The sequence below is a fragment of the Bradyrhizobium sp. STM 3843 genome (assembly GCF_000239815.1).
Taxonomy (GTDB): domain Bacteria; phylum Pseudomonadota; class Alphaproteobacteria; order Rhizobiales; family Xanthobacteraceae; genus Bradyrhizobium.
Genome location: NZ_CAFK01000040.1, coordinates 1 through 49,014 on the forward strand (window position 1 = coordinate 1; position 49,014 = coordinate 49,014).

Sequence of the window (49,014 nt, forward strand, 5' to 3'; positions counted from 1 at the left end):
CCGGCGCCGCCACCGATGGCGCGTCCCAATCCGCCGGCGACCGCGATGGTGCGGCCATCAGCGCCGCCACCGCCGCCGCGCCCTGCACCCCCGCCACAGATGGCGCGACCCGCGCCGCCGCCGCAGATGGCACGGCCTGCGCCGCCGCCCAGGCCTGCGCCGGCTGCGCAACCGAAGAAATGTCCGCCAAACGTTCCGCATTGCTGATCGCGCGGGGATCATGAGGCCGGCGGCGGAACGCGATTGGCGTCCGCTCGCGATGATTTCGGCCGCGGTTGCAACCGCGCGGTGTTTTCGTTATTGCCGGGCCGCCGGGTCATACGCCGTCGGTCTCTGATGTGAAACGCCTCGGGCGACGGCGTCTTGCGGGGGCTTGTTTGGAACTGTCGATTGCCAGCGTTTTGCGCGCGCTTCGCGGCTGGGGCGCCGTCGCAGCCGTCCTCTGCAGCATCACCCAGGCTGCAGCCGAGGCTCCGTCCGGCGCTGAGGGCGTCTATGCGTCGGCGCCGCCGCGCCTGCTGCAGATCCGCACCCTGGTCGCAGACGCCGGGCGGCAGACATCGACCGGCTCCGGATTTCTGGTCTCACCGGACGGGCTTGCGATCACCAATTATCACGTCGTCTCCGACGTGGCGCTCGAGCCCAAGACCTACCGGCTCGAATACACCGCGGCGGACGGAACTCATGGCGATGTCAGCCTCCTCGCGGTCGATCTGCCGAACGACCTCGCGCTCATTCGCGTCGACAAGCATGACGCGCCATATTTCAGCTTCGACAAGGCGGCGCTCGACGGCACCTTGCAGAAGGGCGAGCGGCTCTATTCGCTCGGCAATCCGCTCGACCTAGGTTTCACGATCATCGAGGGCACCTATAACGGCCTGGTCGAGCACAGCTATAACGAGCACATCCATTTCACCGGCGCGCTCAATCCCGGCATGAGCGGCGGTCCTGCGGTCAATGCGCAGGGGCAGGTGGTCGGCGTCAACGTGGCCACCCGCCGCGGCGGTCAGCTGATCAGCTTCCTGGTGCCGGCACGGTTTGCGGCTGCCTTGCTGGAACGGTCGCGCGCGCGGAATCCGGCGCCTGCCGATCTGCGCAAGGATGTCACCGCGCAGCTGGCGGCATGGCGCGCGGAGCTGTACCACGCGTTCGCGGAGCAGGGATTCCGCGCGGCCTCGCTCGGGACCTATCAGGCGCCGGAAACCCGTGCATCGTGGTTCGAGTGCTGGAGCCAGACCAACGCCAGCGCCTCGCCGAAGCCGCGCGCCAGCATCAATTCGACCACCTGCACTGCAGATGCCAGCGTGTTCGTCGCATCCGACCTGAACACCGGCGCGGTCCAGATCAGCAACTCCTACGCCAAGTCGACCGATCTCAACGAATTCCAATTCGCGACCGCGCTGTCGCAGCTGGCGCAGCCGCGCCTGACCACGGGTGGTTCGTTCCGGAAATGGTACACGCCGCAGCGATGCGTGGAGGATTTCGTCGGCCTGGCCCCCAGCGCCGCGACGAACGACGGGAGTTCAGCGAACGCCGGGAATGACAGCAAAATGCTTGTCGCCGCAAAGCCCTCGTCCGCTCAATTGCCGTTGCGCGTCATCTGGTGTGCACAGGGCTATCGCGAGTTCGAGGGCCTGTATGACGTGGTGCTGGTCGCAGTGACGCAGGACCATGGTGACGAAGCGTTGGTCTCGCGCTTGAGCCTCCAGGCGATCGCCTATGACGATGCGATGCGGCTCGGCCGGAGTTTCCTCAAAGGGCTGCAGGTCGTCCGATGATCTGGGTCGAGATTCTCTCCCGGCATCGCGACGTCGTCGGACGCTTTCGCGTCGATCGCGCCGAGATCACGATCGGCCGCGGCTATGACAACGACGTCATCGTCGATGATCCCTATGTCGCCGCGCAGCACGTCCGCATCGTCAGGGATGACGCCGGACGGCTGGTGGCGGAGGATCTCGGCAGCGCGAACGGTCTTTATCTCGAGAAGAGCAGGAGCCGTTGTGCACGCGTCGTGCTGGACGGGGTGCAGCCGATCCGGATCGGGCAGAGCCTGGTGCGCATCCGCGAGAGCGGCCATGCGGTCGAGCCCGAGCGGCTCGCGGGGTCAGAGCGCCGATCCCTGCTGGTCTGGGCCGCGGTCGGCCTAGGGCTCGTCCTGCTCGGCATCGATGCGCTACTCATCTGGTTCGGCCAGACCTCCGAGGCGCATCTGTCGGACTATCTGCTGCCCTCGCTGACCTTGGTCGGCACGGCGGCCGCCTGGGTCGGCATATGGTCCCTGCTGTCACGTCTGTTCGCCGGCCGCTCCATGTTTCTGCACCACGTCCTGATCGCGGAAGCGGGAATGCTGGCGTTCTGGCTCTACACCGCGTTTGCGCAGTTCTCCTCGTTTGCCCTGACCTTGCCGGGCGTGTTCTCCTACCAATACATCGCGTCCTGGCTGGTGCTCGCCGCGATCTGTTTCCTGCATCTGCGCGAGGTCGGCCGCACCCATCTGGTGGCAAAGGGCGTCGTGGTCGGGCTGCTGCTGGGCACCGCGATCGCCGTTCAGACGCTGCAGCGGTCCGAGGCCTTTGCCAATTCGGGCCGGCAGACCATTTCCCACGTCCTCATGCCGCCATCCTTGCGCCTGGTCCCGCTGCGGGACGAGGGGGCCTTCATGGGCGACATCGAACAGCTGAAGTCCAAGCTGGACGCTGATCGCGCCGAGGTGCGCAAGACCAGCCCTGATCGTTGAGCTCATCAAAGCTGATGGAACTTTAAAGCCACACCTTCCGGCGCAATCCGGACGTCGGCGTTGCCTTAGGTTGCAAAAGTCCTGGTTCCCGTCATACCGTGACCCCGGGGAACTACGGGGGGTGGCAATGGAATGGCGTGGGGTTGCGGGGCTGGGCTTGGCGTTGCTGGTATCTGGGTGCCTGACCGGAAAGGAAGGCACCGAATATGCTGTCATGGCGCAGAAGATCGGCGCGCCACGCTCCGGGCAGTCGCGGATCGTGATCATGAGCCAGAAAGACGCTTGGCTGGATCGGACGTCGTGTGACGCCAAGGTCGACGGGGTCGCGCTCAACCGGCTGCTGCCGGGGACTTATGTCTACATCGATCGGCCGGCCGGGCCGCATCATCTGGTTGCGACCCAGATCCTGTTTCCGGGCGATTCCAGCCTCGATTTCAACACCGAGCCGGGTCGGACCTATTTCTATTCGATCAGGCCGAGTGAACGCTCCAGAGCGATGCAGGGCGGTGCGATTGTCTTTGGTCTGGTCGGGGCTGGCGTGATGGCGGCGGCTTCGTCAGGAGCCGACAACAAGGGTCCGGTCGATTTCGTTCCGCTCCAGGAGGACCAGGCGAGACCCGCCCTCGCCGAGCTTTTGCAGGCCGAATAGGCCCAATTTCCTTGCGTTGCGCGAAAATCCGGCTATATAGCGCGCCATCTCACACGGAAACTTGGCTCTCTTGAGAGGGCGTCCGGTGGCAAACCGGGCCGCGAGGCTCGCATTTGCTCACGCGTTTCCGGAGGAACCAACCGGAGAATAGATCCATGGCGCTGCCCGATTTCACTATGCGTCAGCTGCTCGAAGCTGGCGTTCACTTTGGCCACCAGTCTCACCGCTGGAATCCGAAAATGGCCGATTTCATTTTCGGGACCCGTAACAACATCCACATTATCGATCTCGCCCAGACCGTGCCGCTGCTGCACACGGCGCTGCAGGCCGTCAGCGACACCGTCGCCAAGGGCGGCCGCATCCTGTTCGTCGGCACCAAGCGCCAGGCGCAGGACACTGTTGCCGACGCGGCGAAGCGCTGCGCGCAGTATTTCGTCAACTCGCGCTGGCTCGGCGGCACGCTGACCAACTGGAAGACGATCTCGGCCTCGATCAAGCGGCTGCGTCATCTCGACGAGGTTTTATCCTCGGGCGAAGCCAACTCCTACACCAAGAAGGAGCGGCTGACTCTGCAGCGCGAGCGCGACAAGCTCGACCGCTCGCTCGGCGGCATCAAGGACATGGGCGGCCTGCCCGACATGATCTTCGTGATCGACACCAACAAGGAAGACATCGCGATCCAGGAGGCCCAGCGCCTCAATATCCCGGTCGCCGCGATCGTCGACACCAATTGCGATCCGAAGGGCATCACCTATGTGGTGCCGGGCAATGACGACGCCGGCCGCGCCATCTCGCTGTATTGCGAGCTGATCGCGCGCGCTGCGATCGACGGCATTTCGCGGGCACAAGGCGAGCTCGGCATCGACATCGGCGCCTCCGCGACGCCGATCGAGGAGGAGCTGCCGACGGCGCCGACCGCCTCGACGTTCCAGGGCCTGCCTGGTCCGCGCGGCACCGCCGACGACCTCAAGAAGCTCACCGGCGTGTCCGGCACGATCGAGAAGAAGCTGAACGATCTCGGCATCTTCCACTACTGGCAGCTCGCCGAGCTCAACCACGACACCGCGCACCAGGTCGCCGAGGAAGTCGGTCTTCCGAACCGGGCCGATGCCTGGGTCGCCCAGGCGAAGTCGCTGGCCGACGCTTAATTAAAGCCCACATGCTGTGGCCGGCGTCACACGCCGGCCATCACGACCGATCTACGGATTTCCTGGAGACGGACGGCGCGCGCGATTCGGCGCGGCCCGCGCTCCGCCAGGCAAAAGGACGCTCACAATGGCTACTATCACCGCAGCGATGGTCAAGGACCTGCGCGAGTCGACCGGCGCAGGCATGATGGATTGCAAGGCCGCGCTCACCGAGACCGACGGCGATATCCAGGCCGCGCAGGATTGGCTGCGCAAGAAGGGCCTCTCCAAGGCGGCGAAGAAGGCCGGCCGCGTCGCGGCTGAGGGTCTGATCGGCGCGCTGACCTCGGGCAAGAAGGGCGTGCTGGTCGAGGTCAACTCCGAGACCGACTTCGTCGCGCGCAATGAGCACTTCCAGGGCCTCGTGAAGCTGATCGCGCAGGTCGCGCTCGACGTCGGCGCCGATGTCGAGAAGATCAAGGCGGCCAAGGTCGGCAGCATCACCGTGGAGGCTGCGATCGCGGACTCGATCGCGACCATCGGCGAGAACCAGACGCTGCGCCGTGCCGCCAGCCTCGAGGTCGGCCAGGGCGTGGTGTCGAGCTACGTTCATGGCGCCGTGATCGAAGGCGCCGGCAAGATGGGCGTCATCGTCACGCTGGAATCGCCCGGCAAGACCGATGAGCTGGCGCATCTCGGCCGTCAGCTCGCGATGCATGTCGCGGCCGCCAATCCGCAGGCGATCGAGCCTGCGGGCCTGGACGCTGATCTCGTGAAGCGCGAGAAGGACGTGCTCGCCGACAAGTACCGTCAGCAGGGCAAGCCGGAAAACGTGATCGAGAAGATCGTCGAATCCGGCCTGAAGACCTTCTACAAGGAGGTCTGTCTGCTCGAGCAGGCCTTCATCCATGACAGCGGCAAGTCGGTCGCGCAGGCGCTGAAGGAAGCCGAGGGCAAGGTCGGTGGTCCGATCAAGGTCGCCGGCTTCGTGCGTTACGCGCTGGGCGAGGGCATCGAGAAGGAAGAGACCGACTTCGCCGCCGAAGTCGCCGCCGCCAGCGGCAAGAAGTAAGCAAAGGCGGACATGGGAAGGCCCGGCGCCATGCGGCGCCGGCTTGCGCGGGATAGGGAAGCATAGCACATGGCTGAGCCGGTCTATCGTCGCGTCGTGGTCAAGCTGTCCGGCGAATATCTCGCAGGGCCCCATGCCTTCGGCATCGACCAGCCGACGGTCGACCGCATCGCCGGCGACCTGATCGCAGCGCAACAGCTCGGCGTCGAGATTGCCGTCGTCGTCGGGGGCGGTAACATGGTTCGTGGCGTATCGGCCCAGGGGGTCTCGCGGACCACCGGCGACACCATGGGCATGCTCGCCACGATCATGAACTGCCTGGCTCTGGAAGCCGCGATCGAGCGCAAGGGCACGCCGGCCAAGGCGCTGTCGGCCTTCGTGATGCCGGAGATCTGCGAGCTGTTTACCCGCGCTGCAGCGCACAAGCATCTGGCCGAGGGCCGGATCCTGCTGCTCGGTGGCGGCACTGGTAACCCGTTCTTTACGACCGACACCACGGCCGTGCTGCGGGCTGCGGAGATCAATGCCCAGGCGGTGCTCAAGGCGACCAATGTCGACGGCGTCTATAGCGCCGATCCGAAGCAGGATCCCGCGGCGCAGCGATTTGACCGACTGACCCATTCCCAGGCGATCGAGGGCGGCTACAAGGTGATGGATGCGACCGCATTCGCGCTTGCTCGCGAGACGTCGCTGCCTATCATTGTGTTCTCGATTGCCGAACCCGGCTCGATCGGTGCCATGTTGCAGGGCGCGGGTCGCGGCACCATCGTCGCCGGCTGACCCGCGCGGGCGGCCGCCGACCGGTTCGTCCGCTCGCAGCGAGCGGTCGAACCGAAAGCGAAACAAGGATTTGCTGATAGTCCTTCCGAATCCGAAGCAAGCGCGATGCGAAACTTAAAGACGCGCAAGTCGGATGCGAAGCGACGGGTTGCAGAAAGGAAAGCGTGATGTCCACCGGACCGTTCGACCTCAACGAATTGAAGCGCCGCATGCATGGCGCCACCCAGTCGCTCAAGCATGAACTCAACGGTCTGCGCACCGGCCGTGCCTCGGCCTCGATGCTCGAGCCGGTCCAGGTCGAGGCCTATGGCTCGCACATGCCGCTCAATCAGCTTGCGACCGTATCGGTGCCGGAGCCGCGGCTGTTGTCGGTCCAGGTCTGGGACCGCTCGATGGTGAAGGCGGTGGAAAAGGCGATCGTCGATTCCAATCTCGGGCTGACGCCGGCGACCGAAGGGCAGGTGCTGCGCCTGCGCGTTCCCGAACTGAACCAGGAGCGCCGCAAGGAGCTCGTCAAGGTCGCGCATAAATATGCGGAAGCCGCGCGCGTTGCCGTGCGCCACGTCCGTCGCGACGGTCTCGATACCGTCAAGAAGCTGGAAAAGAATCACGAGATTTCCGAGGACGATCAGGAGCGCTTCGCTGCCGACGTGCAGAAGGCGACGGATGCCGTGATCGCCGAGATCGACCAGATGCTGGCGGCGAAGGAAAAGGAAATCCTGACCGTCTGAAGGGTGCATCTCATGTCCAATGCCGCGGCCCCGGTGACGGAGGCGTCGGGCCGGCCCGATGGGCCGGCTCATGTCGCCATCATCATGGATGGCAATGGCCGCTGGGCCGCGGCCCGCGGGCTGCCGCGCGCCGAGGGACATCGCCGCGGCGTCGATGCGCTGAGGCGCGTGGTCAGCGCATGCCCTGAGCTCGGCATCCGCCATCTCACGATCTATTCCTTCAGCTCGGAAAACTGGTCGCGCCCGGCCAGCGAGATCGGCGATCTGTTCGGCCTGCTGCGGCGCTTCATCCGCAATGATCTTGCGACACTGCATCGCGACGGCGTGCGGGTGCGGGTGATCGGCGAGCGAACCGGGCTGGAGGCCGACATCTGTGCGCTCCTGAGCGAGGCCGAGGAGCTGACCCGTCACAACACCAAACTCACGCTGGTGGTCGCGTTCAACTACGGCTCGCGCCAGGAGATCGCGCGCGCCGCGCGAGAGCTAGCGCGCGAGGTGGCCGAAGGCAAGCGCGACGTCGCGTCCATCGATGCCGAGGCGATCAGCAGCCATCTCGATACGCCCGACATTCCCGACCCCGATCTCATCATCCGCACCAGCGGCGAGCAGCGGCTGTCGAATTTCCTGATGTGGCAGGCTGCCTATAGTGAGCTGGTTTTTGTGCCCATTCACTGGCCCGACTTCGACAAGGCCGCGCTCGAAGGCGCGATCGCCGAGTTCGGCCGGCGGGAACGTCGCTTCGGCGGCCTCGTGGCGAAAACCGCATCGTGAGCAAAACCGACACCGCAAGCGCTGCCGACGCCGCCAAGGGGGCGCAGCCAAACAAGGGTGCGCAGCATAATTTGCTCATGCGCGTGGCGGCAGCCGTGGTGCTGATCCCGCTCGCCCTTGGCGCGGCCTATGCCGGCGGCGTGTTCTGGACCGCGCTCGTGACGGTGGCGGCTGTCGGGCTCTATGTCGAATGGCTGATGGTGGTCGGGGAGGTGCGCGCGGTCGGCGTCACCGTGACCGGCGCGTTGCTGCTCGCCATCTCCGGTGTGTGCCTTGCGCTTGGCCTCGTCGATTTTGCAGTCGTCGTTCTCGGGCTTGGACTTGTCGTGGTCGTCATGCTGGCTGCCGGCCATCGCAGCTGGGCCGCGGCTGGGTTCGTCTACACGGCGGCCGCACAGCTCGCTTCGGTGCTGGTGCGGCTTGATTACGACCATGGCTGGTTCGCGCTGGTGCTGGTGCTTCTAGTGGTGTGGGCGAGCGATATCGGCGGCTATGTTGCGGGACGCGGCCTCGGCGGGCCGAAGCTTGCCCCGCGGATCAGCCCGAACAAGACCTGGGCCGGTGCGATCGGTGGCTTTGTCGGCAGTCTGGTTGTCGCTGCCGGATGGGCGGCGTCGGGCGCCGGCAATTTGGGACCGCTGCTCGCCGTTGCTGCCGTTCTGTCCGTTGTGTCGCAGCTCGGCGATCTCTTCGAGTCCGCGGTCAAGCGGCACTTCGGGGTCAAGGATTCCAGTCACATTATCCCGGGCCATGGCGGCCTGTTGGATCGACTCGACGGTTACGTCGCCGCGATTGTGTTCGCGGCCATTTTAGGCTTGGTGCGGGGCGGCCTCGATGGCGTCGGCCGCGGTCTCTTGATGTGGTGAAACCATGAGCGCAGTTCCATTGCGGAATAACAAGGCCATGGCAGCGGCGGTGCGCAGCATCACCGTGCTGGGGGCGACCGGATCGATCGGCGACAGCACGATGGATCTGCTGCGCGCCTCGCCCGAGCGCTATCGGGTCGAGGCCTTGACCGGCAACAGCAACGTGCAGGGGCTGGCGAAGCTCGCCCGCGAATTCAGCGCTCGTTTCGTCGCGGTGGCCGATTCATCGCGCCTGTCCGAACTGCGCGAGGCCTTGGCTGGGACCGGGATCGAATGCGGGGCAGGGGAGAGCGCCATCACCGAGGCCGGCGCGCGTCCCGCCGACTGGGTGATGGCTGCGGTGTCGGGTGCGGCCGGGTTGAAGCCGGCGCTCGCCGCCGTCGATCGCGGTGCGACGGTGGCGCTGGCCAACAAGGAATGCCTGGTCTGTGCCGGCGATATGTTCATGCAGCGCGCCGCCAAGGCCGGGGCCTGCATTCTGCCCGCCGATTCCGAACACAATGCGCTGTTCCAGGCGCTGTCGTCGGGCAATCGCGAGGAACTCGTGCGGGTCATCATCACGGCGTCCGGCGGACCGTTCCGCACCTGGGCCGCGGCCGATATCGAGCAGGCGACCCTGGCGCAGGCTCTGAAACATCCTAACTGGAGCATGGGCCAGAAGATCACGATCGATTCGGCCTCGATGATGAACAAGGGCCTCGAGGTGATCGAAGCCTCCTATCTGTTCGCTCTTTCGCCTGACGAGATCGACGTGCTGGTGCATCCGCAGTCGATCATCCACGGCATGGTCGAGTTTTCGGATTGTTCGGTGGTGGCCCAGCTCGGAACGCCCGACATGCGAACCCCGATCGCCCACTGCCTGGGCTGGCCGGACCGGATCAAGGGGCCGGCGGCGAAGCTCGACCTCGCCAAGATCGGGACCCTGACCTTCGAAGCGCCGGATTTCGCGCGCTTTCCCGCCCTGCGGCTGGCCTACGACTCGCTGCGCACCGGCCACGGCGCGACCACCGTGTACAACGCCGCCAACGAGGTGGCGGTGGCCGCGTTCATCGCCGGCCAGATCAGGTTCGGCGCCATCGCGCGCCTGGTCGAGGCGACCTTGGAGGATTGGACTCGGTCAGGTAATTTGGCACCGCTGACGTCGGCCGACGATGCCATCGCCATTGACCATAACGCGCGAAAATTGGCCGCATCCCTCTTGCCTCAAATTGCCTTAAAAGCATCTTAGAGGGTTGGGGGGCGCCGGCCCACGGGAAGGGAATCGGATGTCCGAATTTTTCCAGCATGTTTTCAATACGTTGAGCCATGGCCTGTTAGGCTATATCGTCCCCTTCCTGTTCGTGCTGACGATCGTCGTCTTCTTTCACGAACTCGGCCACTTCCTGGTGGCGCGCTGGGCGGGCGTGAAGGTCTTAACGTTTTCACTCGGATTTGGTCCGGAACTGATCGGTTTCAACGACCGCCACAACACCCGTTGGAAGATCTCCGCCATTCCGCTTGGCGGCTACGTCAAGTTCTTCGGCGATGAGAGCGAGGCCTCGACGCCGTCGGCCGAGGCGCTGGCGAAGATGACGGCCGAGGAACGGGCCGGCAGCTTCCACCACAAGAGGGTGGGGCCGCGCGCGGCCATCGTCGCCGCCGGCCCGATCGCCAATTTCATTCTCGCGATCATCATCTTCGCCGGCATGGCGCTCTATTTCGGCAAGCCGAGCTCGACCCCGCGGGTCGACGCGGTGCAGGCCGACAGCGTCGCGGCGGCAGCCGGCTTCAAGGTTGGCGACATCGTCACCTCGATCGACGGCGAAAAGATCGACAGTTTTGCCGACATGCAGCGTATCGTGTCGGTCAACGCTGGCTCGGAGCTGACCTTCAACGTCAAGCGGGACGGCGCCGATCTGACGCTGAAGGCCGCGCCGGCGCTGAAGGAGGTCAAGGACCTGTTCGGGAACACCCACCGAATCGGTCAGCTGGGCATCCAGTACAACGCGCGCCCTGACGAATCACGCTCGGTTCCGGTCGGCGTTGTCGAGGCGGTGAAGATCGGCTTCGAGCAGGTCTGGTTCATCATTTCGACCACCTTCAAATTCGTCACCTCCATCTTCGTCGGGGCCGGCAGCGCCGGCGACGTTCGCGGGGTGATCGGGATTGCCCAACTGTCCGGCCAGGCGGCGAGCCTTGGTTTCCAGTTTATCGTGCAGCTGTGCGCGACCCTGTCGGTCTCGATCGGGCTCCTGAACCTGTTCCCGGTCCCGCTGCTCGATGGCGGCCATCTCCTGTTCTATGCGGTCGAGGCCGCCAGGGGCCGGCCTTTATCGGAGCGGGCCCAGGAAATGGGGTTCCGAATCGGTTTGGGCCTTGTTCTAATGCTGATGGTGTTTGCAACCTATAACGACATCCTGCACCTCGCGGGGTCCTGACCGCGGCTTTTGTATGACGTGGCCGATGGGCAACGTTTTGAAACGAAAATGAAAATACGGAGACATCCAGCGTTTGCCGCCTAGGTGAAATTGGCTACAAGCGAAACGACCAAAATGGGAATCTGTCTGTTCCGTAGGGGTACGGAGCCGACAACGGAATGATAAGGGCGCGTTGCGCATGAAGTTTGGATTGCGAGTGCGGGGGGGCGTGCTGGCCGCTCTGATCATGTTCGCTGTGCCGGTGGCGATGCCGCTGGCGGGCGTGGTCATTTCGCCAGCTGCCGCACAGACGGTGAATTCGATCGAGGTCGTCGGCAATCGCCGCGTCGAGGTCGAGACGATCCGCTCCTATTTCAAGCCAGGTCCAGGCGGCGCGCTGGGGCCGGGCCAAATCGATGATGGCCTGAAGGCCTTGATCGAGACCGGCCTGTTCCAGGACGTGCAGATCAACCGACAGGGCGGGCGCATCGTCGTCACCGTGGTCGAGAATCCCGTGATCGGTCGCGTTGCCTTCGAGGGCAACAAGAAGATCAAGGACGAGCAGCTGACGGCCGAAGTGCAGTCCAAGCCGCGCGGCACCTTCTCGCGGCCGATGGTGCAGTCGGATGCCCAGCGAATCGCGGAGATTTACCGCCATTCGGGCCGCTACGACGTCCACGTCACGCCTGAGATCATCGAGCAGCCGAACAACCGCGTCGACCTGGTCTTCACGATCGAGGAAGGCGCCAAGACCGGCGTCAAGTCGATCGAATTCGTCGGCAACAATGCGTTCTCGGCCTATCGCCTGAAGGACGTGATCAAGACGCATGAATCGAACCTCTTGAGCTTCCTGGGCGGCAACGACGTCTACGATCCGGACCGCGTCGAGGCCGACCGCGATCTGATTCGGCGCTTCTACCTGAAGAACGGCTACGCCGACGTTCAGGTCGTGGCGGCGCTGACCGAATACGATCCGGAAAAGAAGGGCTTCCTAGTCACCTTCAAGATCGAGGAAGGCCAGCAATATCGGGTCGCGTCGGTCGACTTCCAATCGACCATCGCCTCGCTCGACCCCAACTCGCTGCGCTCCTTCTCGCGCGTCAATGTCGGCTCGCTCTACAACGTCGAGAACGTCGAGAAATCGGTCGAGGAAATGCAGATTGAGGCCTCGCGGCGGGGGTATGCCTTTGCCGTGGTGCGTCCGCGTGGCGATCGCAATTTCGAGGCGCATACCGTGTCGGTCGTGTTCGCGATCGACGAAGGCCCGCGCACCTACATCGAGCGCATCAACGTCCGCGGTAACACCCGCACCCGCGATTACGTGATCCGCCGCGAGTTCGACATCTCGGAAGGTGACGCCTACAACCGCGCCCTGGTCGACCGTGCCGAACGGCGCTTGAAGAACCTCGACTTCTTCAAGAGCGTGAAGATCACGACCGAGCCGGGCTCCTCCAGCGACCGCGTGATCCTGATCGTCGATCTCGAGGAGAAATCGACCGGCGACTTCTCGGTCTCGGGCGGCTATTCGACCACGGATGGCGCGCTGGCCGAAGTCTCGATCTCTGAGCGCAACTTCCTAGGGCGGGGCCTGTTTGCCAAGGCGTCCGTGACCTATGGCCAGTTCGCGCGCGGCTACTCGCTCTCCTTCGTCGAGCCGTATCTGCTGGACTATCGCGTCGCGCTGGGCCTCGACCTGTACCAGCGCCAGCAGCTCGCCAACAACTTCATCTCCTACGGTACCAAGACGCTGGGCTTCAGCCCGCGGCTAGGGTTCCAGCTCCGCGAGGACCTCTCGCTGCAGCTGCGCTACTCGATCTACCAGCAGGAGATCACGCTGCCGGCGACGCTGGCGAACTGTAACAACATCGCCCCGAACAACGGCCAGATTCCCTTCAATCCGACGCCGGCCTTCATCAATGCCAATCTGGGTGGCGTCGATCCGACCGGGAATAATGGATTGGGCTGTTTTGCCGACGGCGAGGCATCGCTGCCGGTTCGCAAGGAACTGGCGAATGGCCGCTCGCTGACCTCGGCGCTGGGCTATACGCTGACCTACAACACGCTCGACAACAACAAGAACCCGACCGATGGCCTCTTGATCGACTTCAAGCAGGACTTCGCGGGCGTCGGCGGCGACGTGTCCTACCTGAAGACCGCGCTGGACGCGAAATACTTCACGCCGCTGGTCTCGGATATCGTCGGCATCGTCCACCTCCAGGGCGGTATCCTGAACAAGGTCGGCAATACCGAACTGCGCATGCTCGACCACTTCCAGATGGGTCCGAACCTGGTTCGCGGCTTCGCCCCGAACGGCATCGGTCCGCGTGACATCAATCCGTTCGGAACGATGGACGCGATCGGCGGCACCAAGTACTGGGGCGCTTCGTTCGAATTGCAGATGCCGTTCTGGTTCCTGCCCAAGGAAGTGGGTCTGAAGGGCGCGGTCTATGCCGACGCCGGCGGCCTGTGGGGCTATCAGGGCCCGACGTCCTGGGCGCAGACCGGCGAAGTCAACACGCCCGGCTGTATCCGGCCGACGCCAGCAACTGCGACGGTGCCTGCCAATCCGGGAACCTGCCTTGGCCTCGTGTTCGACGACCAGAACAAGGTCCGGAGCTCGGTGGGTGTCGGTCTGGTGTGGCAGTCTCCGTTCGGTCCGCTGCGGTTCGATTATGCGGTCCCGCTCACCAAGGGTCAGTTTGACCGCACCCAGGAGTTCCGGTTCGGCGGCGGTACCAGCTTCTGATACTGAACGGGTTGACCCGCTACGTATTCGCGTGAATAACGCGCTGATGGTGTAGGATTGAGCTCGGCTCCGGGGCACCGGAGCCGAGCTTTTGATTCTTGATCACCTGCCGCATGATCACCTGCCGCACTGTGACGGATGGAATGGCTGAGCCGAGCTTCTTTCAACAACCCGCTCCGATGACGCTGGCTGCGATCGCGGCCGCCACCAAGGCCACCCTGGTCGATAGCTCCAGGGCCGAGCAGGTGGTCAGGGGGTTGGCTTCGCTCGACGAAGCCGGGCCTAAGCATCTGGCCTTCTTCGATAACCTCAAATATGTCGATCAGCTCGCCGCGACCAAGGCCGGGGCCTGTCTGGTCAGCCCGCGCTTCGAGGCGCGCGTGCCCGCCCACGTCGCGGTCTTGCGCATCGCGCAGCCGTTTCGGGCTTTCGTCCAGCTCGCGCGCGAGTTGCACCAGGATGCGCTGAGGCCGCAATCCTGGTTCGGCTGCGACGGCATCGCGCCGCAGGCGATCATCGATCCGACCGCACGGCTGGAAGACGGCGTGATCGTCGAGCCGCTCGCGGTGATTGGCGCCCATGTCGAGATCGGGACGGGCACCGTCGTGGGCGCCGGCGCCGTCATCGGGCCTCACGTCAAGATCGGTCGCGACTGCAATGTCGGAGCGCGGACGGTGATCCAATGCGCGCTGATCGGCAATGACGTGCTGATCCATCCCGGCTGCAGCATCGGGCAGGACGGTTACGGCTTCCTGTTCTTCGGACCGGATGGCCACCTCAAGGTGCCGCAGACCGGACGGGTGCTGATCCAGAACAATGTCGAGGTCGGCGCAGGCACCACCATCGACCGCGGCAGCCTGCGCGACACCGTGATCGGCGAGGGCACCAAGGTCGATAACCAGGTCCAAATTGGCCACAATGTCACAATCGGCCGGCATTGCCTGCTGGCGGCCCAGATCGGGCTGGCGGGAAGCCTCACGATCGGCGACAACGTTGCGCTTGGGGCCAAGGTCGGCATCAATAATCACCTCAAGATCGGTGATGGCGCGCAGGTGACCGCGATGAGCGCGGTCAAGGACGACATCCCGCCGAACGGGCGGTGGGGCGGTCATTTCGCCAAGCCGACCAAGCAGTGGTTTCGCGAGATCGTTGCGGTGGAGCGGCTGGTGCGCGACATGACCGCGGCGAATCCGAAGGACGAAGGACAGGAGTGATGGAGGAGTCACCGATCAGGTTTGCGGACATCGACATCAACGAGATCCTGAAAACGCTTCCGCACCGTTATCCGTTTCTCCTGATCGACCGCGTCAAGAACATCCGCGCCGACTACAGCGGCATCGGCGTCAAGAACGTCTCGATCGGCGAGCCTTGCTTCCAGGGTCATTTTCCCGAGCGGCCGGTCTATCCGGGCGTGCTGATGATCGAGGGCATGGCGCAGACCGCAGGCGTGATCGGCATCAAATCGGTCGAGGGCACCGATAAGCCGCGCGCGGTCTATTTCCTCACCATCGACAAGTGCAAGTTCCGCAAGCCGGTGCTGCCCGGCCAGACCATCGAATATCACATGCGCTCGATCGGCCGCCGCAAGACCATGTGGTGGTTTCACGGCGATGCCAAGGTCGACGGCGTCACGGTGGCGGAAGCCGATGTCGGCGCCATGCTGACGGACTGATGTGCCGATACGAGTTGATTGCGTGAGACATGACCAAGATTGATCCTACCGCCCGCGTCGAGGACGGCGCCATCATCGGCGACGGCACCGTGATCGGTCCCTACTGCATGATCGGGCCGAACGTCGTGATCGGCGCGAACTGCAGGCTGATCTCCCACGTCCAGATCATGGGGCACACGACGATCGGCGACGACAACGTGATCTCGCCATTTGCCGTGCTCGGCGGCGCGCCGCAGGATCTAAGCTATCGTGGCGAGCCGCACCGGCTCGTGATCGGCTCCGGCTGTACTATCCGCGAGGGCGTGACGATGAATATCGGCACCACCAAGGGCGGCGGTTTGACGACAATCGGCGACCGAGGCTTCTTCATGAACAACGCCCACGTCGCCCACGATTGCGCTGTCGGCAACGACGTGATCTTCGCGACCTCGGCCACGCTCGGCGGCCATGTCGAAGTCGGCGATGCCGTCTATATCGGCGGATTGTCGGCGGTGCATCAGTTCACCCGGATCGGCCACGGCGTCATGGTCGGCGGCGTCTGCGGCGTCCGCGGCGACATCATTCCCTACGGCCTCGTCAACGGCCAGTATGCGGCGCTGGAAGGGTTGAACATCATCGGCATGAAGCGCCGTAAATTCACCCGCGACCGGCTCGCCACCGTGCGCGCCTTCTATCAGAAGCTCTTCCATGGTCCCGGCGTGTTCGCCGAGCGCCTTGCCGCCGTGCGTCCGCTGGCCGGCGAGGATCCGGCGATCGCGGAGATCCTCGCCTTCATCGACGGCAGCAGGCATCGTGCCCTCTGCCTTCCCGAGACCGACCGGCCCACGGCCGAGAATTAGCGCGTCATGAGCGAAGCGACTGTCGTGATTGCGTCGCCGGTCGGTTTGATTGCCGCCGGCGGTGTCATGCCGTTCGCGGTCGCCGATGCGATGGTCGCGCGCGGATTGACGCCAGTTCTGTTCGCGTTGAAGGGCATCTGCGATCCGAAGCCACTTACCCGCTTTCGCCATCACTGGATCGCGCTCGGCCAGCTTGGCCACGCCGTGAAGCTCTTGAAGGCCGAAGGCTGCCGCGACCTGTTGTTCATCGGCAATCTGGTCCGCCCCGCATTGTCGGAAATCCGGATCGATCTGGGCACGCTGCGCGAGCTGCCGCGCATCTGGGCCTCGTTCCGAGGCGGCGACGATCATTTGCTGTCGGGGGTCGCACGCATCTTCGAGCGTCACGGCTTTCGCATGGTCGGAGTCAAGGACGTCGCGCCCAGCCTGTTCGTTCCTGAGGGACGGCTGACACGCCGTCGGCCGGACGACCTTCTGGTGGAGGACATCGCCAAGGGGATCGCCGTGCTGCGTGCGCTGGCGCCGTTCGATGTCGGCCAGGCCGTGGTGGTGGTCGACGGGCATGTCGTTGCGGTCGAGGATATCGAGGGCACGGACGGGCTTCTGGCGCGCATTGCCCGCCTGCGCACCAGCCGCCGCATTCGCGCGGCTGCCGGGCGGGGCGTGCTGGTGAAGGCGCCCAAAGCCGGCCAGGATCTCCGGTTCGATCTGCCGACGATCGGCCCGCGCACGATCGAGGGCGTTGCCGCCGCGGGTCTCGCGGGCGTGGCGGTCGCTGCAAGCCACACGTTGATTGCCGAGCCGCAGGAGACCATCGCGGCCGCCGATCGCGCCGGTCTGTTCGTGACGGGCGTGGTGGCATGATGGCGCGGATGCCCGACGGTCCGGCGCTGCGCAAGATCTGCCTGGTCGCGACGGAGGAGTCCGGCGACCGGCTCGGCGCCAGCCTGATGAAGGTGCTGCGGCAGCGCCTTGGTGATGCGGTGGAGTTCTCCGGCGTCGGTGGTCGCGGCATGGCGCGGGAAGGATTGACGTCGCTGTTTCCGATCGAGGAGCTGTCGATCGTCGGCTTCTCGGCGGTGGTGAAGCAGCTGCCGAAGATCCTGCGGCTGATCGGGCAGACGGTCGATGCGATCCTGACGTCGACGCCTGATATCCTCGTCATCATCGACAGTCCCGACTTCACCCAACGCGTGGCGCGGCGCGTGCGCGCCCGCAACGCTGCGATTCCAATCGTCAATTATGTGGCGCCGACGGTGTGGGCGTGGCGGCCGGGCCGGGCGCGCGCGATGCGCGCTTACGTCGACCACGTTCTGGCGCTGCTGCCGTTCGAGCCGGAGGAATTCCGCAAGCTCAATGGCCCGCCTTGCACTTACGTCGGCCATCCCCTGATCGAGCAGCTTTCGATGCTGCGCCCGAATGCGGACGAGCAGGAGCGGCGCAATGCACAGCCGCCGGTGCTGCTGGTCCTGCCCGGCAGCCGGCGCAGCGAAGTGGCGCGGCACATGGCGGTGTTCGGGCAGACACTCGACGCGCTGCGTGCGAAGGGGCTGGCCTTCGAGGCACTGTTGCCGACCACGCCGCACCTGGAAAGCGCTGTTAGGAATGGGCTGGCGAGCTGGCAGGTCACCCCGCAGATCGTGATCGGCGAGGCGGAAAAGCGCCAAGCCTTCCGGATCGCGCGCGCGGCGCTCGCCAAGTCCGGCACCGTGACGCTGGAGCTCGCGATCTCCGGCGTGCCGATGGTGACCGCCTATCGCGTCGGCGAGCTCGAAGCCTTCATCCTGCGCCGCGTGATCCGCGTCCAATCCGTCATTCTCGCCAATCTCGTGATCGGCGAGAACGTCATCCCGGAATATCTGCAGGAGGCCTGCACGGCCGAGAATCTCGCGCCTGCCTTGGCCGAGGTGCTGGCCGATAGTCCGGCGCGCACGCGGCAATGCGAGGCCTTCGCCAGGCTCGATCAGATCATGGCCACCGGTGCTGCCTCTCCGAGCGTGCGCGCCGCCGATATCGTGCTGCAGGTGATGCGCCAGGGTAGGCTGCCGAGTTAGTTCGGCTCGAGGTGCTTAGAGCCCGATTCGGGAAATTGGAAGTCGGTTTTCCGAAGTCACAATGCTGCATCAACTGCACAGTCTCGCTTTGGTCATTGCGAGGAGCGAAGCGACGAAGCGCCCGCAATGACGGCCGATACAGAAAACGAAAACGGCGCCGTCAGGGTTGACGGCGCCGTTCGCGAACCGGATGCAGTGAGCGCTTACTTGCGCTTGTCCATGGCGACGTATTCGCGGGTGGTGAGGCCGGTGAAGAGCTGGCGCGGACGGCCGATCTTCTGCTGCGGATCCTCGATCATCTCGCTCCACTGGCTGATCCAGCCTACGGTACGGGCGACCGCGAACAGCACGGTGAACATCGAGACCGGGAAGCCCATCGCCTTCAGCGTGATGCCCGAGTAGAAGTCGACGTTCGGATACAGCTTGCGCTCGATGAAGTAGGGGTCGCTCAGCGCGATCTTCTCCAGCTCCAGCGCGACCTTTAGCATCTGGTCGTCGGCGTGGCCGGTCTCCTTCAGTACCGCGTGACACATCTTCTGCATGATGCGCGCGCGCGGATCGTAGTTCTTGTAGACACGATGGCCGAAGCCCATCAGCCGCACGTCGCTGTTCTTGTCCTTCACCTTGGCGATGAATTCCGGAATTTTGTCGACGGTGCCGATCTGGGCCAGCATGTTCAGCGCGGCTTCATTGGCGCCGCCATGCGCCGGACCCCAGAGACAGGCGATGCCGGCCGCGATGCAGGCGAACGGGTTGGCGCCCGAGGAGCCGGCGATGCGCACGGTCGAGGTCGAGGCGTTCTGTTCGTGGTCGGCGTGCAGGATGAAGATCTTGTCGAGCGCGTCGGCGAGCACCGGGTTCGGCTTGTACTCCTCGCACGGCACGGCAAAGCACATGTTGAGGAAGTTCTCGGTGAAGGACAGCGCGTTCTTCGGATACACGAAGGGCTGGCCGATCGTATATTTGTAGGCCATCGCCGCGAGCGTCGGGATCTTCGCGATCATCCGCATCGAAGCGATCATGCGCTGCTGCGGATCGTTGATGTCGGTAGAGTCGTGATAGAACGCAGCGAGCGCACCGACCGAAGCGACCATCACCGCCATCGGGTGGGCATCGCGGCGGAAGCCCTGGAAGAAGCGGGCCATCTGCTCGTGCACCATGGTGTGATGGGTCACGCGATAGTCGAAATCCTGCTTCTGTGCCTTGGTCGGCAGCTCCCCGTAGAGAAGGAGGTAGCAGGTTTCGAGGAAGTCGCCGTGCTCGGCGAGCTGCTCGATCGGGTAGCCGCGATATTGCAGCACGCCGGCGTCGCCATCGATATAGGTGATCTTGGACTGGCAGCTCGCGGTCGAGGTGAAACCCGGATCATAGGTGAACATGCCGGTCTGGGCGTAGAGCTTGCCGATATCGATGACATCGGGGCCTACGCTGCCGCTCAGGATCGGGAGATCGTAGGTCTTGTTGCCGACGGTGAGCGTGGCGGTTTTCGTAGCGGATTCTGCGTCCATCGTGTTGTCCCCGATGAGATCGTTAAGCGCCCATTTCCTCTAGATGGCAGGGCGCGTGGACTTGTCTAGTGCGGTGCCGCGCAAATGCGTATCGTATTGCCCTGTGCGCTGCAAGATGGGGTCAATTCGACCTTATACGGTAACCTGGTCCTTAAGTCGGCCTAAGGATTCATCACGCCCGAGCACCGCCAGCACCTCGAAAATGCCAGGCGAGGTGGTCCGCCCGGTCAGCGCTGCCCGGAGCGGCTGCGCCACGGCGCCGAGCTTCAGATCGTTGGCCTCGGCGAACTGGCGCAACGCCGCCTCCGTCGCCTGGCCGCTCCAGGGCTCGACGTTCTCCAGCGCCTGGTACAGCCGCCCAATCAGGGCGCGATTATCAGGCGTCAGCAGGGCCGCCGCCTTGGCGTCGATCGGGAGCGGCCGCTCGGCGAAGATAAAGCCGGCCGCATCGATCAGCTCCAGAAGCGTCTTGGCGCGCTCTTTCAGGCTCGGCATCGCCATCAGGAGCTGGGCGCGTGTCCGATCGTTGAGCTTGGGCTTCAGCGCCGCTCCCTGCGGGGCATAGTTCAGCACGTCCTCGAACATCGCCACCAGCGCCGGGTCGTCGGTGTGACGAATGTAGTGCCCGTTCAGATTTTCGAGTTTGGCGAAGTCGAAGCGCGCCGCCGAGCGGCCGATGGCCGGCAGATCGAAGGCCTTGATCATCTCCTCGGTGGAGAAGATCTCCTGGTCGCCATGGCTCCAGCCGAGCCGCACCAGGTAATTGCGCAGCGCTGCCGGCAGATATCCCATCGCACGGTAGGCATCGACGCCGAGCGCGCCATGCCGCTTGGACAGCTTCGAGCCGTCGGGCCCGTGGATCAGCGGAATGTGGGACATCGACGGCACGGCCCAGCCCAGCGCATCGTAGATCTGCTTCTGGCGCGCAGCATTGATCAGATGATCGTCGCCGCGGATGATGTGGGTGACGCCCATGTCGTGGTCGTCGACGACCACCGCCAGCATATAGGTCGGATTGCCGTCGCCCCGGAGCAGCACGAGGTCGTCGAGGTTCTCGTTCTGCCAGACCACGCGGCCCTGCACCTGGTCCTCGATCACGGTCTCGCCGGTCAGGGGCGCGCGCAGCCGGATCGTCGGCTTGACGCCGTCAGGCGCATCCTTCGGGTCGCGGTCGCGCCACATGCCGTCGTAGAGCCGGGTGCGGCCTTCCGCGCGCGCCTTTTCGCGCATGGCTGCCAACTCCTCCGGGCTGGCATAGCAGCGGTATGCCATGCCGCTGGCGAGCAGCTGTTCGGCGACCTCGCGATGGCGCGCGGCGCGACTATATTGGTAGATGACCTCGCCGTCCCAATCGAGCCCGAGCCATTTCAGCCCGTCCAGGATGGCATCGATCGCCGCCGCGGTCGAACGCTCCCGGTCGGTATCCTCGATTCGAAGCAGCATCTTGCCGCCGCGACCGCGCGCGTAGAGCCAGTTGAACAGGGCCGTCCGGGCGCCTCCGATGTGGAGAAAACCGGTCGGCGAGGGGGCAAAGCGCGTGATGATGGGAGCGGTCATGGGTGGCAGCGGCAGCGATTTCGGGGCTTAAGGGGCGGGGGGTGTATAGCAGGCCCTGCGCATAACTAAAGCCTTCCGTGGGGATGGCGGATTTGGCACATACTGTTTCACGATCCGAAGCAGGACAGGTTTGATGACGACGACAGACACGACGGCCGAGACCGGGCGCGATTTCATCCGCGACATCGTTCAGGCCGATCTCGACAGCGGCAAGCACAAGACGGTCGTGACCCGGTTCCCGCCGGAGCCGAACGGCTATCTGCATATCGGCCATGCCAAGTCGATAGCCCTCAACTTCGGCATCGCCCAGGAGTTCGGTGGCCGCTGCCATCTGCGTTTCGACGACACCAACCCGGCCAAGGAGGAGCAGGAATATATCGATTCCATCCAGGCCGACGTGCGCTGGCTCGGCTATGACTGGGCCGACAACCTGTTCTACGCCTCCGATTATTTCGACCGGCTCTACAACTGGGCGGAAGGGCTGATCAAGGCCGGCCTCGCCTATGTCGACGACCAGTCGCAGGAGGAGATCCGGACCTCGCGCGGCACCCTGACCGAGCCTGGCAAGAACAGCCCGTTCCGCGACCGTCCGGTCGAGGAGAATCTCGACCTGTTCCGGCGGATGAAGGCGGGCGAATTCCCGAATGGCGCGCGCGTGCTGCGCGCCAAGATCGACATGGCGGCCGGCAACATCAATCTGCGCGATCCCGTGCTCTATCGCATCCTGCACGCGCACCATCCGCGCACCGGCGACGCATGGTCGATCTATCCGAGCTACGATTACGCCCACGGCCAGTCGGACGCGATCGAAGGCATCACCCATTCGATCTGCACGCTCGAATTCGAGGACCATCGGCCGCTCTACGACTGGTTTCTGGACAAGCTGCCGGTGCCGTCGCATCCGCATCAGTACGAATTCGCGCGCCTCAATCTCACCTACACGCTGCTGTCCAAGCGCGTGCTGACGCGGCTGGTCCAGGAGGGCCATGTCTCCGGCTGGAATGACCCGCGCATGCCGACGATTGCGGGGCTGAAGCGCCGCGGCGTGCCGCCGGCGGCGGTCCGCGAATTCGTCAAGCGGATCGGAGTCGCCAAGTCCAACAGCGTCGTCGATGTCGGCATGCTGGAGTTCTGCATCCGCGAGGAGCTCAACCGCACGGCGCTTCGCCGCATGGCGGTGCTGCGACCACTGAAGGTGGTGATCGAGAATTATCCGGAAGGGCAGGTGGAAGAGCTCGAGGCCATCAACCACCCCGATGATCCCTCGGCGGGCACGCGCAAGATCGCGTTCGGCCGCGAGCTCTATATCGAGCAGGACGATTTCATGGAGAACCCGCCGAAGAAGTTCTTCCGGCTGTCTCCGGGCACCGAGGTCCGGCTGCGCTATGCCTATTTCATTAAATGCCGCGAGGTGATCAAGAACGCCGCGGGCGACATCGTCGAGCTCCGCTGCACCTATGATCCCGCAACAAAGGGTGGCAACGCGCCCGACGGACGCAAGGTCAAGGCAACTATGCACTGGCTGCCGGCGGCACAGTCGAAGCCGGCCGAGATCCGGATCTACAATCAGCTGTTCGCGAACCCTGCACCCGATGCGGCGAATTTCGCGGCCGACCTCAATCCGAACTCGCTCGAGATTCTGGAGGACGCGCGGATCGAGCCGGCGATCGCAGAGAGCAATTCCGATGCGCCGATGCAGTTCGAGCGGCAGGGTTATTTCGTGCGCGACCCCGACTCGCGGCCTGACAAGCTCGTGTTCAACCGCACGATCGGCTTGCGCGACAGCTTTGCCAAGGAAGTGGCGAAGGGCTGAGGGCCGCCGCCATCACTGCCGTCACTCTGTATGGTCGCACGCGCGAACGGCGGCCACACAAGCGGCGACGGCACGACATGGCTTTTGCCAATTTGCTGACGGCTTATGCTTGTTGCTGGTTGGGAGCGAGCGAGCGGCGGCGGCGGGCTTAAATCCGATCCTCACTCGATCGTGTCGAGGCCGGCCTGCGTCAGCACCGGCCCGCCGTCCGCGACCTCCACGAGACCACGCTCGGTCAAGAGCCGCAGGTCATCATCGCTGACGGGCGCAAGCGATAGACGTCGCGCCTTGATGTCGCGCAACGCCCAGCGCAGATGAATCGCCTGCTCGAGACCGAGATCGGCGAATGGATTATCCTGGTCAACCATACCGTCACTAACCGCCGAGCACGAGGAAAGTTCCTCGACCTCCTGACGGGGACGATCCCCCCCCCGTAGATTCCCGTTCCGTTCCGCTAGCCGCCCGCTTGCACCTTCCGGTAGCTTTTACCGAGGTTCAGGAGTGCGAGTGTGATGGCGGAGCCGGACAGGCCACCAGGCCGGGGGCGCGGATTCGCCGGGGCCGTCGCGGATGTCTGGCCGCCGCGCCGGGCGGTGCAGGCCGGCGCTTATCTCGCGGACACCGAGACATGGTCGTCGTGGCTTGCGAAACTCAAGGCCTGGGCGCGTGCGGAGGCCGGGGTAGGTCGGTTCCTGCCCTGGGTGCCGGTCGCCTTTGGTGCGGGGATCGCGCTCTACTTCACGGCCGATCACGAGCCCGTGCTGTGGGTGGCGGCGACACTGGCGCTGATGCTCTCTGCCGCGGCCTTCCTGCTGCGGCGTCACCGGCTATTTCCGATCGCGGTGATGATCGCAGCCACAGCCGCGGGCTTCACGGTCGCGACGGCGAGGACGGCGCGGCTCGCGCACACGGTGCTGGCGCGGCCGCTTTATTCGGTCGCGCTGTCCGGCTTTGTCGAGACCCGTGACATCCGCGAGCGCTCGGACCGCTTCGTGCTGCGCGTCACCGAGATGGAGAGCCCGCGCGGCGAGATCACGCTGGCGCGGGTGCGGCTGTCGGTGAAGAAGGGCATGGCGCCCGATGTCGGCAGCTTCGTAGAGCTGAAGGCGCGGCTGTTGCCGCCGCTCGCGCCATTGCGGCCGGGCGCTTACGATTTTGCGCGCGACATGTTCTTCCAGGGCATCGGCGCCTCCGGCTTCGTGATGGGCGCGATCAAGACGGTCGCCCCGCCCCAGGAGGGCGGCTTTGGCTTGCGCTACGCCGCCTTCATGCAGGACCTGCGCGACACGATCGATGCGCGCATCCGCGCCCGGCTCGATGGCGATGAGCGCGCCATCGCGACCGCACTGCTGACGGGGCGGCGGGATGCCATCACCACCCCGGTGAACGATGCGATGTTCATCTCCGGGCTCGGCCATGTGCTCTCGATCTCGGGCTATCACATGGCAGTCGTCGCCGGCGTCGTGTTCTTTGCGGTTCGCGCGCTTCTCGCGTTGATCCCGGGGCTCCATGTCAGCCATCCCATCAAGAAGTGGGCGGCCATCGCGGCGCTGATTGCGGCGGCGTTCTATCTGCTGCTCTCGGGTGCTGAGGTCGCCACCCAAAGATCCTTTTACATGACGGCGGTCGTGCTGATCGCGGTCATGGTCGACCGCCGCGCCATCACCTTCCGCACGCTCGCGGTCGCCGCGATGATCGTGCTGGTGATCGCGCCGGAGGCGCTGGTGCATCCGAGCTTTCAGATGTCGTTCGCGGCCACCTTGGGATTGGTCGTGCTGGTGCAGTTGGGTCTGCCGCAGCTGTTCGCGACGCCGGACAGCTCGAGCGCCGCGCGCGTCGCGATGTGGGGCGGCCGCGAGCTCATGATGCTGCTGTTCGCTTCGCTGGTCGCGGGGCTCGCGACCACGCCTTACGCCGCCTTCCATTTCCATCGCGTGACGCCCTATGGCGTGCTCGCCAATCTCGCGGCGATGCCGGTCGTTTCGGCTCTCGTGATGCCGGCGGGACTGTTGGGGCTCGCGGCCGCGCCGCTCGGCCTCGATGGTCCGTTCTGGTCGCTGATGGGATGGGGCATCGACTGGATGATCGCGGTGACGCGCTGGGTCGCAGCCTTGCCGGGCGCGGTCGGGCGTGTCACCGCGTTCGGCATCGGCCCCCTGATCGCGGCAAGCCTCGGCCTGGTCGTGATGGGCTTCCTGCGCACGCCGCTGCGTTGGTCGGGCGCGCTCGTGCTCGCGGGCGCGATCCTCTGGGCGATGATGACGCCGCAGCCCGATATCATGATCTCCGGCGATGCCCGCAATGTCGCGGTGCGCGGCCGTGACGGCCGGCTGCATCTGATGCGCACCGGCAAGGACGTCTTCCTGGTGCAGGAATGGCTCGCCGCGGATGCGGATGCACGCACGCCGGCCGATGCCTCGCTTGCTGACGGCGTCTCCTGCGATGACGCAGGCTGCGTGGTGCCGGTTGCCGATGGGCGCTTCGTCTCGCTCGCGCTGCGCGCCGAGGCGCTGGAGGATGATTGCGCACGGGCCGCTTTGATCATCACCACCAGGCAGGCGCCGTCGGACTGCGCCGCGTCGGTGGTCGATCGCGACCGGCTGCAGCATCAGGGCGCGCTGGCACTGACGCGGCGCGGGCAGGGCTTTGCCGTCGAGGCCGTTCGGCCTCAGGGCACGCAGCGTCCGTGGTGGCCTGCCGCTGCCGATGCAACCGATTTCGAGACGACCCTCACGCCGCGTTCGCCGGCGTCACGCTCCCAGGACGCAACGCCGCCGGAGACGGAGCAGCAGCAGGAAGACTGACATGCGAGCAAGTGACGTCGCCGCAATGTCGGAGATCTGTTACGCCGACGCTTCTCAACAAACCTGTGAGCCAATGACGCCGAAGCGCCTTGGCGATCTATACGAAGCTCACCAACCGCCTGGTTGCCGCGGGCGCCAGCTGGAAGCGCTGTTGGCGGCTCCATCACATTGCGACCCAATTCGATAAGGATGGGAACGGTGCCGCTGACGAGTGGACTGGATCGACGATAATCGAACGTCCGTTTCAGAGACGTCTGCCGTGAACATGTCCGCCAGCCCTTGAGATCGTCGAACTTTCTGAAGGTGTAAGCAATACGCTAAGCGGCGCTACGGCGTTGTCAGCGTGACATCGGATAGGCTGAGGTAGCGCAAGATCTTCCAAGACGCGAGGGCAGCGAGCCGCTAACTGATCGGCAACCCATCCAAAAGGAGACGAGCAGTGCGGTTTGATGGCAAGGTGGTAGTGGTGACAGGGGCGGGTACGGGCATCGGTGAAGCGACCGCCCGCTATTTCGTGTCAGCGGGCGCATCCGTTGTGCTCAACGGCCGGGATCGCGAAAAGCTCGAGAAGTCGGCGTCGCGGTACCCGGCGGATAGGGCCCTGATCCATCCCGGCGATGTTTCGGAGCGCGCCGGCGCTGCGGCGCTCGTTGCGAAGGCCATCGAGCGGTTCAGTCGGCTGGATGTCCTGGTCAACAATGCGTCCACGATCGCGCTGGGCACTCTCGACACGCATAGCGACTCAGACTGGCGGCAGACGTTCGAGACCAACGTCGACACTGTCTTCCATTGCTGTCAGGCGGCGTCGCCCCACCTTCAGGCGGGAGCTGCGATCGTCAACATCTCGTCTGTGTCCGGGATTGGAGGCGACATTGGGTGGCTGGCTTACAACGCCGCCAAGGCTGCAGTCAGCAATCTGACGCGGGCGCTGGCGATCGAACTGGGGCCTCAATCCATCCGGGTGAATGCGGTCATGCCGTCTCTCGCCTGGACACCGCGGACCGCCATGTTGCGCGACAATGCCGCGATGGCCGAGCGGCAGATCGCACGTATCCCGCTCGGCCGGATCGCCAATGCGTCGGAGATTGCCGCCGCGATTGCCTTTCTGGCCAGCGAAGAGGCGAGCTTCATCACAGGCATCAACATGCCCGTCGATGGCGGCCTCACGGCGAGTAGTGGCCTCGCGTCCTTCTTCTGAGCTTTGGAAGACTAACGGGGAATGCTAACCTTTTGAGAGAAAGCGCTTAGGCGTCGTCCCGTACACACGCCGCATCCAGGAAGTGAGATGGCTCTGGTCGCTGAACCCGGTCGCTGCCGCGACGTCAGCGATCGATTGTCGTCCGGCGAGCAGCAGCGTACGAGCCTGCTCCAGTCTGCGCCGGACGACATAGCGGTACGGGCTCACGCCAACTGCGGCGCGAAAGCGGTGCGCGAAATGGAACCGATCGCATCCGGCTACAGCGGCTAGCGCTGCGAGATCGATCGGCGCGGCGAGATGGTCTTGGATAAACGCCTCGACACGTCTCAAGCCTCGCGCGTCGATTGCTCCGCGCAGCGGAGCCGCCGGCGCGCTATAGTGCCGCTCGACCATACGTCTCAGCAAATCATCCACCGCGCTGCTCCAGAACAGAACGCCGTTCGGATGGCCCGCTGCTCCTTCCGCCTCCATCTCGCGCGCCATGCGACATAGCTCGCCATCGCGCCCGTCCATCTGCTCGATCAACTGGCCGCCATGTTGCGCAAGCCTGGCACCAGCAAGAGCGAGGCATTCCGCGGAAATCTGCAGGATGATGCCGTCGACAGGGCCATCATACTCGGTGACATAGTCCGCTCCGGCTGGACACACACATAGCGAGCCGGGCCCCGAGGGGTGCTGCGAGCGGTTGTCGGCTATTCTATGCGCTGTCGGAACTGGATCGGATAGAACAATGCCGAGGAGATGTTCAGTTGCAGTTCCGGCGAGGCTCGCCGCTTTGGCGAAGCTAACGCGAGCAAGTGCTACGCCGTATCGCTTGGTTGGGCTCGTTTCCATCTTAATCCGCGGCGATGAACCTGCGGGACCGACAAGCTCCATCGTCTTGGGGTCCAGGAACTCGGGGAGCGGGGGACCTAGCCGAGATCGGTCTGACATGTGATTCCCATGTATGAGGCTGTGTATGAGATGGAGAGATCATCGGCGAAGCCCAAGGTCGACACGATCATGATCAGGCATACGCCGACGAAAACGCAACGCGCCGGAGACAGAGCAGCAGCAGGAAGACTGAGCTGCGAGCAAGTGACGTTGATGCGATGTCGCATGTCTGTTTGATGGCAATTTGGGGCCCGGCCGCGCATGATGGTCGATGGAGGTTTGAAGATGCATATTGGCCTCATCGGAGGAATTGGTCCGGCCGCGACGGACTTCTATTACCGGCGCTTGATTTCGACTTTCGCAAGCAGGAAGGCGGCGCTGGAGCTGACGATTGTGCACGCCGACACGCCGACGCTTCTCAAAAACCTGTCAGCCAATGACGCCGAAGCGCAGGTGGCGATCTATACGAGGCTCACCAACCGCCTCGTTGCCGCGGGCGCCGGCTGCGTCGTTGTCACCTCGATCGCGGGACACTTCTGCATCGAAGCCTTCAAGGCGTGCTCGCCCCTGCCGGTTATCGACATGATTTCCGAGGTTAGTGCGGCCGTCGAAGAACGCGGCCTCAAGCGGATCGGAATCCTTGGAACTCGCACAGTCATGGAAACACGCTTCTATGGTGGAGTCCGCAGCGCCGAAATCATCCCGCCAAACGGGGGCGACTTGGATGATGTGCATCAAGCCTATGTTGCGATGGCGGCGTCCGGCGTCGTGACGGAGGCCCAGCGTTCAATCTTCAATCATGTGAGCCGGAAGTTGCTCGAGGAGGGCGGCGCCGAGGCCATCATGCTCGGCGGGACCGATCTCGCGTTGGTCTTCAACCAGGATGCCGCGCCGTTCCCGCTCGTCGACTGCGCCGCCCTTCATGTCGACGCAGTTGTGCGGCTGGCGATCGCCTGAAGCGATCCAGTGTCCATGCATGCCGGCGTCACGGTAGGCGTCGGAGTCAGACGCTGGATCATAATCCGAATGGTGATCTCATGACGTTGGGCTAGTTCCGACCTGACTCAGGCGGCAGCTCGAAGGTGCCGAGATGATATTCGGAGGTCTCGTCCTCGTCGCGGTCGTCGCTCTCGTCCGATGGGCCTTGCGCTGGCGGGGGAAGTTCCACCAGCGTGAAGAGCGCATCGGGATGTCGCTGCCAGATGGCGAGATCGTCGGCCGTCACGGTCAGCCACCCGAACGTAAACATGTAACGACCGGGCTCAGTGATGCGCCCGGCCTTCTGCCAACTGATCTTGTTGACCACGGTCCACTCTCCCCCCGGCGAACCACAACTTCCGCCGAGGGCTGAATGTTCCTATTTGTTTGTCTGCGCTTCAGCTCAGGTAATCGAGATCCGTCGCACCGGCGTCACTTCGCTTCCGCTCACTGCCTCCGTACCCAACGGCTTGCGCTCGGCAGGCTGCTTGGCGACCGGGAGCTGCAGCACGGTCACGCGCTGTCCTTCGCAGAGCTGCGTTACCAGCACGTGGCGGCCGTCAGCGAATTCGATTGCGTCGTGATGGCGATCGGGCACGTGCTTCTCGATCGCGTTGAACTTGGCCACGCGCTCGCGGATCGTGCGCGTCCAGATCCAGCGGCTGTCGTAGCGGACGTCGTCAGCAAACGCCAATTCCGTTCCGGGCAGCATACACACGGCGACATTCGGCTCGCTCTCGGAGGCGAAGCCGCGGGTCGAAGTTCCGCGGAACGTCGTCGAGATCAGCGTTTCCCCGACCTTGGCAGGGCGGGACGCAACGGCATGCAGGCTATAGTCACACATCGGATCGCTCCTCGTTCGAGATAGCAACCCACGCTCCCCCCGGACAGGCGCAGGCCTCTATCAGAGTGGACATCAAACCCGATGTTAGCGCGTGCTTAACGGCAATTCTGCGCTGATCTGCACCGTCTACGGCCGTTCGTGATCACAACCGTTTGAGCGCATTGCTTCGCTCTCAGAGCGCACAATCACCACCATCGTCGGAGCACGTGTCCAACGCGTCAGATCAAATCTGGTCTCGGCGCAATCGAGCCTGTGAGAAGCTCGCGCGCGAAACAATCAGTACTTACGGTAAAGTCCGATCAGCTTGCCCTGAATCTTGACGCGGTTGGGCGGCAGGATGCGGACTTCATAAGCAGTATTGGCCGGCTCGAGCGCAATCGAAGCGCCGCGACGGCGAAAACGTTTCAAGGTGGCTTCCTCATCATCGATCAGAGCCACGACGATGTCGCCGGTATCGGCTGAGTCATTGCGCTGGATCAGCGCCATGTCGCCGTCGAGAATGCCGGCATCGACCATCGAGTCGCCGCGCACCTCCAGCGCATAATGCTCACCGGTGCCGAGCATGTCGGCGGGCACGCTGATGGTGTGGCTGCGGGTCTGCAAAGCTTCGATCGGCGTGCCCGCGGCAATGCGGCCCATCACCGGAACCGCGACCGGACGCTCACCGTCGTCGATCGCAGGCGTGCTGGTCCGCACCTTGCCGAGATTGCCTTCGATCACCGAGGGCGTGAAGCCGCGCCGATTGTTCGCCGCTTGCGACAGCTCGGGCAGCTTGATTACCTCGATGGCGCGCGCGCGATTGGGCAGGCGACGAATGAAGCCGCGCTCCTCGAGCGCAGTGATCAGGCGGTGGATGCCGGACTTGGAGCGCAGATCGAGTGCGTCCTTCATCTCGTCGAAGGAGGGCGGCACGCCAGCTTCCTTCAAACGTTCGTTGATGAACCGCAGAAGTTCGTACTGTTTGCGCGTCAGCATCTCGACCAGATCCCCAGGGTTGACGTGTCGTCCTTGTTCGAGACGACCTTTTTCACGGCGCCCGCAACATCTTCGAAACAAATCATGAACGGACACTATCTGTTCGATATGTGTTCTGCAATCCTTAATTTGCAGTGAAGATGGCGCGCAGGATGCCTGTCAGAACCTGTCCGGTTTATTCCGGCAGACGCAGAATCTCGCAAACGGAGCCGGCACTTGCTGCGGGTGCAAAGGCGGGGCGGATCACCAAAGCCTGCGACAGCGCGAGATTTCCGAGCAGCGAGGAGTCCTGATGCGTGACCGGAGTGGCGACCAGCGTGCCGTCTTCGCGCTCTTCGAGTCGCGCGCGCAAATAGTCCTCGCGAACGTCATTGGCGCCGAGGTCGCGGCCGAGCAGAGCGGTCTCGCGGGCGGGGTGGATCTGCGTCAGCCCCAGCAGCTTCCGAATCAGCGGCACCAGAAACAACAGGCTGCAGACATAGGAGGAGACGGGATTTCCGGGCAGACCGATCACGCGCATCGCGCCGAGGCGCCCGTGCATCATCGGCTTGCCCGGGCGCATCGCGATCTTCCAGAACGCCATCTCCACGCCTTCAGCATCCAGCCCCTGCTTGACCAGGTCGTGGTCGCCGACCGACGCGCCGCCGGTCGTGATCAGGATGTCGGCTTGCGCCTCGCGCGCGCGGCGAATGCCGGCGACTGTCGCGTCCAAGGTATCCGCGGCGATGCCGAGGTCGATCGGCTCTGCGCCTTCGGCGCGCGCGAGCGCGCGCAGAGCATAGCCGTTGGAGTAGACGATCTGCCCAGGCCCGGGGTTGGAGCCCGGCATCACCAGCTCGTCGCCCGTGGCGAGCAGCGCCACCTTCGGCCGGCGGCGCACCGGAAGCTCCGGATAGTTCATGCTGGCTGCGAGCGACAGGTCGCGATCGCTCAAGCGACGCCCGGACTGGAGCAGCACGTCGCCCTCGCGGAAATCCGCACCCGCCGGACGAATGTGACGTCCCTGTCTGGCCGCTTCTGTGAGGGTGACGTGATCGCCGTCGGCGATGGTGTCTTCCTGGATCACGACCGTATCGGCGCCGTCGGGAATGACGCCGCCGGTGAAGATGCGCGCGGCTTCGCCCGCTCTGAGCGCGCGCTCGAACGGCCGGCCGGCCGCGATCTCGCCGATCACCTTGAGCCGCGCCTGGACGCGGTCGGCATCCGCGGCGCGGACCGCATAGCCGTCCATCGCCGACATCGCCTGGGGCGGCTGCGTGCGCAGCGCGGCGACATCGCGCGCCAGCACCCGATGATAGGCCTGGTCCAGCGCGACCCGCTCCTCGGGCAGCGGGACGGCGCCGTCGAGAACCAGGGCCAGAGCTTCGGAGACCGGCATCAGCGCCATGAGAGTTCCTTCCGGGAGGAGCCGGCGCAGCGCCGACTGAATTCGCCTTCTAACCGAAGGTTTAACGCAAGGCCAAGCGCTTCGGCTTTTCGGTGCCATCGCGACCGAGTGATCGGCGACGCGCTGGTTGCCGCAGCGCGACAGGTCTCCGGAGGAGCCTCTCACAGCCGCGCGAGAAATTCAGTCATCAGGGCCGTTACTTCCTCCGGCCGTTCCAGGCTCGGCAGGTGCGCGCTGCCGGTCAATTCGCATCCCGCCCCTTTCGGCATCGTCGCGGCCATCCGGTGACACCGTTCCTGGATATGAGGGAAATCGAAATCACCCCAGATCACCAGCGACGGCGCCGAGATCTCGGACAGGCGGGGGAAGGCTGGTGCGACGTCGAGGTTCGTTCCGATCGGCGGCGCCTGGAGCGCGAGGGCATTCTTGGCGGTGAAGAGCCGGCGTAGTTCACCTGACACACGGCCCTCCGGCTGCAACGGACCGTCCAACCACATATGCGCCTTGATCGCGCTCACCTGCTCCCAATCGGCGGCCGCTTCGGCATCAGCCAGTTGTGCCATGAGCCTCGCGATCGCCGGCGGATAGGCCGGTTCGGGCGCACCGCTGACCGAGGGAGCGATCAGCACAAGCTCCCCGACGTGGGAGGGATGGCGAAGCGCGAAGTCAAGCGCGATCCGTCCACCTTGCGAGCATGCGACAAGGGTCGCAGGCGCCCCGCCAGCGACGGTTTTGATCACCGCCAACAGGTCCGCCACTTGAGAATGGTCTTCCTTCCCCGCGATGGTCTCGCCGAATCCGCGGCGATCATAGGCGATCGCCATATGCGTCGCGCTAATCCCGTCCGCCTGCGCGCGCCACATCGTGCGGTCGAAAACCGCGGCATGCAGAAACACAACCGGCTTGCCCCGGCCGGTCACGTCGGCTGCGAGCCTCGCGCGGCCGGAGATGATCTGATGCGAGGCGCTCATATCTGACCGCTACCCGGCCACCGCGCGACAGGCGGTGCGCTCTGTTGTGTGCAGGATCTCGGCAACCAGGGTCCTGAGCCAGACCGAGGCGGCATCGCGATCGAGCTGCAGCGGCCACACCATCGAGACCGCCGGCATCCGCAGCTTCAACGGGACCGGGCTGAGCGTCAGGCCGAAGCGCGGCCCGTAAAGCCGCGCCATGCGCGCCGGTATCGTCGTGATCACGGGCGAGGCGGCGACGGTCGCCAGCACGCTCAGAAATTCCGAGGACGCCGCCACCACGTTCAGCTCGGTCCCGATCTCATCCAGTGCGGCGGCGAAGCAGCCCTGCAGGCTGTTGGTGAACGTGACCAGCACCTGTGGCAGCGCCAGGTAGTCGGTAAGCGCGATCGGCGCTTTCACCGGCACTTGGTTCGGGTTGAAGACGCAGCTCAGCGCCTGCTCGAACAGGAACTGCGATTTGTGCCGCTGCACCTCGGCCTCGAAGCAGCCCACGGCGAGATCCAGCGCCCCCTCGTCGAGCAGGCGGTGGACTTGGTCTCGTTCCGCCGGCTGGCTGATCAGCCGCAAGCCAGGAGCGGCGCGGCGGAGCGCCGCTGTGAGTTCGGGGATCAGCAAGAGCTCCACCTCGCTGGAAAAGCCGAGGCGGATGGTGCGCTGCTCGGTCGCCGGATCGAACGCCGGCGTGGCGTGCAGCGCGGTCTGCATCTGCGCCAGGGCCGCACGCACGGGCCCCGCCAGCGCAGCGGCGCGCGGCGTGGGCTGCATCACCGTGCCGATGCGGACGAACAGCTCGTCCTGCAGCAGCACGCGCAGCGTCGACAAGGTGTGGCTCATGGCGGGCTGCCCGACTTTGAGCCGGGCCGCGGCGCGCGTGACACTGCGTTCCTGCATCAGCGCGTCAAACGCGACCAGCAGGTTCAGGTCGAAGGAGCGAAGATCGAAGTGATCGATGGACTGCATGAGCTGGATCGATTTGAGCAATGTAACAGCTAGTCCTAGATCTCGCTCCAGACAAGATGATCACAAGATGATCGTTCGGATCGAGGCAGCCAGATATGCAGGACATCACGACCTACCGCGTTGGCGACGCCACCGTCACCAAGCTATTCGAACTCGCCCTGGACGGGGTGGATGCGTCCTTTCTCTACCCCGGTGCCGACGCCGCCAGCGTCGCGCGGGAACGAGCCGCGTTCGGGCCCGGCTCGGTCGACGCGTCCACCGGGTTGCTCCGCCAGAGCATCCATAGCTGGCTGGTGCAGACGCCGGAGCGGGTGATCCTGATCGATACCGCGACCGGCAATGACAAGGAGCGGCCGAGCGTCCCGATCTTTCACCGCCTGAACGAACCATTTCTCGAGCGGCTAAAGGCGGCCGGCGTCGCTCCCGAAGATGTCGATTTCGTCCTGATGACGCATCTGCATGCCGACCACGTCGGCTGGAATACGCGCCTCGTCGGTGGACGCTGGGTGCCGACCTTTCCGAATGCGCAATATGTGTTCTCCGGCCGCGAGCGGGCCTATCAGGCCGCGCTGTCGGCGCAAGACGGCTCAGATGCTGTGATCCGGGATGCAGCGAAACTCGGCCCGATGACACATCCGCCGCTGGCGGGCGTCTACGAGGACAGCGTGCTGCCGATCATTGAGGCTGGCCTCGCGCGGGAGATCGTGGTCGACGGCTCTGAGGTCGTCGACGGCTTCCGTTATTTGCCGAGCGCGGGTCACAGCATCGATCACGCCTGCATCAGCTTCACTTCGCGCGGCGAGCGTGCGCTGTTCTGGGGTGACGTGATGCATCATCCGCTGCAGGTCGCGCGTCCCGATTGGAACTCGGTCTATTGCGAATTCCCGCAAGCCGCGCAGGCGTCGCGCCGATGGGCGATGAACCACGCCGCCGAGACTCAATCGCTCGTCTTCACCACTCACTTTGCCGAATCCTCTGCCGGCCGCATCAGCCGCGACCGCGACCGGTTCGCCTGGCAGTTCGTTTGAGATGGCCCGCACGATGATCGGAAGCGTTTCATCCTCTCAGCGCATCGTTTCGGACAGTCGCCTGATTGCCGGCCCGGCGCCCGACGTGCAGCTTCATCTCATCAACAAGCGCCCGGACGATCTGCGGAGCTTCTCGCCGGAGCGCACGGTCGTGATGATGCACGGCGCGACCTTCTCGTCCGCCAGCCTGTTCGACGTCGCGGTTGGCGGCGCGTCCTTCATGGATGTCCTGGCGCAGGCCGGTTATGACGTCTGGGCGGTCGATGCGCGTGGTTATGGCGGCTCCAGCCGGCCGGTTGAAATGTCGCGCGCGGCCGAGGAGGGGGCGCCGCTGGTGACGGCGCGCACCGCGATCGATGATTTTGGCGCAGCTGTCGACTTCATCTGCCGGCATCGCGACATTCCCCGCCTCAATGTGCTCGGCATGTCCTGGGGTGCGACGGTGGCCGGTGCGTTCGCGAGCGAAGCGTGCGCAAAGGTCGAGAAACTGATCCTGGTGACGCCGTTGTGGCTCTCCAAACAGCCGCTGCGGATCGATGCCGGCGGGCCGCTCTGCGCCTACCGCATCGTCAGTCCGGCGGCGTTCGAGGCCGCATGGCGCAGCGCGGCTCCGGAATATGCGCGACAACAGCTGATCCCGGACGGCTGGTTCCAGGCCTGGGAGAAGGCGACCCTGGCCACCGACCCGGACTCGCCGCAGCCCGGCACGGTCCGCGCACCCTCCGGCGCGGTGCAGGACGTGCGCATGCACTGGACCGCCGGCAAGCCGCTCTATGATCCCGGCGCGATCGCCTGTCCGGTGCTCGTGATATCGGCGGAATGGGACGTCGATGTCCGCTTCGACATGGCGCACGATCTGTTCGTGCGCCTGGTGAACGCACCTTACAAGCGCTTGGTCGAGATCGGGCAGGGCACCCACATGATTCTCATGGAGAAGAATCGCCGACAGGCGTTCGACGCGGTGATCGGCTTTCTCGACGAGCGCGTGGTACCAGCAAGCTGAGGCTTGGTTATCCGCCAGATGCCCAATGACGGCGCTGATGTCGCGCGGCGCCGGAGCGACATTTTCGCTTCAAAGGGCTCATTGATCTCAACGTGCGGCTAACCGCTTATAGGCAGCAATGGCGCGCTTGAGATCGTCATATTCGTTGCACGAAAGCAAACAGACATTTTCCAATGCGGCGAGTTGTTGCTCAGCTTTGATGGAGTCGCCGAGAACCAGATAGGCCTCGCCAAGATGCTCGTGCGCGCTGCGATGACGCGGGTTGAGTATCAACGCTCGCTGATAATGTCCGATAGCCGGACCAAGCTGACGTAGCCGCCGATAGGCATAGCCAATGTAGTTTTGGATATCGGCGTTCTGGGGGTCGCGCAGCGCGGCGAGTTCGAACGCTGTGATTGCACCGTTCCAATCCTCTGCCGCGAGCGCCCTCTTGCCTGCACTGAAATCAGGATCGAGTTGCGCCCAGTCAGCATCCGACGCGACCAACACCATAGTGGTGCAAATCGGCCAGGCTTCGGGCGTGATGGCGGTGTCAGCTCTAGCGCCGGGTCCGCCGAGCGGTGCCGGAGACCGCCAATCGGGCAGGCCTTTGGTGTAGACGCCGAAACCCGCGACTAGCGCACCGAGCATGACGGCCACTGCGATCGCTCGGATCATCGTCGGATCTTCTCCTCCGTCGGGGCCGCCGGACGAGGTCAGACGGCCCTTCATCTACCGATTCGTCCCGACAGTCACATCTCGTTGCAAGTAAGCCTTGGCCTCGCGGATTTCTGGCCGCTCAGCATCGGCGTTCTTGGCCAGCTCCACGAGCTTGCCGAAATATTCGACTGCCTTCTGATGGTTGCCCAAGCCATCCGCTGCCCGGGCGGCTCCCCAGAAGCCGCGGAAGCGGTTGGGGGTTTGCTTGAGCGCGGTCTCGAATTCGCTCAGTGCCGCCGCGGGCTGCCCGATTTCGAGCAGCATTTCCCCGAGCAGTTCGCGGAACGGAAAGAGGCGGTTTTCCATCGCCACGTGTTTGAGGCTGCCGTCCTCGCTGTCGGCGGCTGCGCGCATATATCGTAACGCCCGATCGCGGTCGCCTTCCTTGAGTGCCACCCACGCCGAAACGGCAAGCATCTGCTCTTCCGTGCGGTCGGCCCAGTAGGACTGGTCGGCACCCTGCAGGGTCGTGCGCAACACCTTCATCGCGTCGATCTCTTCCCTGGCGCCGGCGAGATCGCCGGTACGCGCCATGCCGAGCCCGCGCGTGAAGCGGATCAGAGAATCCGCCATGGGATATTTGGTCGGAATCATCGGCAGCGCAGCAGCGCCGGCCCAATCTGCCCGCTCCAAGACATAGCGGGCCGGCATAGCGGCCTTGGCGGTGAAATTGACGAAGTTGATCGGTCGATCGCCGCGATCGGCGGTGGCAAGTGATTTCCTGATCATCGCATCAGCCTTGGCATCCTGCGCGAGCTGCAGATACGCATAGACGGTAAAATCTGACGCGTGATAGTAGTCGGGCTGGATCTCAAGCGCTGAAGCGTTCGAAGCGATGGATTCTTCCCAGAGCCCGACCATGGAATAGATGTGTGACGGCATGTGCCGCGCATGCGGCACGGCCGGCGCAATGCCGGCATAGCGCCGCGCCGACGCGACTCCCTTTTCGGCAAGCGGCGCAAAGTCGTAGGCGTGAATGAGGTAGTGCGTCACGCCCGGATGCTGCGGGTTCTGCTCGAAGAGCTTTTCCAGGAGTGCTGCGGATTTGAGCTGCTGGGCGTAGGTGAGGTCGCTCTTCGGTGCCGAGGCTTGCAGCGTCAGCGCGTAGTAAGCCTGCACCTCGTAGTCGTCAGGATAGGTTTGCGCCATTCGCTCCATCGCGGCATTGTAGGCCGCCAATCGGGCATCCACCGGTCTGTTGTCATAATCGCGGAAATAAGCACTCAGTGCCTCGATCCAGTCGCGCTCGCGTTGGGTCTTCGGCCCCGCAGTCCGTGCTTTTTCAAGGGCCTCCCAAGCCGCCTGCGCCTCCGCGCGCGTCGGCGTGGTTGCCAGCGTGTTGCCGAGGAGGTCCATCGCCACACCCCAATATGCCATGGCACAGTCGGGATCCTGCTGCAGTATGGCTTCGAACTTCCGGCGGGCGATCAGGAACCAATACGAATGCAGCATGGCAACGCCGCGGTCGAACTCGGCCTGCACATCGGGGGCACAGGATGTCGGGAAGCTCACTTTGCCGAGTTGCTGGTCCTGCTGGCCGAACGAGCCGCTTGCCACGGCTGCGGTGATCAGGCCGGCTGCAAACAATGTTCGTGTCGAGTGAGTGCTCATAGTAACTCCCCCTCAAAATTGCCAGCGATAGCCTCCGTCCCGAAAACAATGAAAATCCACTTCCTCGCCCGTGCTGATGCTGCTCATCGATTTCGGGCAACGTCCGGCTGGCAGCTCGCCCCGAATATTACGCCAACCCAAATCCCGGAAAGAGCAGTAAGGCTTCCATACTTCGCCCAGACTTGGCCAGGGCTGCCGATTTTCGTGCTGCAGCAAGGTGGCAGCTATCCGGGGTACAAACGGCCGTGGCGCGTCAAAATGGTCCGGAGAGCAGCTCGTGCCCCAATGCGGGCATTTGGGCTGCAATGCTCGCGCTTAGCCGACAATTCCCGACCAATTTTCGAGGGCATCGAACCTAGCCAGATCCGCCGTGACGGCGCTGATAGCGGCTCGTCGCCGGCCACGGCCAGGCGGCAAGTGTCGACCGATCCGGCTCGAAGATTTCGACCTTGAGCGGGTAGCATGCTGCAGCGTCGCTCGAATGCGTCGCGCTGCAGTCGCCGCCGGGACAGGCCGACAGCGCGCCGAGCAGATCGATCTCGGCCAGGAACTCGATGAAGTCGCCGGGGCGGACCGGGCTCGCCTTCATGAAATATTGGTGCGTGTCCGCCGTGAAGCCGGTGCACATGAAGACGTTGAGCACGTCGTGGACGTGGTGCTCCACCGTGTCAGGCGCGGCCTTCAACTCCGCACCGAGCGCGCGGGCGAGGTTGGAATGGCAGCAGAAATCATAGGCGCGGCCGTTCAACAGCATGTTGGTGTAGGGATCGCAGCGCGTGCCGATCACGTCATGCACGCCGGCACCATCGGCGTCCCAGCCATACCAGCCGAGCGTGTCATGGCTGATGGTCGCCATCGGCCTGAGATAAGGCATGCTGCTCCAGAGCCGGTCGCCGGTGCTGACATGGGTGGCGTGCAGCGCCCGGGTCTTGCCGCTGAAGAAGCGCTCGGCGAGATCGTCGGCGTTCCAGAGATTGAGATCGCCGACCTGCGGGCCTTCGATGCTGATGATGCGGAAGAACTGGCCGCGTGAGACGCGAAACGACCGCGCATCGCGCGGCGGCACCACGATCTCGTCGGTCTTCACCAGTGTCGCGCGCGCGGCCTCCAGCACGGCCATGTCGGGCCGCGGCATCGCGCCGGCGGGATAGACGATCGCGGGCTTGGCCGCACGGCGTGCGGTGGCGTCGATGGGTTCAGCCGTGACATTGGGCGACATCGTTCGAACTCGGGTCAATGCGGAGGGGGCAGTGTGAGGACTGATAGCCTGTGACCGAGGCTTGGCGACTGATTTCGACCAAGTCAACCAGTTCGCCGGCAAGACCATGCGCAACTGAGAATGTTATCCCTGAATATCCGCCGAGTGCGCGCCATCAAACAGATTTCCGATCACCTCAATGTCGTGACCGCCGAACATCTCATCGTCATGGCAGGAGAATTCGAAACGGCCGGTCTGATAGAGGACGATCCCTTGTGGTGTGATCCTGTCGAAGAACTCTTCGGCGGTGACCTCCTCCTCGTCATCCGCAAGCCAGTTCTCATTCTTGAGGTCAAGCAGGCTTGTCACCGCGCACGCGCGGACAGCCTGGTCCCATTTGGCCTGAGAGTCCCACAATGCGTGCGCCAACGCGATCAGCCGCTCGACATTGTCGCATCCGGACATCGACAGGCGCAAGACGACCTCGTTCGATATCCAGGTCGCAGTGGTCTCGAACCAGTTGACCCGGCGATCCAGGGTGAACAGGCCGAACCTGTCGTCGTTGACCCTGACGGGCCGGCCCAGCGCCTCCGCTCGGCTCGTGAGGTCGGCATCGCCGTCATACATCACCGCGACGATGTCGACGAATTCGCCTTGCGGCGTTCCAAACGCGCTTTCGTCCGCGACCCGCGCGCGAATGCGCACGACGTCGAACGCCTTGACCCGCATCAGGGACGAACGACGTGTCGCCTCACTGACGGCACCACGGATCGTGAGCTTACGGTCCTGGATCGCGCCACCCTCATATCGCCAGGGCTCGAGGGTGAACATCAAGTTGTGCGCGCGACCGGGGATTTCCGCCCCCCAGGCCCCGAGCGGGCCGACCACGCCGACGATGTCGGTGATCTCCCGGTGTTTGAGTTGCGCGAGCAGCTCGACGAGATTCTTCGGTCCATCGGCCATGTTCAGCGCCCGTGAGGTTCGCGGCAGGCCAGGGCATTCTTGCGGAGAGGAATGCCGGCGTTACGCGAAAAAATGACGGCATCGAATCTAGAGCGCTTCGCTGCCCAGGTCTACGAGTGGAGCGTAGACTTCCGCAGGCCTGACGTTCGGGTGTGGCCTGCTGGAGACTGCCCGCAAATTCGGAAGCAGTCCGGTTGTTTTCACATCATCAGCGTACTGCCAAATGAACCGCATCACCCCAAACCGGAGGTTGTTGCGTCCCCGGAGCACGTCTTTGTGTCACATTCGGGGCTTACGACAGAACGAAAAGCCTAAGGCGCGTCGCCAGCGATTCAGAATCTGCGTTTGACGCGCGATGAACGAGGGACAGGGGGTCTTCGAAAAATGGGTCAGCCCTTGCTGACATTCCTGCTGACGTTCCTGGTGTTGTGGGTGGGCTTGTTCCTGCTTGGGCTCGCTATCGGCACCCTGTCGTACAAAGCTGGACGGGTGCTGTGGGCAAGGGGCGGCTCAATCCCGATCCGCCGCATTGTGATCGGCCGCGGACCGGTCGTGGCGCGCGGGCGCTTCGGCGACATGCGGGTGGAGCTGCGCCTCGTACCGACAGGCATGGTCGTGATTTGCGCCGAGCTGGCCAGTGCTCCGAAACGCTCGGCCGTGCTGCTTTATCTTCTCAGCGGCGTGATCGGAAACGTTGTTCTGATCGGCCTCATCATCGGGCTCCATCGCGCAGCCATCGCACCGCCCATCCTGCACGATCCCGTTGGAATGCCGCTGCTCGTCCCGCAAGCCAGCATTCTCATCTTCGCGCAACTCATGGCGATCGGCGTCAGCCTGGCGGAGCCGTTCGTCTATGCGCGATCGCGCCTGATCATGACCTATCGCGCGGGTACGACGCGACCGCCGATAAGCACGCGGTCATGGGCTTTCGTGCGTATCCTATACCGAGTTGCTGTCCATCAACGACTGGGCAATCAAGACGCCCGCCGCATGGCGTGGGCGGCAGTGCGGCGAGAGCTTGCGCAGGGCGATTTGACGCCCGAAGAGGAGATGTACGCGCTCGACTGGATCATCACCAACTGGCTGATGACCGATAGGCTCATCGCTGCCAGACCGATCTTAGCCGATCGCGGCCTTCGCCCGAACATCGACGAGTGGTCCGATCGGGCGATGCGGCTCGGCCCCAAGATCAAGACCCTCGTCGCGAGCCGCGGAGCCGCGCTGGTCGAGCTCGGTCGCTATGTCGAGGGAAAAGCCTTGCTGCAAAGCGGAGTGTCCATCAAAGGGGCGCCCCTGGCGGACACTCTCCTGAACCGGATCTGCCTGGCCCGCGCCGAGCACGCTTTGGGCAACGCGGCCGCTGCCCACAGATGGATGAGACAGGCACAGGCGATCGTCCGGGCCGAGACCCGTCCCCCGCTGTCGGCGGTCTGGTTGCGACTGATCCATCGTGCGGAATGCGAGATGCGGTCTCGCCGTTCCCGTCGCCAACATCAATATGGTCGCCGCGCGCTGAAAGCGCATGCAAAGCTACCTCTGCTCGGACTTCGGGCCTTTCGTGCAGATCAGCCCACCCCCATATCCCCTTGCTCGCCTCGCTCCCTCGTTGTCACGTTCGTTGCCATCTTATTCGGATTGGCGATCAGCCTCGTGCTGGCCGTGGCGACTGTGCCCGAGCCCGATCGAAACGCGATGCGCAGCACCGCCCCGGCCGTTGCGCGCTTCTTGTCGAGCGGGCTCAGGGGATCCTCGTCGGGCCGTTTTTCTAACATAGATCAGATCACCCGGTTCCGCCCTTGAATATACTCGGCGCAGCAATATTGCGGGCATGGAAGCTTCCTCATACTTGCAAGCTCACAAGACCAAAAGACAACATAGCGGCAGATAACAGTCGGCGACTTCGGGACTCATTGGCGCCGGGCAGGGGCCATTGCGGCCTCGACCTCACGGCTCTGACTCATCCGCTTGCTCAGCGGACGCTGCTCGCTGACATTGACGTTCAAAACGTGAGGCAAATAAGCTCAGCTTCGCCCATTGGGACAGGACCGCCATGATGCGCAAAACCAAGCTTTCGATCGCGATAGCCACGGCAGCGCTCGGCGCCGCGGCCGCTTACGCCGAGGACAAATACGCCTTGAAATCGCCGGACGGCGTCGCGTTCTCGGACTTCAAAGGATATGAGGACTGGTCGGTGGTTTCTTCCGCACGGACCGACGAAGTCCTCAAGGTGATCGTCGCCAATCCGACCATGATCGAGGCGTACAAGGCCGGCATTCCGGGTAACGGCCAGCCTTTCCCGGATGGCGCCAAGATCGCGAAGCTCCAGTGGAAACCGAAGAAGAGCACGGAAGCCCCATTCGCCGTGGATGTGCCTGACGTGTTCACGCAGGCGTTCGTGATGGAAAAGGACAGCCAGCGATTTCCGAAAAGCGGCGGCTGGGGATACGCGCTGTTCAACTACGATGCCGGATCCGACAGTTTCGCAGCTGATGCCAGCCCCTCAGATTGCGGACACGCATGCCATGTGGCTGTCAAGGCGAAGGACCACATCTTCCATCCGTACCAGAAGCGTTGAGCGGCGCACGCTGTCGATAGCGGGTGCGCAGCCTCTCACTGGTGAGTCCGGATCGCCTCGAGCTGGCCACATGCGTAAAGTCACCGCCGTCCGCTCCTGTGGATCGAGCGGACGCGCTTCTTTGTTGCTGGCGTTGCGGCCTGCACAGCCAAAGCCTCACTGGCGATGCGAGTAAATTCGCGCTACTGGCGAAAGCGCCTTAGCAGGGAATAAGGTGACAGCTGATGAAGTGTCTTCGGATCTACGCAACCCCGGATGGTGAATCTCACTTCGGTGAAGTGGAAATCCCCATGACGGCGAAGCTGACCGTTGCTCCTGGTGCCAAGCCGTTTCAAGTGTCCGGGCGCTATCTCGCGTCGAGCATCGCGTTTACTCAGATCCCTGCCGGCATGCGACAGGTTGATTGGCACACCGTTCCGGCGCGAATATTGACTGTCAGACTGACCGGGGCGGTCGAATACGAGACGAGCGACGGCGAGGTCCGGCACGTCTCTGCGGGCGAGTTCGTGTTGGTGGAGGACACACACGGCAAGGGCCATCTGTCTCGTCACTCCCCAGACGCGCAAGCCGTTCTTTGGATCACGCTACCCGACGGCCTCGATTTGCCGCCCGCATAGTTCGCAGGGCGCGTTATCGACCACGCCGCTGAAGTTTGCAGCGGGACCGTAGCGGATCTCCCCGATGCCGCTTGGATGTTCGCCCACAGGGACCGAACCAGAAGCGAGCCATCCGCGAGCCGAGCGGCCGATTTTGCCTATTAGCGGACATCAATCGCGTGACGTCATCACCGCGAACGATCGCTGACGTCAGCCTGTTAGTTAGCAAACTATGGCCGCTGTTAACCACGAAACCAGTCAACAGATGAAACATGGTAAAATTTGAGATAAATTTTAGTCATTGAAGAGTTCACCGACGCATTGCGTCCCGTGAACAAGCAAGAATAGCTTTTTCTTCTTCGTGTTCCCGTCGGCGGACGGTTGTGAATCTACATTTCACCGGCGCGCGGAGAACTGCACATGAAGCAGCTGTTTTTGGCTGCCATCATTGCGATGGCGGCGAGCGAACCTGCATGGGCTCAATCATCGACGGGAACGGGCCTCGGCCTTGCCAAATCAGCCTCGAACGCGCAGGCGATATCGGGGCAGGGCGGCACGGGAGTTGGAGTCGCCGCAATCACCACCAACAGCAACGTGCCGGCCGAGCAAACGATCAAGAGCGTGCCCGGCATTGTCGCACCGGGCTTGGCCGCGGCCGGGCTCGAAACGTGCCTCGGCTCGGTTTCCGGCGGCGGGGCCTTTGTCGGAACCGGATTTAGCTTCGGCAGCACGATCCCTGATCCCGGCTGCGCGGCGCGGCTCGATGCGCGCACCTTGTGGAGCTTCGGATTGAAGAAGGCGGCGGTTGCGCGGCTCTGCCTCAACCCAGACATCTATCGCGCAATGCCGGAGGTCTGCGTCAAGTACCTGCCGCCACTGGCGCCGGACTATCGCGCCGCGCCGAAGGTCCCGACCCGCACCGCGCAGGCGGAAGCGTCCGAGGAGCAGGCCTACACCGGCGGCGACATTTGGCTGGTGGAAGGAGCAACCGGCAAGACCCGTCTCTGCAAGGACTACGATGTGACCCAGCAAAGCTGCCGTGTCTGGGCTCACGTCGCTCACCATTCGACGCCGAAGAAGAAGGCGCCAGCGGGTGGTGAAACGTCTCACACGGCGGCATCTCCAGCCCCGGCATTCGCCGAGGCAGTAACCGAAAAGAAAGGGAAGTCACAATGAAGAAGCTGTTGATGAGTATTTCGTTCATCGCTCTGGTGGGAAGCATCTTGCCGGCTGATGCCGGGTCCACGCTCGCCATCGGCGGCGGTGCCAATCTTGGTAATGTGACCACGCTCACCGGTGCTGCAACGTTGGGCAATGCCGCAGCTGCCTCGGCGGCCAACGGCATCAATACTTCGGTGGGGAGCGGGGTTGCCGTTGCAACGCCTGCGGGGAGCCTCAGTGCTGGTATTGGCTCCTCGATTGGTCAGTCAATCGGACAATCCGGTGCAGTCGCCGGTCCGGGTGGTGGCGCGGCCTTGAGCGGCGCTTTGTCCAACAATCACGGGATCGGCGTCGGCGGAGGCTTCACCAACGTCTTGCCCTAAGACAGACGATAGCAGCATGGTGGCGCACCTCGTCACCATGCTGCTGGTCGGGTGAGTGTTTGCTGCTGTGAGGTGCGAGGGGCGACAGAGAAACGACTTGCCTCGGCCATGCCGGGCCGTCAGGTTCCTTGTAGATCAAATGATACGTATCCGCGGTGCCGGATATGCCAGGGTGACCCATGCCCCTGCATCGCACTCACGGCCATATGATCCATCGATTGCCGCTCCTGCAAGATCACGTAGCGCTTGAACAGTCCAGCAGGGCGGTCGAAAGGGCGAGAGAGGTGCTTCGGCTCTGCCCCGCCCCGAACACCTTCCTGGGCCACAAAACGCAAGAGCCCTTCCCAAGAGAGAATGACGAGCAGTGACGCTTTTTCGCGATCCATGCGGTCTATCGAGTCCGATGCGCCGCTTGTGACCCAAGGTGGAATCGAGTGTCTCGTTGTTTGATCGGGGCGCCGGCTCTGAAATTCGGTATCTGCCGTGTCAGGCGGCACGATGATCGTGTCGCGATGACAAATCCGGGCACAGCACGAGCTTGCCCTCGAGACCGCCGGCTTCCAGGCGCCAATGCGCTTCAGCAACTTCATCCAGCGAGATCCGTTCGGCGACGCGCGGCTGGATAGCGCCGCTGCCGAGCAGCGCGAGCAGGCGCTTCAGGTCCTCCACAAACCATTCAGGATGTTGCAGCCGCATTGCATTAATGGAGTAGAATAAGGCCCGTCTCCCGCCAGGCAGCCACCTCCAGAGATACAATCGCGCGATCCACATCAGCATCGTGAGCATGCGTCGCTGGCCCTGCACTCCCGCCGAGTAGCCATAGGCGCACAACAGGCCGCCGGGCTTGAGCGCCGCAATCGAGCGGCGATAGCCGTCCTCCGCGATGCCGTCGAATACGACGTCAAACCCGCCCGGTAGGACACGGGTGAAGTCTTCACGCTGGTAGTCGATCGGCGTGGCCCCGAGTTCGCGGATCAGCGTGGCATGCCTTCCATGAGCAGCGCCCCACAGCTGAAGCCGGGCCATGCTGCCGAGAACGAGCAACGCCTGACCGACTGCACCGGCAGCTCCATGCACCAGTATGCGCTGTCCTGCCTGCACCTTCCCAGCCCGGTGCAGAAGCTGGTACGCCGTCATCCAGCTCAGGATCAGCGTGGCTGCCTGCGCTACGTCAAGACTCTCCGGCACTGGGGTCAAGTGGTTTGCCTGGAGCGTGCAATAGGTCGCATTCGATCCGAGCACCGTCATGTCTGCCACACGGTCGCCAAGCTGAAATCCGCTCACGCCATCGCCCAGCTGATCGATTTCCCCGACGACATCGTAGCCCATGACAAAGGGTGGGCGCCGGGCTGCAGTTTGCGGGTAGACATGGCGTCGGATCAGCGTATCGGTGTACTCGAGCCCCGAGGCGAGCACGCGGACACGCACCTCGCCCGGACCAGCTGTCGGCAGGGGAGCGTCGACCACTTCGAGCTCCTCGGGACCTCCGAAGCGCCGGAGTTGAACGACGCGATTGCGCGGTTCAATCATGTGCCGATCCTTCCAATCTCGTATTAGAAAGGCATCAGGAGTGGCTATTGGCCGCCAGCAATCATCTCGAAACTTGCCCCGTAATTGATTGATGCAGGTCAATTCCGCGCTTGGCCAAGGCAGGCGTCCGGCATCACAGATGCGAGGTCGGCTGTTCTGGCTAGAGCCGACCTACGGCAGTCCAACGCCAAACGGCGGGTCGTGACCTGAAGCGATCTTGACTCACGGGAGCTACTCAAGAGCCAGTTGAAGCAAGATCAAACGCAAGGCTCGCAGCGACAAGCCTGTCGCGCCTCAGGACGGGTTCAAGGGCAGGGCTCTCAAAGCCTCTGCTCAGTGGATGATCCCGTTTGGCCCCATGTGCAGCATACAGAAATGCGCGTGGCGCCCGGTCCACTCATTTTCGATCGTGCCCGTGGTCTTTGCCGTGCTGCTCGCAAATTCCGCCTCGATATATTCGAAGCCGTGCGGCAGCACGACCTTGGCGCGATGCTCTTCGCCGGTGACAGGATTGCGGATCGGCTCGCTCTTGACGTCGATAATTCCGGCGACCGAGACACGGCCGCTTCGCTTCTCTTGGTCGACTTCAAACTCGATCGGTGCGAACAGCGGCTCGTGGAAGGTCTCGGTCATCGCCGCGACAACGTTGAAGATGGTCGCGAACTGTTCGGTCTCCTGCCCGGCCAGGATCTTCAGGAGGGCCTCGCGCTGGTGCTTGTCGGCCCGCTCGTCGATGATAGCCAAGGCTTCGCCGTGCCCCTCATGGATGGCTCCTGGCCAAGCAAGGATCGCGGCGGCCTTCACTCCGTTCAGCCGGACGTCACCGAAATGACCCTCGTCCACCCGCAGGGCGACGACCGCGCGGCAGTTGCCTCTTGTCGGCCGAGCATCGAACTGGCAGGGGCATCCCCAGTCGCAGTTGCAGGTGGCTAGCTCCGGTCCTTTGATCATCCAATCGACATGGGCCATGGCAATCCTCCTCTCATGCTGGTGAGGGTGTTCGAGTTTGCCACCGGCGGCAGAACTACGCATCAGCCCGCCGGCCGAGCGCGACAAATGGTCGCCCCGGCCCAAAAGGTCAGTGGGACTGCACTTCTCGCAGCTTTTTGACGAGCAGCTTTGAGATGAAACGTGCCTGATGTTCGCAACGGGTCCAACTGCCGACTGCAGTGTGTTGACGGAAATACCAAGGGAGTAAACAAGTGGATGGGTAAGCTGCTCGTCAGAAACGTCGTGAACAGCCAAGTCCAATTTGTCGTGAATCAGATAGCCGACAATCTTGCTGGTCTACGGATATCCGGACAGAACTCTTCCGATCCTCCGCTATCGAACAGCCCTCTCCAAAGGCAGCCAAGGTTTTTCCTGCTCAGTCAACGCGGCTTTTGTCAGATCAATCCGCACGTGCGTCAGATTATTCCGATCCGCTGCACTTAACGTTTCTGCAGAAGTTGAAGTGGCTTGTGAGGGCTGCGAAGGCTGCGTGCTGCAATTCCATTCGTCGTGCCAAGCTCGCCGCTATTATTCGGCTTTTGCGGTAGTTCGGTACTTAGAAAGCAGGCATCTTTTGATATGAATCAAGTTCAAGCTGGCAACGCCAATTAGACGGCGACTTTGGGGGCTTATCTTAGGAGGAAGCCCATGCGTGTTGCGCTAGTTTGTTCAGCGATTGTTGTCGTATCGACGGTGACAGGTGCAGCGGCTGCCGACAATCTCAAGGGGACTTACTACCTTGTGGGTACTCAGGTCTGCCTCGTCGCGCCGGCCGGGTTCAAGCAAGACAATAACGGTAACTTCACGATCCCGATTGGCGATACCAACCTCAGCCAGCTCACTACCGAAGGTCGGGTTATCTACCGTGGTGATGGGACTGGTGAGGCGCAGCAGAACTTCGTGACCATTGTTCCGCCACCCAATCCTTACGGAGCGGCAGTAAGTGCGGGCACCATCTCTTACTCG

The 49,014-nt window shown here is 63.8% G+C and carries 47 protein-coding genes; 29 read left to right on the top strand and 18 right to left on the bottom strand.

The genetic code is table 11. The annotated features are described in order from the left end of the window. Nucleotides 1–190, bottom strand: a 190-nt coding sequence (locus BRAS3843_RS41345; protein ID WP_201768840.1) for a hypothetical protein, incomplete at its 3' end; no start/stop codon positions are given. A gap of 211 nt (nt 191–401) precedes the next feature. On the opposite strand from BRAS3843_RS41345, the gene BRAS3843_RS05905 reads away from it, so the two are divergent. The 17 genes from BRAS3843_RS05905 to lpxB all read left to right on the top strand — a co-directional run bounded on the left by BRAS3843_RS05905 (nt 402) and on the right by lpxB (nt 18,440). Beyond that, on the top strand, nt 402–1,778 hold the full coding sequence (locus tag BRAS3843_RS05905) for a serine protease (protein ID WP_050886361.1): 1,377 nt from the start codon (nt 402–404) through the stop codon (nt 1,776–1,778). Next, nucleotides 1,775–2,737, top strand: coding sequence for an FHA domain-containing protein (locus tag BRAS3843_RS05910; protein ID WP_008967853.1), 963 nt, complete (start codon nt 1,775–1,777; stop codon nt 2,735–2,737). Before BRAS3843_RS05905 ends, BRAS3843_RS05910 begins: the two co-directional genes overlap by 4 nt. Before the next feature lie 127 nt (nt 2,738–2,864). Continuing rightward, the gene (locus BRAS3843_RS05915) at nt 2,865–3,386 is read left to right on the top strand and encodes a DUF2846 domain-containing protein (protein WP_244425131.1); all 522 of its coding nucleotides are present in this window, start codon (nt 2,865–2,867) and stop codon (nt 3,384–3,386) included. A 155-nt stretch (nt 3,387–3,541) separates the two neighbouring features. Further along, the gene (locus BRAS3843_RS05920) at nt 3,542–4,534 is read left to right on the top strand and encodes a 30S ribosomal protein S2 (RefSeq protein WP_008967855.1); all 993 of its coding nucleotides are present in this window, start codon (nt 3,542–3,544) and stop codon (nt 4,532–4,534) included. A 127-nt stretch (nt 4,535–4,661) separates the two neighbouring features. Beyond that, nucleotides 4,662–5,585 carry a translation elongation factor Ts gene (gene tsf / locus BRAS3843_RS05925; RefSeq protein ID WP_008967856.1) on the top strand — a complete coding sequence of 308 codons (924 nt, stop codon included), beginning with the start codon at nt 4,662–4,664 and terminating at the stop codon, nt 5,583–5,585. Between the two features lie 69 nt (nt 5,586–5,654). Further along, nucleotides 5,655–6,365 (top strand): UMP kinase, encoded by a 711-nt coding sequence (gene pyrH, locus BRAS3843_RS05930; RefSeq protein WP_008967857.1) that lies wholly within the window; start codon nt 5,655–5,657, stop codon nt 6,363–6,365. Between the two features lie 167 nt (nt 6,366–6,532). Beyond that, a complete protein-coding gene (gene frr, locus BRAS3843_RS05935) occupies nt 6,533–7,096 on the top strand; it encodes a ribosome recycling factor (protein ID WP_008967858.1) in 564 nt (187 codons plus the stop codon). A 12-nt stretch (nt 7,097–7,108) separates the two neighbouring features. Continuing rightward, nucleotides 7,109–7,867 (top strand): isoprenyl transferase, encoded by a 759-nt coding sequence (locus tag BRAS3843_RS05940; RefSeq protein ID WP_008967859.1) that lies wholly within the window; start codon nt 7,109–7,111, stop codon nt 7,865–7,867. Then, entirely contained in the window at nt 7,864–8,733 is an 870-nt protein-coding gene (locus BRAS3843_RS05945) for a phosphatidate cytidylyltransferase (RefSeq protein ID WP_008967860.1), read from the top strand. Before BRAS3843_RS05940 ends, BRAS3843_RS05945 begins: the two co-directional genes overlap by 4 nt. Nucleotides 8,734–8,737: 4 nt before the next feature. Next, a complete protein-coding gene (gene dxr / locus BRAS3843_RS05950) occupies nt 8,738–9,961 on the top strand; it encodes a 1-deoxy-D-xylulose-5-phosphate reductoisomerase (RefSeq protein WP_008967861.1) in 1,224 nt (407 codons plus the stop codon). A gap of 37 nt (nt 9,962–9,998) precedes the next feature. After that, nucleotides 9,999–11,150 (top strand): RIP metalloprotease RseP, encoded by a 1,152-nt coding sequence (gene rseP / locus BRAS3843_RS05955; protein ID WP_008967862.1) that lies wholly within the window; start codon nt 9,999–10,001, stop codon nt 11,148–11,150. Between the two features lie 178 nt (nt 11,151–11,328). Continuing rightward, a complete protein-coding gene (bamA, locus tag BRAS3843_RS05960) occupies nt 11,329–13,875 on the top strand; it encodes an outer membrane protein assembly factor BamA (protein WP_008967863.1) in 2,547 nt (848 codons plus the stop codon). Between the two features lie 143 nt (nt 13,876–14,018). Further along, nucleotides 14,019–15,089, top strand: a complete 1,071-nt coding sequence (gene lpxD, locus BRAS3843_RS05965) for a UDP-3-O-(3-hydroxymyristoyl)glucosamine N-acyltransferase (RefSeq protein WP_008967864.1) — start codon at nt 14,019–14,021, stop codon at nt 15,087–15,089. Further along, on the top strand, nt 15,089–15,547 hold the full coding sequence (gene fabZ / locus BRAS3843_RS05970; protein WP_008967865.1) for a 3-hydroxyacyl-ACP dehydratase FabZ: 459 nt from the start codon (nt 15,089–15,091) through the stop codon (nt 15,545–15,547). The genes lpxD and fabZ overlap by 1 nt, the downstream gene beginning before the upstream one ends. A 29-nt stretch (nt 15,548–15,576) precedes the next feature. Next, nucleotides 15,577–16,386, top strand: coding sequence for an acyl-ACP--UDP-N-acetylglucosamine O-acyltransferase (gene lpxA / locus BRAS3843_RS05975; protein ID WP_008967866.1), 810 nt, complete (start codon nt 15,577–15,579; stop codon nt 16,384–16,386). A gap of 6 nt (nt 16,387–16,392) precedes the next feature. Continuing rightward, a complete protein-coding gene (lpxI, locus tag BRAS3843_RS05980; RefSeq protein WP_008967867.1) occupies nt 16,393–17,250 on the top strand; it encodes a UDP-2,3-diacylglucosamine diphosphatase LpxI in 858 nt (285 codons plus the stop codon). A gap of 8 nt (nt 17,251–17,258) precedes the next feature. After that, complete coding sequence (lpxB, locus tag BRAS3843_RS05985; RefSeq protein WP_085966916.1) at nt 17,259–18,440, top strand: lipid-A-disaccharide synthase; 1,182 nt, start codon at nt 17,259–17,261, stop codon at nt 18,438–18,440. A gap of 203 nt (nt 18,441–18,643) precedes the next feature. On the opposite strand, the gene gltA is transcribed toward lpxB, so the two are convergent. After that, nucleotides 18,644–19,948, bottom strand: a complete 1,305-nt coding sequence (gene gltA / locus BRAS3843_RS05990) for a citrate synthase (protein WP_008967869.1) — start codon at nt 19,946–19,948, stop codon at nt 18,644–18,646. Nucleotides 19,949–20,080: 132 nt separating this feature from the next. Further along, nucleotides 20,081–21,505, bottom strand: a complete 1,425-nt coding sequence (gene gltX / locus BRAS3843_RS05995; RefSeq protein WP_008967871.1) for a glutamate--tRNA ligase — start codon at nt 21,503–21,505, stop codon at nt 20,081–20,083. Nucleotides 21,506–21,638: 133 nt separating this feature from the next. On the opposite strand from gltX, the gene BRAS3843_RS06000 reads away from it, so the two are divergent. After that, entirely contained in the window at nt 21,639–23,318 is a 1,680-nt protein-coding gene (locus BRAS3843_RS06000; protein ID WP_008967872.1) for a glutamine--tRNA ligase/YqeY domain fusion protein, read from the top strand. Nucleotides 23,319–23,479: 161 nt separating this feature from the next. Here the strand turns inward: BRAS3843_RS06000 and BRAS3843_RS06005 are convergent, their stop codons facing one another. Continuing rightward, complete coding sequence (locus BRAS3843_RS06005) at nt 23,480–23,686, bottom strand: hypothetical protein (RefSeq protein WP_008967873.1); 207 nt, start codon at nt 23,684–23,686, stop codon at nt 23,480–23,482. Between the two features lie 144 nt (nt 23,687–23,830). Here BRAS3843_RS06005 and BRAS3843_RS06010 point away from each other — a divergent pair, with 144 nt between their 5' ends. After that, nucleotides 23,831–26,122, top strand: a complete 2,292-nt coding sequence (locus tag BRAS3843_RS06010) for a ComEC/Rec2 family competence protein (protein ID WP_035980937.1) — start codon at nt 23,831–23,833, stop codon at nt 26,120–26,122. 439 nt (nt 26,123–26,561) lie between these two features. Next, on the top strand, nt 26,562–27,320 hold the full coding sequence (locus tag BRAS3843_RS06015; protein ID WP_008967875.1) for an SDR family NAD(P)-dependent oxidoreductase: 759 nt from the start codon (nt 26,562–26,564) through the stop codon (nt 27,318–27,320). Nucleotides 27,321–27,344: 24 nt separating this feature from the next. On the opposite strand, the gene BRAS3843_RS38800 is transcribed toward BRAS3843_RS06015, so the two are convergent. Beyond that, on the bottom strand, nt 27,345–28,196 hold the full coding sequence (locus BRAS3843_RS38800) for an AraC family transcriptional regulator (protein WP_175361086.1): 852 nt from the start codon (nt 28,194–28,196) through the stop codon (nt 27,345–27,347). Nucleotides 28,197–28,454: 258 nt separating this feature from the next. Between BRAS3843_RS38800 and BRAS3843_RS06030 the strand changes: the two genes are divergently transcribed. After that, nucleotides 28,455–29,150, top strand: coding sequence for an amino acid racemase (locus BRAS3843_RS06030; protein WP_201768841.1), 696 nt, complete (start codon nt 28,455–28,457; stop codon nt 29,148–29,150). Between the two features lie 91 nt (nt 29,151–29,241). On the opposite strand, the gene BRAS3843_RS06035 is transcribed toward BRAS3843_RS06030, so the two are convergent. The 6 genes from BRAS3843_RS06035 to BRAS3843_RS06060 all read right to left on the bottom strand — a co-directional run bounded on the left by BRAS3843_RS06035 (nt 29,242) and on the right by BRAS3843_RS06060 (nt 34,311). Then, on the bottom strand, nt 29,242–29,442 hold the full coding sequence (locus BRAS3843_RS06035) for a hypothetical protein (RefSeq protein ID WP_244425133.1): 201 nt from the start codon (nt 29,440–29,442) through the stop codon (nt 29,242–29,244). Between the two features lie 132 nt (nt 29,443–29,574). Further along, a complete protein-coding gene (locus BRAS3843_RS06040) occupies nt 29,575–30,015 on the bottom strand; it encodes a hypothetical protein (protein ID WP_008967879.1) in 441 nt (146 codons plus the stop codon). Nucleotides 30,016–30,291: 276 nt separating this feature from the next. Next, complete coding sequence (gene lexA / locus BRAS3843_RS06045; RefSeq protein WP_008967880.1) at nt 30,292–30,990, bottom strand: transcriptional repressor LexA; 699 nt, start codon at nt 30,988–30,990, stop codon at nt 30,292–30,294. A gap of 175 nt (nt 30,991–31,165) precedes the next feature. Then, the gene (glp, locus tag BRAS3843_RS06050) at nt 31,166–32,377 is read right to left on the bottom strand and encodes a gephyrin-like molybdotransferase Glp (RefSeq protein WP_008967881.1); all 1,212 of its coding nucleotides are present in this window, start codon (nt 32,375–32,377) and stop codon (nt 31,166–31,168) included. Nucleotides 32,378–32,538: 161 nt separating this feature from the next. Beyond that, nucleotides 32,539–33,297 (bottom strand): alpha/beta hydrolase, encoded by a 759-nt coding sequence (locus BRAS3843_RS06055; protein WP_244425132.1) that lies wholly within the window; start codon nt 33,295–33,297, stop codon nt 32,539–32,541. A gap of 60 nt (nt 33,298–33,357) precedes the next feature. Continuing rightward, the gene (locus tag BRAS3843_RS06060) at nt 33,358–34,311 is read right to left on the bottom strand and encodes a LysR family transcriptional regulator (protein WP_035980942.1); all 954 of its coding nucleotides are present in this window, start codon (nt 34,309–34,311) and stop codon (nt 33,358–33,360) included. 95 nt (nt 34,312–34,406) lie between these two features. Between BRAS3843_RS06060 and BRAS3843_RS06065 the strand changes: the two genes are divergently transcribed. Next, nucleotides 34,407–35,339 carry an MBL fold metallo-hydrolase gene (locus BRAS3843_RS06065; protein ID WP_008967884.1) on the top strand — a complete coding sequence of 311 codons (933 nt, stop codon included), beginning with the start codon at nt 34,407–34,409 and terminating at the stop codon, nt 35,337–35,339. A gap of 13 nt (nt 35,340–35,352) precedes the next feature. Continuing rightward, entirely contained in the window at nt 35,353–36,342 is a 990-nt protein-coding gene (locus BRAS3843_RS06070) for an alpha/beta hydrolase (RefSeq protein WP_035980944.1), read from the top strand. Nucleotides 36,343–36,429: 87 nt separating this feature from the next. On the opposite strand, the gene BRAS3843_RS38805 is transcribed toward BRAS3843_RS06070, so the two are convergent. The 4 genes from BRAS3843_RS38805 to BRAS3843_RS06090 form a co-directional block, all read right to left on the bottom strand. Next, entirely contained in the window at nt 36,430–37,053 is a 624-nt protein-coding gene (locus tag BRAS3843_RS38805; RefSeq protein WP_008967886.1) for a tetratricopeptide repeat protein, read from the bottom strand. After that, entirely contained in the window at nt 37,054–38,598 is a 1,545-nt protein-coding gene (locus tag BRAS3843_RS06080; protein WP_201768842.1) for a hypothetical protein, read from the bottom strand. It abuts the gene before it with no gap. Between the two features lie 409 nt (nt 38,599–39,007). Next, nucleotides 39,008–39,871 (bottom strand): DUF1989 domain-containing protein, encoded by an 864-nt coding sequence (locus tag BRAS3843_RS06085; RefSeq protein WP_008967888.1) that lies wholly within the window; start codon nt 39,869–39,871, stop codon nt 39,008–39,010. 123 nt (nt 39,872–39,994) lie between these two features. Then, nucleotides 39,995–40,813 (bottom strand): DUF2262 domain-containing protein, encoded by an 819-nt coding sequence (locus BRAS3843_RS06090; RefSeq protein WP_008967889.1) that lies wholly within the window; start codon nt 40,811–40,813, stop codon nt 39,995–39,997. Nucleotides 40,814–41,209: 396 nt separating this feature from the next. Here BRAS3843_RS06090 and BRAS3843_RS06095 point away from each other — a divergent pair, with 396 nt between their 5' ends. The 5 genes from BRAS3843_RS06095 (at nt 41,210) to BRAS3843_RS06115 (ending at nt 45,528) form a co-directional block, all read left to right on the top strand. Further along, nucleotides 41,210–42,613, top strand: a complete 1,404-nt coding sequence (locus BRAS3843_RS06095; RefSeq protein ID WP_139024748.1) for a hypothetical protein — start codon at nt 41,210–41,212, stop codon at nt 42,611–42,613. A 250-nt stretch (nt 42,614–42,863) separates the two neighbouring features. Beyond that, nucleotides 42,864–43,388, top strand: a complete 525-nt coding sequence (locus BRAS3843_RS06100) for a cytochrome P460 family protein (protein ID WP_008967892.1) — start codon at nt 42,864–42,866, stop codon at nt 43,386–43,388. Between the two features lie 290 nt (nt 43,389–43,678). Further along, nucleotides 43,679–44,005: a hypothetical protein gene (locus tag BRAS3843_RS06105; protein ID WP_008967893.1), complete on the top strand. Its 327-nt coding sequence runs from the start codon at nt 43,679–43,681 to the stop codon at nt 44,003–44,005. A 399-nt stretch (nt 44,006–44,404) separates the two neighbouring features. Further along, nucleotides 44,405–45,160, top strand: coding sequence for a hypothetical protein (locus BRAS3843_RS38810; protein WP_008967895.1), 756 nt, complete (start codon nt 44,405–44,407; stop codon nt 45,158–45,160). After that, nucleotides 45,157–45,528: a hypothetical protein gene (locus BRAS3843_RS06115; protein WP_008967896.1), complete on the top strand. Its 372-nt coding sequence runs from the start codon at nt 45,157–45,159 to the stop codon at nt 45,526–45,528. Before BRAS3843_RS38810 ends, BRAS3843_RS06115 begins: the two co-directional genes overlap by 4 nt. A 119-nt stretch (nt 45,529–45,647) precedes the next feature. Here the strand turns inward: BRAS3843_RS06115 and BRAS3843_RS40545 are convergent, their stop codons facing one another. The 3 genes from BRAS3843_RS40545 to BRAS3843_RS06125 form a co-directional block, all read right to left on the bottom strand. Beyond that, nucleotides 45,648–45,914 (bottom strand): hypothetical protein, encoded by a 267-nt coding sequence (locus BRAS3843_RS40545; RefSeq protein WP_139024749.1) that lies wholly within the window; start codon nt 45,912–45,914, stop codon nt 45,648–45,650. Between the two features lie 100 nt (nt 45,915–46,014). After that, nucleotides 46,015–47,058, bottom strand: a complete 1,044-nt coding sequence (locus tag BRAS3843_RS06120) for a medium chain dehydrogenase/reductase family protein (RefSeq protein ID WP_008967898.1) — start codon at nt 47,056–47,058, stop codon at nt 46,015–46,017. A gap of 333 nt (nt 47,059–47,391) precedes the next feature. Next, nucleotides 47,392–48,027 (bottom strand): DUF1326 domain-containing protein, encoded by a 636-nt coding sequence (locus BRAS3843_RS06125; protein ID WP_008967899.1) that lies wholly within the window; start codon nt 48,025–48,027, stop codon nt 47,392–47,394. A gap of 669 nt (nt 48,028–48,696) precedes the next feature. Between BRAS3843_RS06125 and BRAS3843_RS40550 the strand changes: the two genes are divergently transcribed. Beyond that, nucleotides 48,697–49,014, top strand: a 318-nt coding sequence (locus BRAS3843_RS40550; RefSeq protein ID WP_139024750.1) for a hypothetical protein, incomplete at its 3' end; no start/stop codon positions are given.

Excerpts from the sequence above, each read along its gene's own strand:
- BRAS3843_RS05910 (WP_008967853.1), top strand. The coding sequence starts at position 1,775 with ATGATCTGGGTCGAGATTCTCTCCCGGCATCGCGACGTCGTCGGACGC.
- BRAS3843_RS05915 (WP_244425131.1), top strand. The coding sequence starts at position 2,865 with ATGGAATGGCGTGGGGTTGCGGGGCTGGGCTTGGCGTTGCTGGTATCT.
- BRAS3843_RS05920 (WP_008967855.1), top strand. The coding sequence starts at position 3,542 with ATGGCGCTGCCCGATTTCACTATGCGTCAGCTGCTCGAAGCTGGCGTT.
- tsf (WP_008967856.1), top strand. The coding sequence starts at position 4,662 with ATGGCTACTATCACCGCAGCGATGGTCAAGGACCTGCGCGAGTCGACC.
- pyrH (WP_008967857.1), top strand. The coding sequence starts at position 5,655 with ATGGCTGAGCCGGTCTATCGTCGCGTCGTGGTCAAGCTGTCCGGCGAA.
- frr (WP_008967858.1), top strand. The coding sequence starts at position 6,533 with ATGTCCACCGGACCGTTCGACCTCAACGAATTGAAGCGCCGCATGCAT.
- BRAS3843_RS05940 (WP_008967859.1), top strand. The coding sequence starts at position 7,109 with ATGTCCAATGCCGCGGCCCCGGTGACGGAGGCGTCGGGCCGGCCCGAT.
- dxr (WP_008967861.1), top strand. The coding sequence starts at position 8,738 with ATGAGCGCAGTTCCATTGCGGAATAACAAGGCCATGGCAGCGGCGGTG.
- rseP (WP_008967862.1), top strand. The coding sequence starts at position 9,999 with ATGTCCGAATTTTTCCAGCATGTTTTCAATACGTTGAGCCATGGCCTG.
- bamA (WP_008967863.1), top strand. The coding sequence starts at position 11,329 with ATGAAGTTTGGATTGCGAGTGCGGGGGGGCGTGCTGGCCGCTCTGATC.
- lpxD (WP_008967864.1), top strand. The coding sequence starts at position 14,019 with ATGGCTGAGCCGAGCTTCTTTCAACAACCCGCTCCGATGACGCTGGCT.
- fabZ (WP_008967865.1), top strand. The coding sequence starts at position 15,089 with ATGGAGGAGTCACCGATCAGGTTTGCGGACATCGACATCAACGAGATC.
- lpxA (WP_008967866.1), top strand. The coding sequence starts at position 15,577 with ATGACCAAGATTGATCCTACCGCCCGCGTCGAGGACGGCGCCATCATC.
- lpxI (WP_008967867.1), top strand. The coding sequence starts at position 16,393 with ATGAGCGAAGCGACTGTCGTGATTGCGTCGCCGGTCGGTTTGATTGCC.
- lpxB (WP_085966916.1), top strand. The coding sequence starts at position 17,259 with ATGCCCGACGGTCCGGCGCTGCGCAAGATCTGCCTGGTCGCGACGGAG.
- gltA (WP_008967869.1), bottom strand. The coding sequence starts at position 19,948 with ATGGACGCAGAATCCGCTACGAAAACCGCCACGCTCACCGTCGGCAAC.
- gltX (WP_008967871.1), bottom strand. The coding sequence starts at position 21,505 with ATGACCGCTCCCATCATCACGCGCTTTGCCCCCTCGCCGACCGGTTTT.
- BRAS3843_RS06000 (WP_008967872.1), top strand. The coding sequence starts at position 21,639 with ATGACGACGACAGACACGACGGCCGAGACCGGGCGCGATTTCATCCGC.
- BRAS3843_RS06005 (WP_008967873.1), bottom strand. The coding sequence starts at position 23,686 with ATGGTTGACCAGGATAATCCATTCGCCGATCTCGGTCTCGAGCAGGCG.
- BRAS3843_RS06010 (WP_035980937.1), top strand. The coding sequence starts at position 23,831 with ATGGCGGAGCCGGACAGGCCACCAGGCCGGGGGCGCGGATTCGCCGGG.
- BRAS3843_RS38800 (WP_175361086.1), bottom strand. The coding sequence starts at position 28,196 with ATGGAGCTTGTCGGTCCCGCAGGTTCATCGCCGCGGATTAAGATGGAA.
- BRAS3843_RS06030 (WP_201768841.1), top strand. The coding sequence starts at position 28,455 with ATGATGGTCGATGGAGGTTTGAAGATGCATATTGGCCTCATCGGAGGA.
- BRAS3843_RS06035 (WP_244425133.1), bottom strand. The coding sequence starts at position 29,442 with ATGTTTACGTTCGGGTGGCTGACCGTGACGGCCGACGATCTCGCCATC.
- BRAS3843_RS06040 (WP_008967879.1), bottom strand. The coding sequence starts at position 30,015 with ATGTGTGACTATAGCCTGCATGCCGTTGCGTCCCGCCCTGCCAAGGTC.
- lexA (WP_008967880.1), bottom strand. The coding sequence starts at position 30,990 with ATGCTGACGCGCAAACAGTACGAACTTCTGCGGTTCATCAACGAACGT.
- glp (WP_008967881.1), bottom strand. The coding sequence starts at position 32,377 with ATGGCGCTGATGCCGGTCTCCGAAGCTCTGGCCCTGGTTCTCGACGGC.
- BRAS3843_RS06060 (WP_035980942.1), bottom strand. The coding sequence starts at position 34,311 with ATGCAGTCCATCGATCACTTCGATCTTCGCTCCTTCGACCTGAACCTG.
- BRAS3843_RS06065 (WP_008967884.1), top strand. The coding sequence starts at position 34,407 with ATGCAGGACATCACGACCTACCGCGTTGGCGACGCCACCGTCACCAAG.
- BRAS3843_RS06070 (WP_035980944.1), top strand. The coding sequence starts at position 35,353 with ATGATCGGAAGCGTTTCATCCTCTCAGCGCATCGTTTCGGACAGTCGC.
- BRAS3843_RS38805 (WP_008967886.1), bottom strand. The coding sequence starts at position 37,053 with ATGAAGGGCCGTCTGACCTCGTCCGGCGGCCCCGACGGAGGAGAAGAT.
- BRAS3843_RS06085 (WP_008967888.1), bottom strand. The coding sequence starts at position 39,871 with ATGTCGCCCAATGTCACGGCTGAACCCATCGACGCCACCGCACGCCGT.
- BRAS3843_RS06090 (WP_008967889.1), bottom strand. The coding sequence starts at position 40,813 with ATGGCCGATGGACCGAAGAATCTCGTCGAGCTGCTCGCGCAACTCAAA.
- BRAS3843_RS06100 (WP_008967892.1), top strand. The coding sequence starts at position 42,864 with ATGATGCGCAAAACCAAGCTTTCGATCGCGATAGCCACGGCAGCGCTC.
- BRAS3843_RS06105 (WP_008967893.1), top strand. The coding sequence starts at position 43,679 with ATGACGGCGAAGCTGACCGTTGCTCCTGGTGCCAAGCCGTTTCAAGTG.
- BRAS3843_RS38810 (WP_008967895.1), top strand. The coding sequence starts at position 44,405 with ATGAAGCAGCTGTTTTTGGCTGCCATCATTGCGATGGCGGCGAGCGAA.
- BRAS3843_RS06115 (WP_008967896.1), top strand. The coding sequence starts at position 45,157 with ATGAAGAAGCTGTTGATGAGTATTTCGTTCATCGCTCTGGTGGGAAGC.
- BRAS3843_RS40545 (WP_139024749.1), bottom strand. The coding sequence starts at position 45,914 with ATGGATCGCGAAAAAGCGTCACTGCTCGTCATTCTCTCTTGGGAAGGG.
- BRAS3843_RS06120 (WP_008967898.1), bottom strand. The coding sequence starts at position 47,058 with ATGATTGAACCGCGCAATCGCGTCGTTCAACTCCGGCGCTTCGGAGGT.
- BRAS3843_RS06125 (WP_008967899.1), bottom strand. The coding sequence starts at position 48,027 with ATGGCCCATGTCGATTGGATGATCAAAGGACCGGAGCTAGCCACCTGC.